Below are 56,662 nucleotides of genomic sequence, written 5' to 3'. Positions count from 1 at the left end.
CAGTGTAGTTTCTGTTTTGAAGAAAGTAAACTACCCGGTGTAAAATATTAGTCATGAACCTTCCCGACAAACTCACCGACCGCAAACGCGCCGCCATCACCACGGCCGCTATCGCCGAGTTCCGCGCACGTGGCTTCGACGCCACCAGCATGGACCGCATCGCCGCCGCCGCCGGCGTCTCCAAGCGCACGGTGTATAACCACTTCCCGAGCAAGGACGACTTGTTCGAGCACATCCTGCAGGAACTCTGGGAATGCAGCGCGGTGCTGAACGCCATCAGCTACCGCCAGGGACAGCCGCTCAAGCCGCAGCTGATGGAATTGATGCGCCAGAAAATGGCAATGCTGCGCGACGACTACTTCCTCGACCTGGTGCGCGTCGCCATCGCCGAAGCCATCCACTCACCGCAGCGCGCCGGCGATATGCTGGCCAAGCTGGGCAAGAAGGAAGAAGGTGTCGCGACGTTCCTGCGCGCGGCGCAGGAGGACAAGGTGCTGAAGGCGGGCGACCCGGCCTTCATGTCGCACGTGCTGCAAGGACAGCTCAAGAGTTTCGCGCTGTGGCCGCAAGTGGCCATGGGCAAGGCGCCTCTGACGCCGGTGGAGCAGGAGGCGGTCCTCACTACCACGGTCGAGATGTTCCTTGCGTATTACGGCGTATAGCCAGAGTTGGTGTTGCGCCGCCTGATGGGATCTGCCAGGTGACTGGCCGCTTCCGCCCCAATTCGGACCCTCGCGTATGTTATCGAACTCCCCCGTCGTGAATATACCCGCCTGGTATCTTGAAAACACCCCCTGTCCAATTCGGTCTATTCCGCGCCGTTTTGGTCTAACCCGGAATAAAAATTAGCGGCCGGTGTCTAAACATATCCATGAATTCTCAGGCTCGGTCTAGTTCAATCCAAAATATCAGGGCCAAAATCTAAAGTGAACCATTTTTCCGTTCCGCGATCCAAGTTTTAGACCATTTTCGAGGGGGCTGAATCATGGATTACGATGCGAAGCAAGCAGTCTACCTGCCCGTGACTGACTATTTGAAACTCGATTTGTACCTGATGGATGCGAGGCCTGGCGTCAAGCTGGACGCCTTTGTTACCGATCTCGTGAATCGTTGGCTAGCAATGGAAATGGAACGGATGGCGCTGCGCGAGCGAGGCCATGCAATGCGCGGGTTCCAATGGAAGAATGTTTTCCTCCCCGAAGGTACAGCCCTTCGCACCAGCTATTGCGGCACCACCGAATTTGCCAAAGTGATAGGCGATAAGATCGTTTCCGATGATGGCGCACATCTGACACCTTCGCGGTTTGCGAACCGCCATGCCAAAGGACGTAACGCGTGGCGTTTCCTTTGGTTGCGCTTTCCGGGGAACGACTTTTGGATACGAGCTTGTAACTACAGAATGCGCGATAGCGAGCGCAGTCTAGCCAGTCTAAAGCCCTGATCGAGAAGTCTAACGCGGTCTAATGGCAAGCGGCGCAGCGTCTAGATCGGGCTAATAATTTCCTTGCCGGGGCGATTTCGGTCCACGAAACCGGATCCCCCCGCTTTCCTAGCCCCGATTAGACTTGACTGTCGCGATTTAGACGGAAATAGACGGGGCCCCGAAAAAATACTCCCCATTCCGTACATCTGCCATGCGCGCTTTGAACGAACGGCAGGTATTGGCCGAACTCGGCCGGGTCAGCGCACACTGATGTGGTGCTGATTTATCCCCAGAAGCAGGCCCACGGATCAGCGTCAATCTCGGCAATGACATCTTCAATTGATGGCACCGCCGGCAACGGCTCATAACTGTGCCACTTCAGGTCTCTGCGCTGCCAATACAATTGCCAAACGCCGCGCGTTCTGACAAACGTCGCTTTCGCGATAGGGATTTCATGCGTTTCTCCAATCCCTTGCCAAACGGGGCGAATCTCAAAAATTTCTATGCTCTGCCCTGCAATCCTGAAATCAAGGTCAACTTCTTTTCGAATGTGGGCGGGCGGACGACGCTTTGCGACGAAGGCTCCGACCGCGTTTTCAATCTTCTTTTTTTCAAGGTCGTTCAACACTAGTTGTTCCTCGAATTTCCGATGTTTCGGTGGGCAGCTTCTGGCCGGTTACGCTACTTCGCGCGCTCATCCAGCGTTGAGGAAACTCTTTTTCAACGGCCCAACGACCATTCTCTGAGTCAGTATCAGGAAACCAGAAACTCCGAAAAAGGCGGAAAGGACCCACAGCAGAACCGGCCAGCTCCATAAGAGCTCACTCACGACGGCATCTTCAGGATCCTCGGGGTGATACACAACTTCAATTACATGCCCGACCTTTTCGGAAAGGCTTTGCCCACCCATGTTCTGCACGAAAGATATATTCGCACCTGAGGGAGTACGAAAGCTTACGATTGCAGGATTCTTACTAAGCAATATTCCATTCGCTCGTGACCCGCGCAACGCGAGGTCTGAACTGGAGTATGTAAAGTATGCGGCGCAGAAAAGCAGCACACCCCCAAGGCACGAGTGAACGATCCCTATTCTGCGACTGGTAGCTCGGCTGAAAGGCTTAGTTATGTTGCTCATTTTGCGGCTGTAGGTAAATCAAAGCTCTTTTCGTAATTACCCGAACGTCGGGTTATGGCCGTACGCAGCCAACTAAATTTCTGCGTCGTGGATTTCTCGACCAAGGGCAAGCGATAGTTTGGCGCAGAGCACCGTAAGCCATGAAGTCCACAACGCAGCCTCCATCTTGCCACCGAACTGGACCCCGCCAGGTTCTACAGACGCCCAGATATATTTCGCATCGTCTTCATTGCCAAACCATCGTGGCAGGTCGTCAGCTCCCAGCCAACCATCCATGCTCCGATAGACTTCTGAAATTAGCTTCCATTCGCCTTCGGGAATGTCGTATCGAATGTTAAGTGTGATTTCGTGATTCATTATTCAGTTTGCTTCTGGCCGATTGAACCGGCCACATTGCTGCGACTTACATTTGGTGAATCCATTCGACTTCGCCATTCCGAAGCGTTACCCATACCCGCACGTCTGGAGGATCAACAACGGCTAAAGAAGGGTCGCGTGCCTCTGGAATGAGAAAAACTGCTTCCCATCGTGCATTTTCTTTTCTCTGAATTCGGCCAGGCCGCGTATGCTCAATGGTATGGGACGACAAATAATTTTCAGCAATCCTCACACACTCTTCTTCCGTCATTCTTCTTCCTCAAATGCTCGCGTAGGTCGGCTCTTGGTCACAACCGGAACGGAGCGCAACGCAATGCGATGCGATGCGATGCAACGCAATTGTTAGCCACCACCAGGTTCATCGCCATCGTTATCTGTCCAAGAAACCTGTGCGAACTGCCTTTTAGATAAAGTCAAATCGGCCTGCTGTTCTCGATTCGCTATCGCACCTGAAAAATCGGCACCAACGAAGCTGCAAGCTTCAAAGGACGAGCGCCGTAAATCAGCCCCCCTGAGGTCTGCTTGATTAAAGCGCACTTTGACAAATGTCGTTGCACGTAAGTCAGCATTCGCTAGCGTGGCTTTACTAAAATTGACCCCCGTAAAGTCATTCCAACAAAGAGTTGACTCAGAAAGGTCTGTATTTTCAAAAGACACTTTTCGGACTTCTGAGCGACCAAAAAATGTTCTTGGGAGCGTCAGGTTTGCGAGCTTCCTGTTTTCAAGGCGCGTGCGGAAGAAAGTGACGCCTAACGGTTCTGGATCGTCGTAGTTGGGGCGCTTATGTGGAAGCTCGGGCAAGGTTCCCTCTTCAATTTCACCTAACTTCTGGAGTAGCAGACACGAGTCCTTGTAGGATTTTCGGCAGGAGTCAGCCAACCCCACCGGCGACAAGCATGACAACAGAAATGCACATATTGCTCTACGCGTCACCATCGTGATTACCTTGATTTTTCGTATTGCTTAACGGTCGTGGTCAAAATTTGAACGGTTGCTATTGTCTGCGGAAATTTACCGGTGTCCATTCTTTAGTGCTCCAATCACGCCACTTAATTTGCGTTAAAGCGCACCGCATACACCGGCGGCAAAGTGGTGGAAATGGTTTGCCAGTGCTCGCCGCCGTTGGTGGAGAGCCAGGCGCCGCCGGTGGTGGAGGCCATCAGCAGGGTTTTGCCGTCGTCGGCCACCGCCAGGCCGTGGCGGTACACCAGGTCATAGCAGTGCTCCTGCGGCAAGCCGCTGCGCAAGGTGGTGAAACTGGCGCCGCCATCGCTGCTGCGGTTGACGGCCAGCGCGGCGTCGACCGGCACGCGCTGCTGGTCGGCCACGGCAGGCGCGAACCAGGCGGTGTTGCCGTCGCGCGGGTGTACGGCCACGGCGAAGCCGAAGCTTGATAGCGGGGCGGTCACCTCTTCCCACGATAGGGCGTTGTCGCGCGAGCGCCAGATGCCGCAATGGTGCTGGCACCACAGCACGTCCGGCTCGGCAGCGCAGCGCACGATGCGGTGCGCGTCCTGGATCGCACCAGCGTCCTGCATTTCGGGCGGCATATAGCGTGCCTTCATGCCGCTGGCGCGTAGCTGCCAGGTGGCGCCACCGTCCTGCGTCAGCCAGGCGCCGCCGCACGATACGGCCACCAGCACGGCATTGCTGTCGCGCGGATCGACGCAGATGCTGTGGATGCCGGGCACGTCGTAGCCGCCGCCCATCCATTGCAAGCGTTCCGGCGCGTTCCACAAGGACTCCACCAGTTGCCAGCTGTCGCCGCGGTCGTTGGAGCGGAACAGGCCGCCGGGAAAGGTGCCGGCCCACAGCACGCCGGGCTGGTCGGGGCCACCCGCTTCCAGCACCCAGATTTGCTTGAGCGTCCAGTCAACGGTATCGGTGCTGCCTTCCGGCTTGGCAGGATAGGTGGGCACGGCGATTTCGGTCCAGTCTTCGCTGCCGGCATCGCGCCGGTGCAGCTTGGCGCCGAAGTGGCCCAGGTTCAGGCAGGCATAGGTGGCGCCGTCGCGCGCGTCGTGCAGTACCATCGACACCGGATCGCCGAAGAAGGATTTGCCTTCTTCCAGCTTCCATTCGCCATTGCGGTAGGCCAGTTCGAACAGGCCCTTGCGGGTTGCAAGGTAAGCGCGGTCTGCCATGTCATCCTCCGGATAAGGCTTGCAGCACATAGATCTTGGAATCGTCGCGCACGGGCGCTTCGAGGGCGCTGCGCTGGCCGTCGATGAACACCACCACATTGGCGCGCAGCCGGCCCTGTTCGTCCAGCACATAGGCGCCCAGGCGCGGGTTGGCGGCAAAGGCCTGGTCCAGCGCGGCGCGCAAGGTGGCCGCCTGCGTCTCCAGTGTCGGAACCGGCAGGAAGCGCGCCAACTGTTGGGTGAAGATGATCTGGGCCATGGGAAGGGCCATTCTAGCGCGCTTTGGCCTACAATGGCCTCATGTGCTTGACCGGAGCTACGCATGGGTATCACCCCGCAGGAACTCGAGCTGTTGATGCATGAGGTGGAGCAGGAAGACCCGATCGATTTCGCCGACCTGCCCTTTGATGAACAGGAGTTACGCCAGCTGGTGGCCACCCACCTGTGCGAAATGGCGGACGCCCTGGAGTCCTTCAGCGAGGAGGACCGTCGCCTGACATTGCTGGCGGTGGCGGCCAAGCTGGTGCTGGAAAACCTGGTGCTGCATGTGCAGCTGCTGCGGCGCCACGGCCTGCCGCTGAACGAGCAGACCGCCGCCCTGCTGTCACGCTTGCGCCGGGGCGACGGCGACGATCCCGGTTAGACGCGCGCCGCCGGTTGCAGCATATTGCGCGCCATGCGCAGGCTGAACTTGCCCATGCCTTCATCCCATGGCGTAAAGCGCGGCAGCTGGAACCAGTCGGTTGCGCCGCGGCTGGCGCCCCAGGAGGTCGAGACGGCAGCCTCGAAACCCAGCTCGCGCACCATGGCCACATGCTCGGCCAGGTAGTCCTGGCCCGGTTTGCCGTTCGGGTAGGCGAACACGCGCACCGGCGCGTCGAGGGCAGATTCCAGCGCCGCCTTGCCTTGCGCAATTTCGCGCCGCGCTTCGGCGCCGTCCAGGCGCGCCAGGATCGGGTGATTGACGGTGTGGCCGCCAATGCCCATGCCGGCCGTGTGCAGCTTGCGCAGCTGCTCCGTGGTCATCATCAGGTCTTGCGGCAGGACGGCGCCCGAGAGCTGCGCCACCTTGCCGACCTGCTCCAGGCGTTCCGCCATCGGCAGGTACTTGAGCTGGCCGATCAGCGCGCTGATCGCCTGGCGCTTCTGCTCCCAGTTACCCACTGCATGGCGGCCCAGGCCCAGCGAGGTCGCGTCCAGCACGTCGACCGGCGCGCGCCGTACCGATTCGATCACGGTATCGTTCCACATGCGGCCGCCGTCGAGGAAGCCGGTGGCGATGAAGAAGCTGGCGTGCAGGCCGTGCTTCTGCAGCACTGGCAGCGCCACTTCGGCGTTGTCGGCATAACCATCGTCGAAGGTGATGCAGGCGCTGCGCGCCGGCAGCCGCCCTTCCGCCGCCAGCCGCACCGTGTCGAGCAGGGGCAGCACGTTGAAACGGGTCTTGAGCCAGGCCAGTTGGCGGTCGAACTGCGCGCGGTGCACTTCGCTCGGGAACAGCTTGTCCTGCTCCGGCAGTATGCGGTGATAGATCAGGATGGTGGGGGCGCGCCGCCCGCCGCCAGACAGCAGGGACAAGGCGCCCCGCTCCAGTTGCTGCTTAAGCCACACTATGGGCCTCCTTTTCCTGCGCCAGAACTTTTTGCGTGGCGTGTTCCCTCAGGGTGCGTTCCACCAGCAGGCGGGTCGCCACCATGATCACCATGATGTAATACGGCACGTCGAAATAGGCCAGGCTGAGGAAGGCGCCGCCGACCAGGAAGCCGACAATACTGACCTGCAGCATGCGCACCAGGCGCGGCGCCCATTCCAGTTCGGGCAGGCGGCCGGCGTTCTTGATCACCCAGGTGCCGTTGCGCCAGACCACGAAGTACAAGGCCAGGTACAGCAGCAGGCCGACATAGCCGTGCTCGCCGAGTACCTGGAAATAGACGCTGTGCGCGGCGTGGATATCTTCCGGGTTGGGCGCATAGCGCGAGAAGATCTCCGCGTTGTAGATCTGCAGGCCGCCGCCGGTCAGCGGGTGGTCCGCCGCCAGGTTAATCGCCATCATCCAGGCGTTGATGCGGCCCATGGCCGATCCGTCCTGCTCGTAATTGTTGATGGTGTCGATGCGGCTGTGCCACTGCTCGGGCATGAATACCAGCGCCAGCGGCGCCATCATCACCAGCAGCACGCCGAGTTTGAGCTTGTTATGGCTTTTCAGCCACAGGAAGGACAACATGGCGGCCATGGCCAGCGCCGCGCCGCGCGAGTAGGAACCCAGCGAGGCCAGCGCGCACAGGCCGGCGGACGCCCACATGGCGCGCTTGCCCCATTTGTTGGCGATCAGCGGCACCAGGTAGAGCATCAGCGGCACCACCATGATCAGCGCCAGCGCCACCTCGTTATTGCCCTCGATGAAGGTGCCGGACGGCCCCCACACGCGGTAGGCGCCGCCGCTGCGCACGGTGAACAGGCCGCCCTTCACGCCGTAGTAGCCGAGCGAGATCACCACGACCCAGACCAGGATTTCGATCTCCTTGCGCGTGCGCACCAGCATCGACACGACGATCGTCATGCCCATGATTTTCACCACCTTGTTCAGCAGAGGCAGCGGGTCCTCCGGGCCGATCGCGAACACCGTCGTCACGCCGATCCAGGCGGTGAAGGCGATCAGCAGCCAGGTCAGGCCGGTGTTGGGGAAGCTGATCTGCTTCGGCTTGGCCATCATCGACAGCACCGTGGTGCCGGCAATGATGGCGGCAAACGGCATGTTCTGCGCGAAGCCCCAGCCCTGGGTGTGCGGGTTCATCACGCTGATCCAGATCCACATGACGGCGCCGAAGAAGGGCCGTTTGAAGATGTAGGGCAGCGAAGCGAAAACGATCAGCGTAACGAGTATGTCGCGCATGGCGCCTCCGGTCTTACTTGGTCAGGGCGTTCCATGGGGTCTCCAGCTTGGTTACGCAATAGCGGTACTTGCCGCTCTTTTCGGGCAGGATTTCGGGCACCAGCTCGACATCGATCTTCACCGCCTTGCCCATGCGGGCGTGGAAGCCGGCCTCGATGCCCTGGCGCGCGCGTTCGTTGAACTGGCCGTCGTACACGATCTGCACGCGGGTCCAGTCCAGCGTCTCCTGGATCACTTTGAAGGCGCGCACTTCCGGCAGGTCGCGCATGATGTAGGCCAGCGCGGCGCTGTGGATCAGGGTGCCGTCCTGGTTGATCAGGAAGTCGGTGGTGCGGCCGTGGATTTCCTTCAGCACCGGCAGGGTGCGGCCGCAGCTGCATGGCTCGCTATCCAGTGCGCCGACGTCGCCGGTGCGGTAGCGGATGAAGGGAAAGTCGCCCGACTGCAGATGGGTGACCACGATCTCGCCCGATTCGCCTGGCGGCAGCTGGCGTCCTTCCGGGTCCAGCACTTCGATCACAATGTCTTCGCTGGTGATGTGCAGCTTGCCGGCCGGGCACTGGTGGGCGATAAAGCCGGCATCGCGCCCGCCGTAGCCGTTGGCCACCGGGCAGCCGAACACGCGCTCGATCTGCTCGCGCTGCGGCTGGTACAGGCATTCGGAGGTGACGAAGGCGACGCGGATGCCCAGGTGGTCCATGCGGATGCCCTTGTCCTCGGCATGGGCGGCGATGCGCGCCAGCACCGTCGGGTAGCCGAACAGCATTTTCGGCTTGCGCTGGCGGATGCGCTCGACGTGGCCATCCAGCCCGCTTTCGGTGGTGGCAAAGGCCGACAACAGTTCGGTGCGCATCAGGGTGTCGCGCACCATGCGCACGCGGTCCTGGGCGCTGAGTTCGATCGACGAGCCCCAGATCACGATTTCACGGTCGCCGATATCGACATTCCACCAGCGCGTGGCGCGCCACTTGGCGGCCACGTCGTGGCTGATGCGGTGGCGGCCGACGTAGAAGGTGAGCGGCGCGCCGGTCGAACCGCCGGTGTTGTAGCGCACCAGGTTCTGCGCGTTGTCGGCTTTCAGGGTCTCGATATTCGCGCGGATGACGGCTTTGTCCAGCAGCGGCAGGCGCACCAGGTCGGGAATGCCTTGGAAGTCGCGCGCGGCGTCGAAGCCGATGCGCGCGAAGGCGTCGCGGTAATAGGGCACGTGCTGCTGCGCGTGCAGCAGCAAGGCGCGCAGGCGCTCCTGCTGCAGCTGCTGCAGCTTGGGCAGCGGCCAGTATTGGGTTTGCTCCATATGGCGGCGCACCGCCACGCTGCTGTGCTTCTTGAGCTTTTCATGCAGCGGGAACAGGACGCCGGATACCAGGGCGGTGTAAATCATGGGCGGCGCCCTCCTTTGCTTGCCAGCGCCTGGCCGTACACTTCCAGCAGGCGCGGTTTGATGCTATTCCATGCGTATTGCGCGACGCTGGCGCGGCCGGCGCTGCGCAAGGCCTCGGCCAGCGCCGGTTCCGCGGCCAGGCGCAGCACAGCCTGCGCCATGGCGGCCGGATTGGCGGGCGGCACCAGCAGCGCGGTGGCGCCGTCTTCCACAATATACGGCACGCCGCCGACATTGGTGCTGACCACCAGGGTGCCGCTGGCCAGCGCTTCCAGCACGGAGTTGGGCATGTTGTCGATCAGGCTGGGGTTCAGCATGATGTCGGCAGCGCGGTACAAGGCCGGCATATCGGTGGTGTCGACGCGGCCGGTGAAGCGCACGGCGTCGGCCACGCCCAAATCGCGCGCCAGCTGTTCCAGCTCGCTGCGCAGCGGGCCGGAACCGGCCACGGTCAGTTGCGCGTCCGGGTGGGACTGGCGCACCTGGGCGAAGGCGCGCAGGGCGCTGGCGTTGTCGTACAGGTCTTCCAGGTTGCGCGCCACCAGCAAGCGCAGCCCGCCCGGCGCGCGCGGCGCGGCGTCGGCGCTGAAGCGCTCCAGGTTGATGATGTTGGGCACGATCACCGAGGCGATGCCGTGCTGGCCGAAGACATGGGCCAGGAAGCCGGATGGCACGGCCAGCGCGGCGCTGCGGCGCAGGCTGGGGCGCATCCAGGCGGCGGCCTGCTTGAGGAAATTGGCAGCCTCGCCGCCCCGGTAGTTCACCACTACCGGCGTGCCGCGCAGGTGGGCAATCCAGATCGCGGGTGCGGCGAACAGGTGCCAGGACCAGCCGGAATTGGCCATCACATGGAATACCTGCACGCGGCCGGCGGCACGCCATAGCGCTACCAGGTAGGGCAGCATGCGGAACAGCGCGCGCACGCCGCGCAGCTGGCCGGCCCAGACCGGGCGGTAAGGGGCGTTGGTCTGCACGAAATCGACGTCGATGCCGGCCTCGCGCAGCAGGCCGGAGAGCTGCAAAGCCTGGTTGGCCATGCCGCCCGAAGGCGGCGGCAGCGGGCCTACGAGCGCGATACGGTGTACTTCCTGCGCAGCGGATGCGGGCGCGGCGGATGGCGGCGCAGCGGCAGCGGCATGCAACGGCGCGTTCATGCCAGCGCCTTCTCCGTGATGCTGCCGTAGACGCTGCGGTAGCGCGCCACGCTGGCAGTCCAGTTGCGTTCCTGCTCGACGAAGCGGCGCCCCAGCTGGCGGAATTCCTGCCACTTGTGCGGCGCTTCCAGCAGCGCCAGCACCTGCTTCGACAGGGCTTGCGCGTCGCCGGCGGCGAACAGCACGCCGGTGCGGCCGTCTTCGATCAGTTCCTTGTGGCCGCCCACGTCGGACGCCACCATCAGGCGGCCCTGCGCCATGGCTTCCAGCGGTTTCAATGGCGTGACCAGGTCGGTCAGGCGCATTTTATGGCGCGGGTAGCACAGCACGTCCACCAGGTTGTAATAGCGCTGCACTTCGCTGTGCGGCACGCGGCCGGTGAAGACCACCTGGCCGTCGATGCCGAGCGCCTTGGCCTGCGCCCGCAGCGCCGCATCCTGCGGCCCGCCGCCCACCAGCAGCACGCGGATCTCCGGGCGCTGCGCCAGCATCTGCGGCAGCGCGTTGAGCAGGATGTCCAGCCCTTCGTAGGCATAGAAGGAGCCGATAAAGCCCAGCACCGTCTTGCCTTCCAGCCCCAGCGTGGCGGCCAGCTCCTCGTCGCGCGCGCCGCCGACCGAGAAGTCGCCGATATCGACCGCGTTCGGGATCACTTCGATCTTGCGCGCCGGGATGCCGCGCCCGATGATCTCGCTGCGCAGGCCTTCGCAGATGGTGGTGGCGGCATCCACGCGCTGCAGCGCCCAGGTCTCCATGGCGCGCGTCAGGCGGTAGCGCAGGCCCCACTCCTTGCTGGTGCCGTGGTCTACCGCTGCGTCTTCCCAGAAGGCGCGGATCTCATACACCACCGGGATGCCCAGCTTTTTGCCGACGCGCAGCGCAGCCACCGCGTTCAGGGCCGGCGAATGGGCGTGCAGCACGTCCGGTTTCACTTCCTTCGCCACTTCCAGCAGGCGCGCCGCCAGCGCGTCGATCACGGCCACCTGGTTCAACACCGGCAGCTTGGACAGCAGGCCGCTGGCGGCCGGGGTGCGGTAGAACTCCAGGCCGTCCACGGTTTCGCGCGGCGCGGCACAGGCGCCCTGCTTCGGGCTGGTGATGTGGAAGGTCTGCCAGCCCAGCGCGCGCTGGGCCTGCAGGATGGAGCGCGTGCGGAAGGTATAGCCGCTGTGCAGCGGGATCGAATGGTCCAGCACGTGCAGGATACGGATACTCATGCCTGCATCTCTTTTTTCAGGAAGGCTTCAAACATCAGCAGGGTCCAGATCGGCGCGCTGTAGTCGCGCCGGCCGGACAGGTGCTGCTCCACGATTTCGCGCAGGAAGGCCTGGTTGAACATGCCGGTGTCGGCCAGGGTCGGGCCCAGCAAGGCTTGCTGCACGCGCTCGCGCAGCGGGCCGCGGAACCAGGACGCCAGCGGCACGGCAAAGCCCTGCTTCTTGCGGTACAGGATGTCGTGCGGCAGGTACTTCTCCATCGATTTCTTGAAGATGTACTTGCCCTCGCTGCCTTTCAGCTTCATCTCCGGCGGCAGGCCGGAAATCCACTCCACCAGCTTGTGGTCCAGCAGCGGCACCCGCACTTCCAGCGCGTGCGCCATCGAGGCGCGGTCCACCTTGGTCAGGATGTCGCCCGGCAGGTAGGTCTTCATGTCCAGGTACTGGATCATCGACAGCGGATCGTCGGTCGGCGAATTGGCCGCGTGGCCGCGCATCACTTCGATGGCGCTGTAGCCCTGCAGGCCGGCGCGGAACTTGTCCGAGAACAGGCGCGCGCGCATGGCGTCCGACATGATCGACACGCCGTGGAAGTAGCCCTCCACCAGGTCGCGCGACAGCGCTTCGAAGGTAGTCTTGGCGCGGAACACGCGCGGCGCCCAGTCGGCCTTCGGATAGACCCGGCCCAGGGTGCCGAACACCGGCTTGCGCAGGAAATCGGGAATGCGGCCGCGCACGCTCTGCTCCGCCATCGCGTAGCGGTAGCGGCGGTAGCCGGCCAGGTTCTCGTCGCCGCCGTCGCCCGACAGCGCCACCGTGACGCGCTTGCGCGCCAGCTGGCACACGCGGTAAGTCGGGATGGCCGAGCTGTCGGCATAGGGTTCGTCGTACAGGTGGGCCAGGGTGTCGATCAGGCCGTAGTCGTCGGTATCGACGGTTTCCACGAAGTGGTCGGTCTTGTACAACTGCGCCACCTGCTGCGCGTATTCCGACTCGTCGAACGCCTTGTCCTTGAAGGCGATCGAGCAGGTGTGCACGGCGCCCTCGTCCAGGCCGGCCATCATGGCCACCACGGCGGAGGAATCGACGCCGCCCGACAGGAAGGCGCCCAGCGGCACTTCGGCCACCAGGCGGATCTTCACCGCTTCGCGCAGGCGCTCCACCAGCTCGCCCTGGGCATCGCTCTCGGTCATCTTGTCGTGCAGCTTGAACGGCACGTCCCAGAACTGCTCCGGCTGCGCCAGCGGCGCGCCGACCTTCTGCGTCAGGCGGAAGCCGGGCGAGAGCTTGAGCGCGCCCTTGTAGATGGTCTTCGGCTCCGGCACGTAGCCGTAGGCGAAGTAGTCCTCCACCGCCAGCGGGTCGATCTCGCGCGGCAGCGAAGGATGCATGCGCAGCGCCTTCAGTTCCGAGCTGAAGGCGAACCAGCCGTCCGGCGTCATGGCGTAGTACAGCGGCTTCACGCCCAGGCGGTCGCGCGCCAGGAACATCACCTGCTTGTTGCGGTCCCACAGGCCGATGGCGAACATGCCGCGGAAGTGGTGCACGCAATCCTCGCCCCACTGCTCCCAGGCGTGCACGATGACTTCCGTATCGCTCCTGGTCTTGAAGGTGTGGCCCAGCGCTTTCAGCTCCGCCGTCAGCTCGCGGTAGTTGTAGATCTCGCCGTTGTAGCAGACCATGACGCTGCCGTCCTCGTTGCCGAGCGGCTGCTGGCCTTGCGCGATGTCGATCACCGACAGCCGGCGGTGGCCGAAGCCGATGCCCGGTTCGATATACGTGTCGCCCTCGTCGGGCCCGCGATGGTGCTGGGTGTCGTTCATGCGGCGCAGCAGCGCCTCATCCACCGCGCGCCCGCCGCGCGCATCCATGATCCCTGTTATTCCGCACATGATGGTACTGGCTTCCTGATTTTGAGCTTGCGTTCGCACAAGCTGTCGTACATGTCCTGGTAGGCGGCCACCATGGCCGGCATGCTGTATTTGCGCAGCACGCGGTCGCGGCCCGCCCGGCCGTGGCGGCGCGCGAGTTCGGGCGCCTCCGCATAGTGTTTCAGCGCCGCCGCCATGGACGCCGCATTGGAGGGCGGCACCAGCTGGCCGGTGACGCCGTTTTCAATCACTTCCGGTATGCCGCCCACGCGCGTGCCCACCACCGGCAGGCCGCACGCCATGGCCTCCAGCGCGGAACCGGGCGTGCCCTCGGCAATCGAGGACATGGCGAAGACATCGAAGCTGCGCAGGATGTCCGGCACGTCGTTGCGCGCGCCGGGCAGCCAGACCGCGCTGGCGGCGCCGGCGGCGGCCACCTTGTCGCGCAACGACTGCAGCAGCGGGCCGTCGCCGATGACGGCCAGGCGCAGGCGCTCGCGCAGCTGCGGCACTTGCTCGCGCAGCAGCAGGAAGGCGTCCACCAGCGTGGCGTGGTCCTTCACGTCCTGCACCCGGCCCACGGTGCCGATCACGATCTCGCCCTCGTTGAAGAAGGGCCGCGCCTCGCCCTCGGCGCGCACGCGGAAGCGCTCGGCGTCGATGCCGTTGGCCAGCAGGCGGCTCTTGGCCGCCGGCACCCCGATCACCTCGCGGTTCCACACTTCCATGGCGGCCGAATTGGCGTAGCACACGTCGTAAAACGGCAGCATCATGCGGCGCAGGAAGTTGTGCTTGCGGTTGGTGCCGTGCGGGTCGGTGTGGTCGCGCCCATGCGCGCCGTTGACGCGCACCGGCACCCCGGCCAGCAGCGCGGTCGGCGCGTATTCGATGGCCGAGAAGTTATAGCTGTGCAGCACGGCCGGCTGCAGCTCGCGCAGCAGGCGCCATAGCACGCCGTGCGTGGCCAGCGACAGGCCGGGATGCTTGCCCAGGGTATGCACGCTCACGCCCGGCTTGCTGATGCGCTTGACGAATTCGGGATTGACGCGCGTCAGGCAGACAATGGCGTGGCGGTAGCGCTCGGCCGGCATGCGGTTGATGCGCTCCACCATGAGGTTTTCCATGCCGCCAAAATCTAGCGCATACGTCAGGTGGACGATGAGTGGGATGTCGTTCATGGCTGGGGATCAGGGGCGCTGGTTGCTGGCCAGTGCCTGGTCCAGGGGCTTGATATTGCTGTCCAGGAAGGCACGCATCGCGGCCCGCGCCGCTGCCGGGTCTTCATCGTAAGGCGAGAATACCATCACGGCCGCGCCATCGCCGCTGCCACCGATCAATTTCTCTTTCACCTGTAACAGTTTGCCAACGTAGTTGCTGCTGGTCATGTTGCCGTTAATCCAGTACCACTGCCACACCAGCAGGCGGCGGCCCTCCACGCCCAGCATGGCCTCGCGCACGGCCATGGTGCGCGCGCCAATGCGCTCGTCGCGCAGGGCCACGCTGTTTTCGCGCAGCTCGCCTTTTTCCTCGCCCAGGCGGTTGGTCGAGCTGATCATTTTCTCGCCGCCCGGCACGTCGCGGTAGTAGAGCACTGCCAGGCCGACCGGCGGCTGGCCGGCAAAGCTCTGGCGCAGGGTGCTGCTGGCCGGGGCGAAGGATGGCTGCCATTTGCTGAAGTCGGGCGCGGTCGGGGTGCTGCTGGACAGCGCCAGCTGCACCGGCGGCGCGGCGGCGGCGCCATGCTCGGCGCGCGCCGCCAGCAGCGGCCAGACCACCAGCGCCAGCAGCACGACGGCCGAAGTGCCGAGCAGGGAGCGCCAGGCCAGCGGCTGCGCGGCGCGCACATTGGCCACCGCCTTGGCTGCTTCGCGCTGGTCTTCGCGCCAGAAGCTGCCGATCCAGAACAGCAGCAGCATCACCACGCCGAAGAACAGCCAGCCGTAAATCAGGTGGTCGACGCCGACCGCCATGGTCATGCCGCTCAGGTGACCCATCATCACGATCATGTAGGCGCGCGCGCCGTTGGCCGCCAGCGGCACGATGATGGAGGCCAGCACGAAGGCGGCGCGGCGCCAGGTGCTGCGGTAGCTCAGGTAGGCGAACAGGGCGCCCAGGGTGACCGAGGAAATCAGGTAGCGCAAGCCGCTGCAGGCGTCCACCACCGACCAGTTGCCGCTCGGGATGGAGAAGTTGTTACCGTCGCGCAGGACCGGGATGCCGGTCAGGCGCAGCGCATCCACCGTCACGTCGGCGGTCAGGTCGATCAGCGGCGGCACCAGGCCCTCGCCCACCGGCACCGCGAACAGGATGAAGGCCAGCGGGAACAGCAGGGCCCAGGCGATGCGCTTGCCCAGCACCGCCAGCACCGACAGCGGCAGCATGGCGGCCAGCGCGTACTGGCGCACGATCGCCACCTCCACCAGTTCGGCCAGCAGCCAGGCCGCGCCGCAGGCCAGCAGCGCCAGGAAGGCGGGCCAGTACGGCTGCAGCGGCAGCCGCTGCAGCTCGGCGCGCTGGCGCCACACCAGCCACAGGCTGATCGGCAGGATCAGGTAGCCGTGGGCGAAGGTTTCCGAACGCTCCCAGATGGCCGCGATCGACTGCGCCGTGTCATGGAACACCAGCAGCGGCAGCAGCATGACCAGCGCCACCAGCAGCGCATTGCGCATACCGGCCAGCACTGGCACCGGGGCCGGCGCCGTCACCGGGCCGTCTTGGGTAGGAACAGTATTCATGCCGTGGTCCACTGGGCAGGGGCTGCGGCGCCGTTGCGCGCAGCCGGGGTTTCAATCATGCGGTCCAGCGGCGCCAGCCGGGCGTCCCAGCTGTACGCCGCTTCCACGCGCTGGCGGGCGGCCTGGCCCAATTGCGCGCGCGCGGCGGCCGGGCCGGCCAGCGCGGCGGCGGCGGCCTCGATCCATTGCGCGGCCGATGCGGCCAGCAGCAGGTCGCGCCCGGGTTCGGCCTCGATGCCTTCCAGCGCCTGCGGCGTCACCAGCACGGCTTGCGCCATGGCCATCGCCTCCAGCACCTTGTTCTGGATGCCGCGCGCCACGCGCAGCGGCGCCACCGACAGCGCCGCATGCGCCACATACGGGCGCACGTCGGGCACGGTGCCGGTCACGGTAATGCCGGGCTGCGCGGCCAAGGCCTGCACTTCCGGCGCCGGGCGGGCGCCGGCGATCACGAAGCGCACCGCCGGATGGCGCGCGCGCAGCGCCGGCAGCACTTCGGCCGCGAACCATTGCACGGCGTCGATATTGGGCCAGTAGTCCATGGCGCCGCAGAACACCAGCGGCAGTTCGCCGGCGGCGTAGGGGCTGGCGTAGTCGCCCGGCGCGAAATAGGCGGTATCGACGCCGTTGCTGAACCAGCCGATGCGCGCCACGCTTTCCGGCGCCAGGCCGCGGAACAGCTCCGCTTCCGGCGCCGAGACGAACAGCGAGGCGTCGCAGCCGGCGGCAATCTGGCGCTCGTAGCGCAGCAGGCGCTTGGCTTCGTAGTCGAAGATCATGCTGGCCGGCCACGGCTTGCGCTCGGCGTACTGGCGCCACTTGTCGGAATCGACGTCGCAGAAATCGACGATGCGGCGCGCCTGCGGCCAGGCCTCGGCATACTGCGCCATGGGCGAGGAGAACACCACGATGCGCTCGATGCCGTGCTGGCGCATGGTGTTGTCGACCCAGGCGCGCAGGCCGGCGTCGCGGTAATAGTCGTAGGACAGCGAACGGTTGCGCAGCACGGCCCCCAGGCTGCGCACGCGCGCGCCGCGCGGCGACAGCGGCGCGAAATGGCTGGAGGCGCACACCGCCTGCACCGCCGGCACGTGCTGCCAGTCGTCGGCGTCGTCGACAAAGGTGGCCAGGTGCACGCGGTAGCGCTGCGCCAGATGCTTGAGCAAATGCCAGGAGCGGATCTTATCGCCCTTGTTGGGCGGATAAGGCATGCGGTGCACGAGTAGCAGCAGGTCTTCCACGGCTTACCCCAAATGCTTGACGATGTGGGGGCCGAGCAGATTGGCCAGCGGCAGCGGCAGCTTCTTCCAGACCTTGATGAAAAGCTGGAACTTCGGGTTCAGCGGGTTCACGTCCGGCAGCGCGTCGCCGGCGAACAGCTGGTATTCGTAGGGCAGCGGCTGGGCGGTGAAGCCCCAGTTCTTCTTGAAGTCGAAGGCGCCGGTGCCCTTCTTGCTGCGGCCGAAATCGAATACGCGGTAACCCTTGGCGGCCGACGCCTGCATCAGGTTCCAGTACATGAAGTCATTGCCGGCCACTTCGCGCGCCAGGTCCATGCCGCCGCCGTAGTAAGGCAGCACTTCGTCGCGGAAGAAGAAACTCAGCACGCCGGCCACCAGCTGGCCGTCCTGCACGATCACGCGTACTTCGCAATCGTCCTTGAACACTTCCTTCAGCAGGGCGAAGTACTTCTTGGCGAAGACCGGGGTGCCCAGGCGGTGCACGCTGGTGGCGTAGCAGGTGAAGAAGCGGTCGACGTTGTCATCCACTTCGCCCTGCAGGTTCAGCTTGATGCCCTTGCGCACCATCGCGCGCTGCTTGCGCGGGATGGCGTTCATATTCTCTTCGTCGTCGGCGCTGATGGCCTTGCGGAAGGTGTAGTACAGGTCCTTGGTCTGCCACTTCGGGTCGTCCGGGTGGGCCGGCGCGTAGTTGCGGTATTCCAGGTGGCCGACACCGAGCGAGGCGGCCAGTTCTTCGGCGGCTTTATCCAGCAGGGCGCGCGCGCTGTCCGTGGTGGCGGCCACGCCGCCGTAGACGCAGAACGGCGTCGAGGCCAGGTAATGGCCGAACATGCGGCTTTTCATGCGCGCCAGCGGCAGCACGCCGGTGATGACGCCGTTTTCTTCCACGTAGAAGAACCAGGTCGGGTGGCCGTAGCATTTTTCAATGACGGTCTGCCAGCCGCTCAGGTGGAAGAAGGTCGCGTCCGGGCATTGCTGGACGAAGGCGTCCCAGCGGGCGCGTTCCTCCGCGTTGGTGCCGAGCAGCTGCACCACACCCGAGGCCTGCGCCGGCCGCGTGTCTGGGTCTGACCCTTGGGTCTGACCCTGCCGTGCCGGGTTGGCGGCCGCCACTGCCAGCGCCGTCGCCGTCTCAGCCTCCGCCTTGGCGCGCGCTGCGCGGCGCTCCGCCGCCGCCTCAATAATCGAGCTCATGGCTGCCCCAGGAAAATGCGGTCCATGCGGTCCCAGGCGAAATCGCGCGTCAGCGCGCGCACCCGCGCCTCCATCCGGCCCAGGTTCACATAATGGCGGAAGCGCGTCTTCAGCCCCACGCCCTGCATGCGCGGCTGGCCCGGGTCCAGTTCCCACGGATGGCAATAGAAGATGGCTGGCTGCCCGTCCTGCTTGTTCACGCGCCGCATCAAGCCGCGCGACACCGCGTACGGCAGCAAGCGGAAATACCCGCCGCCGCCCGCCGGCAGGTTGCGCTGGCCGATGCGCACCGTCGTAATCGGCACCTCCAGCAGCCCCTGCGCCCCGTTCGGATGGAAGGCAAAGCGCGGCGCATCCGGCATGCCGTAATGGTCGTGCGCAATCGGATAGATCGACGACGAATAGCGGTAGCCCGCCTCCTGCAGCGCATCCAGCGCCCACAGGTTGCCGGGACCGATCGAGAAGCTCGGCGCGCGGTAGCCCAGCACCGCCTGGCCGCCCAGGTCCTCCAGGATCTTCTTGCTGCTCGAAATATCGTCCATGAACTGCTCGCGCGTCTGGTCCGACGCGCGCAGGTGGCCGTAGCCGTGGCTGGCCAGCTCGTGGCCCGCGGCCACGATGCGGCGCACCATGGCTGGATAGCGCTCGGCGATCCAGCCCAGGGTGAAGAAGGTGCCGTGCGCCTTGCCCGCGTCCAGGATGCCGAGGATGCGGTCGATATTCGCCTCGACCCGGCACTCGCGTTCAGGCCAGCTGTCGCGGCTGATGTGCGGCGCAAAGGCCGACACCTGGAAGTAGTCTTCCACATCGATGGTCATCGCATTGCGCACCGGCTTCTCCATGGTCTCAGCCCCGGGCTTTCAGCCAGTCCAGCACGATGGCGGCAATGCGCTCGGCGGCGCGGCCGTCCCAGTAATGCGGGATGCGGCCGGACTTGCCGGTGCCGGCCAGCAGCGCGTCGTAGGCCGCCAGGATGGCCGCCGGATCGTTGCCGGCGATGGTGTTGGTGCCCTCATCCACCGTGATCGGGCGCTCGGTGTTGTTGCGCAGGGTGATGCAGGGCGTGCCCAGCGCGGTGGTCTCTTCCTGGATGCCGCCGGAATCGGTCAGCACCACGCGCGCGTCCTGCATCAGGCCCAGCATCTCGTGGTAGCCCATGGGCGGCAGCAGCAGCACTTCCGGGCGGTCCAGCAGGTGGCTCAGGCCGAACTTCTCGATGGTGGCGCGGGTGCGCGGGTGGACCGGGAAGATGACCGGCGTCTGCGCGCTGATTTTCGCCGCGGTTTCCAGCAAGCCTTGCAGCACGGCCTTGTCGTCCACATTGGACGGGCGGTGCAGGGTCAGCACGGCGTACTCGCCCTTGCCGGCCTTGAAGTCGGCACGGCCGGCATCGGCCGCGATCTTGGCTGCCGGGATGGCGCGCGCCAGGTTGGCGCGCAGGGTGTCGATCATGACGTTGCCGACGAAGTGCACGCGCTCGGCGCCGATGCCTTCCTTGGCCAGGTTGGCCGCGCCGCTCTCCTCGGTGGTAAACAGCAGGTCCGACAGCTGGTCGGTCAGGACGCGGTTGATTTCCTCCGGCATGGCGCGGTCGAAGGAGCGCAGGCCGGCTTCCACGTGGATCACCGGCACGCCCTTCTTGGCCGCCACCAGCGCGCAGGCGATGGTGGAATTGACGTCGCCCACCACCAGCACGGCGGACGGCTGCACTTCATCCATGGCCGGTTCGAAGCGTTTCATCACTTCGGCGGTTTGCTGGGCGTGGCTGCCGGAACCGACTTCCAGATTGATGTCCGGGCTCGGGATGCCGAGCGCCTCGAAGTACTGGTGGTTCATGGCCACGTCGTAGTGCTGGCCGGTGTGCACCAGCAACGCCTCGACTTGCGGCTTGAGCTGGGCGAAGGCGGCCATGATGGGCGCCATCTTCATGAAGTTCGGGCGCGCGCCCACGACGCACAGGATTCGGAAGGTGCTCATTCGTTGCTGTCCTGGTGGATGTTGTAGGACGACGGCGAACGCACGATCTTCTTCAGGATCGACAACACCGACGTCAGGGATTTCTCGACGCGCATCATGCGCTCGTCCAGCACCGCCGGGTACTGGCTGCCGAACATCAGCTCCGGCTCGAAGCCCGGCTGCGCCGCGCCGTTGGCGGCCGGCGCGTCCACGGCCGCTTCCACCGGCGGCGCCTGGAATTCCTGCTGGATGTCGCGGATCACCGTGTCTACATCGGTGTCGGTGAATTCCGTCATCTCTTCCAGGAAGCCCATCAGCAGCAGGCGGTCCATCAAATGGTTGGTCTTGCGCGGGATGCCGCCGGTGTACTCGAACACGGCAGCGTAGGCGGCCGGCGTCAGGTGCGGCTTGCCGCTCCAGCCCACCGTGCGCAGGCGGTGCTCGATATAGGCCTGGCTCTCGGCGCTGTCCATCGGCCCCAGGTGGTAGGTGGCGATCACGCGCTGGCGCAGCTGCGACATGCCGGGGCTGTGCAGGGTGTGGCGGAACTCCGGCTGGCCCAGCAGGAAGGTCTGCAGCAGCGATTTCTCGTCGGTCTGGAAGTTGGACAGCATGCGCAATTCTTCCACCACTTTCGGCGTCAGGTTCTGCGCTTCGTCAACCACCAGCAACGCGCGCTTGCCTTCTTGCTCGCACTGGCGCAGGAAAACCTCCAGCCGCGCCAGCAGGGTGGTCTTGCTGGCCGTGTCTTCGCACGGCAAGCCGAAACCGCCCACCACGCCGCGCAGCACATCGTCCGAATTCAGGTGGGTGTTCACCAGGTGGCAGGTGACGATGCGCTCCGATTCCATGTGGTTGAACAGGTTGCGCACCAGGGTGGTCTTGCCGGCCCCCACCTCGCCGGTGATGACGATGAAACCCTCGCCCTGCGACAGGCCGTACTCGAGGTAGGCCATGGCCCGCTTGTGGCCTTTGCTGCCGAAGAAGAAATGCGGGTCGGGCCGCAGGCGGAAGGGCTTATCGCTCAGCCCATAATAGCTCTCATACATGACTTACCTCAGAATTTCGCCGACAGCGTCGCGGTCACGGCATTTTCGGTGTATTGGTCGCTTCCCAGGCCGCGCGTACCGCGCACATGGCGCGCTTCCAGCGTGCCGTTGACGCGGGCGCCGAAGCTGCGCGTCAGGGACAGGCGCAGGTTGCGGTAGTTGCTGCGCTGGGCGGTGCTGATCGACTCGACATTGACGGCGCTGCCGCTCACGCTGGCCACGCTGCGCGGGCCCAGCTTGTAGCTGTAGGTGGCCGTCACGCCGATCTGGTCGGTGTTGTCGTTCAGGGTGGTCAACGTATTGCCCAGCAGGACATTGTCGAACTCCTGGCTCGACAGCATTTCGCGGCGCGCCTTGCTCAGGGTCAGCACGGCGGTGCTGCGCGCCGCCTGCCAGCCGAAAGACGCGTTCAGCTGCTTCTGCAACGAATAGCGGTTGCTGAGGAAGTTGATGTTGGTCGACAGCGACGGCGGCAGGCCGGTGGCGCGGATATACGCCTGCACCGCCGCCGCCCGCATCACCGGGTCGCTGATCTGCGAGCGGAACAGGTTGTCCAGCATGGCGGCCGTGTCGAGCGCCTGCGGCAGCACGAACTGGTTGCGCGAGCTGCTCACCGTATCGTTGTAGGTGACATTCCACGACGTGCTGCGGCTGCGGTGCGTGAGCGCCAGGCCGTAGCTCGGGCCATAGAAGCGGTGCCCGGCCGAGGCGCTGATCGAGGTGCGCGCCGACGGCACCCACTCGATATTGGCGCCGTACGCCGCCCCGCCCTGCTTGCCGCCCAGGCCGCTGAAATCGAAATCGTCATAACCGGCAAACGCGCCCACGCTGAGCTGGGAGGTGGCCGCATAGCTCAGGCCCAGGTTGGCGTTCTTGCTGCTGCTGCTCTGCTCCTCGACGCCTTTCGGGCCGGGGATTTCCTGCGTATACACGGCGCGCACCACGCTGGCATTCCAGCCGACGCGGCGGAAGCTCGGGCCGCTCACCAGGTTGGCGCGCACGGTATTGCCGTCGCTGCGGCGGTAACCGATATTGTCGCTGCTGACCGTGTCGTACATATAGCGCAGCTCGCCGCTGGCAAACGCGCCGAAGCGGTGCCGCAGGTAGGGGCTGATGCTCATCGAACGCACTTCGTTCTGGTTGTCGCGTACATAGCCGTTGCCGCCCACCGGGCCGAAGGCCGATACCGCCTGCTGGTGCACCTGGGCCTGGGCGTCGAGGAACAGCATGTCCTCGATCAGGCGCGACTTCAGGTTGCCGTTCAGGTCCTGGCTGCGGCTCTGCGAATTGGTCGGCTTGTGGCCGAAGTATTTGTACTGGCGCAGCGTGTAGGTCAGGTCGACATCGAAGCGCTGCGAACGGTTGGCCAGCTGGAAGCCGGGCGCCAGCTCCATCACGAAGCCGCTTTCGGCGCGCTCGTCCTGCGCCAGCGTGATATTGTCCGACCAGGTGAGGCGGGTCGCCGCCAAGGGCGTGAAGTCCCATGCCGCCTGGGCCGGGAACGCTGCGCACAAGCCCGCCACCAGCGGCAGCAGGACCAGCCCGCCGCGTTTAACCATAGTGATAGTCATAGGTTTCGGTGCCCGGGAACTCGCGCGACTTGTTGTAGATCAGATTCACGTTGCTCAAGCCTTCCAACTGGCGCAGCGATTCCTTGACGGCGTGCTGGGTGGTGCGTTCCGACTCCACCACCAGCACGATCTGGCCCATGTTCGAGGCCAGCACGTGCGACTCGGAGGTCAGCAGCAGCGGCGGCGAATCGAAGATCACGATACGGTCCGGGTAGCGGTTGGCGATCTCGTTGACCAGGTTCTTCATGGAATGCGAGGCCAGCAGCTCGGTGGCGCGCGGCGAGCTGGTGCCGGCCGGCAGGATCGACAGCGTGTTGACGTTGGTGCGCAACATGACGTCGGCCATGTCCACATTGTCGTCCAGCAGGATGTCCATCAGGCCGCGCTGGGCCGGGATGCCGAGCGTGCGCAGCACCGAAGGGCGCGCCACGTCGGCGTCCACCAGCAGCACGGTGTGGTCCAGCTCCATGGCAATGCTCATGGCCAGGTTGATCGAGCAGAAGGTCTTGCCTTCGCCCGGCAGCGAGCTGGTGATCATGATCAGGTTGCCCGGGTTGTCGCCCGGCTTGCGGGCGGCGAAGGCGCGCTTGATCAGCGGGCGCTTGATGATACGGAAGTCTTCCACCAGCGAGGTGCGGCCGCCGGCGGCGGTCACCAGGCCGACTTCATGCATGCGGGCCAGGTCCAGTTCCACGGTGTGGGTGGTGCGGCGGTTGGCGTCGCCGCCCGGGGCCGCCATCAGCGTGGCCAGCACGGGCGCGGCGGGCGCCGCCGGCGCTGGCGCGGCCGGCGCCGGCGCAGCAGGCGTCGGGGCGGCCGCGGCCTGGGGCGCAGCGGGCACGTCGGCTACAGGAGCGGCGGGCGCAGACGCCTCGACCGGGTTGGTGGCCTCTTCTGCGGCGTCGGTGGGACGCGCTTGCCCGAGGCGGTTGGCAGCTTTTTCAATAATGCTCACGAGAGAACTCCCTGGGTGTGGCGCCGCTCAACCGGCGCGCAGCAAGGTAACGGTGATGACGCCCGCAAATGCGGTAAACAGCGAGGCGACCGCCAGGCCGAAGCCGTACAGGCGACGGCGGCGCGACGACTTCTGCTGCTCGGTCCAGTTCATGCCGATGCTGCCAAGGATCGGCACGCCGGTGACTTCGCGCAGGCTGTGCTGGCTGAGGAAGGTAGGACGGATCTGGCTCATCAGGAAGGCCACGCCCAGGCCGGCCATCAGGGCCGCCACGAACACGAGCGAATAGAAGCGCATGCGGTTCGGGCCGACCGGGGTCTGCGGCACGATCGGCGGGTCGATCACGCGGAAGCTCATCATGTCGGTGGCCGAGCTCAGGTCGCCCGACAGCTTGGCCGACTCGCGGCGCTGCACCAGCTTCTCGTAGTTGTCCTTGTTGATCGCGTAGTCGCGGTTCAGCTGCGCCAGTTGCGCCTCGACTTCCGGCGCCTGCGTGCTTTGCGAGCGCATGCGCGCCATGCGCGTGGTGTACTCGCCCACGCGCGCCTTGAGCGAAGCGACGCGCGCTTCTTCCACCGACAGCGCGACGTTCATCTGCTGCAGCATCGGGCTGTAGTTCATGCCCGGGTCGTTGCTGCGTGCCAGCTTCTTGGCTTCCTCTTTCTTGCGCTGCTGCAGCGAGGCCACCAGGCGCTTGGTGGCCACGATGTCCGGATGCTCTTCGGTGTATTGCAGGCGCAGGCTGTCGAGCTGCTTTTCCAGGGTCGCGATGCGGCCGTCGATTTCCGGGTTGCTGATGTTCTGCGGCTCGGAGGCGGCCGGCGCCATGTCCTCGCCGGCGATCTGGCGCTTGATGGCATTGCGCGCCTGCTCGGCTTCCAGCAGCTCCAGGCGCGCCTGGTTCAGCTTGTCGGACAGGTCGGACAGGGTCGAGGTGTAGTCGGCGCCCTGGCGCGGCAGCAGGCCCATGTTCTGGATCTTGAATTCCTTCAGCGCGTTCTCGCCGGCGGCCAGGCGTTCCTCGTACATCTTGATCTGGTCGTCGATGAACTGGACCGCTTTTTCCGAATCCTGCTTTTTGCCGCCGAAGGAGCCTTCGACGAAGATGGTCAGCAGCGACTGCACCACGTCCTTGCCCAGCTTGGGGTTCTCATTGTTGTAGGAAATGGTGTAGATGTCGTCGCGCTCGGTGCCGATCACCTTGATCGCGCTCATCAGCTCATCGACCTGGCGCTCGTGCTCCTTGCTGTCCTTGGCCTTGATATCCAGGTCCACCATGCGCAGCACGCGCTCCACATTCGGGCGGCTGATCAGGGTGCGGCGCATGAACATGACCTGCTGTTCCACGTTGGGCGTGGTGGTCATGCCCGACATCAGCGGTTTCAGGATGCTCTGGGTGTCCACATAGACCCGGGCCGACGCCTGGTAATCATTGGGCAGGCGGTACACCACCGCCCAGCCGACCAGGGCCACCACCCAGGTAATTGCCACTGCATACCAGCGATACTTCCCGATGGCCTTCAGGAAGTTCAACAGCAAGGACATTAATTCTGCCATTTTCGATCACTTATCCCATGTTTTGGCAGGCAAACTCCCGCAATGCCTACTTCTAATATTGCCTAAATAACATCTAATCTCTATCATACAGCAGAACGCGCCGCCTGTTACTATTAATTTATGCCTGTTGTGCTCTGCTGACGAACAGAATTTAACATTTCCCTATGGCAATTCAGTCCCTTGGAGGCTTCATGCGCAAGCTGATTTCACTTTGTCTGGCCGGCTGCCTGTGGTGCGCCGGCACCCTGGCCGGGGCGGCGCCGCTGCCGCGCACCATCGCCGCCGTCAAACCCAGCGTGGTCGGCATCGGCACCCACCTGCGCACGCGCAGCCCGGCCATTGTGTTCCATGCCACCGGCTTCGTGGTGGGCGACGGCCTGTCCGTGGTCAGCAATGCGCACGCCATCACCACCCTCGACTCCGAGCGCATGGAAACCCTGGGCATCGTCACCGGCAAGGGCGACAGGCTGGAGTTCCGCGAAGCGGAGGTGGTGACCATCGACCGCGCGCACGACCTGGTGCACCTGCGCCTGAAAGGGGCGCCGCTGCCGGCCCTGACCCTGGCGGGCAGCGAGCTGGTGGACGAGGGGCGCGAGCTGGCCTTCACCGGCTACCCGCTCGGCATCCAGCTCGGCCTGAACCCGGTCACCCACCGCGCCCTGCTGTCGGCGCAGACCCCGGCCATCCTGCCCACCCCGACCACGCGCGGGCTGAACCCGCGCGCCGTGGCCACCCTGCAACGCGGCGCCGCGTTCACCCTCTACCAGCTGGACGGTACAGCCTACCCCGCCAATAGCGGCAGCCCCGTGTATGATCCCGAAACCGGCAATGTGCTGGCGGTCATCAATATGACCCTGGTCAAGGGCACCAAGGAAAGCGCCATCACCGCCCCGACCGGCATCAGCTACGCCATCCCGGTGCGCCATGTGCACGAGCTGTTGCAGCAAGGCGGCGCGCAGGGTGGCGCCACCAAATAATGCCGGACAGGGAAGCAAGAGTCGTGGTATAACAGGCAATGCTAAAAAGCAAACAAGGAGAATAAATTGAACACACACACCAAGCTGATCCGACTGCTCGCCGCGGGGGCCGTCATCCTCGGTGCGTTGGGCTTGGGCGGCTGCGCCGCCAGCCGCAGCGGCGCCCCCTCGGACGCCGGCGCCGTGCCGCAAAGCGATTACCTGATCGGCCCGGGCGACAGCCTGAGCATCATCGTCTGGCGCAACCCGGAAGTGTCGCAAGTGGTGCCGGTGCGCCCGGACGGCAAAATCACCACCCCGCTGGTGGAAGACTTGCCCGCCAGCGGCAAGACCTCGACCGAACTGGCGCGCGATATTGAGAAAGCCCTGTCCAAGTTCATCCAGCAGCCGGTGGTGACCGTGATCGTGACCGGCTTTGTCGGCACCTACGGCGAGCAGATCCGCGTGATCGGCCAGGCCGCCCGCCCGCAGTCGCTGCCCTACCGCCGCGACATGTCGATCCTGGACGTGATGATCGCGGTCGGCGGCGTCACCGAGTTTGCCGCAGGCAATAAGGCTAGCATCATCCGCAACATCGACGGCAAGCAGCAGCAATTCACCGTGCGCCTGAACGACCTGATCAAGGATGGCGATATTTCCGCCAATGTTCCGATGCGTCCGGGCGACATCCTGGTGATTCCGGAGAGCTTCTTCTGAAGCAATGTCGAGAATTCTTACAGTTCACGCTATCATTGAAACGCGGGGGGCTCCGCCCCCCGTGCCGGATCAGCTAAGCTGCTGATTTTTAAGCTATTTCAGCGATGCAACTGGTGTCGGGAACGATACTTGCTTGATCACTAAATAACGCGGGCAGCCGGCTGCCCAACCAACTATCCAAGGATGACCAAGTGGCCAACGAACAACAGCCAGAGCAGCAACTGAGCGCCCATGGCGCCAAGCGCCGCCGCTTCACGCGCGCTGGCGCCGCCGCCTCCGGCGTGCTGCTGACCGTGCACAGCCAGCCTGGCATGGCGGCCAGCGCCTGCAGCACCCCTTCCGGTTTCCAGTCGATCACCTACGGCTCGCACAATCCGCGCGTCACCACCTGCGACGGCAATTCGCCCGGCGTCTGGAAGGAATCGCTGCAGCAGCGCGGCGCCAACAACACCACCCCGGGCCACCAGGGCTGGCCGGTGAATCCGGACACGGTGCGTTTCCGCGACCTGTTCGTCACTGTCGCCACCGGCCCCTACCGCCACCTGGGCGAAGACCGCGCCACCTTGCGCTATGTGCTCGACAACAAGGAAAAAGGCTTCGACCCGGAAAACTTCGGCGCCTATATGGTGGCCACTTACCTGAACTTCATGGCCAAGAAGTCGCCCGTGCCGGATTACCAGACCCTGGTCCAGATCTGGATGGCGATCCGCGATAACGGCAAGTACATCCCGAACGGCGGCGGTCCCTCCTGGAACGTCTCCAACGTGAAAGACTACCTGGCCAGCACCTGGCACGGGGGCCGCATCTGACGCGCTGGCGTATTTTGCCAGGCCAGGCGCTGCGCAGCCGCAGCTGGGACGGCCAAAGCGTGCTCTACAACGAAGTAACGGGCGCCACCCACTTGCTGGATGGCCTCACCCTGGACTTGCTGCACGCCGTGCGCGACGGCACGCTGAGCGACGCCGACTGGGACGACCCGCAGGTGCAGCAAGCGCTCAGCGAACTGGGCCTGATCAATCTGGTGGAACCATGCTGACCATTGCCAGCCTGGCGCCCGGCGCCCTGCACGCGCGCCTGGCCGGCGCCGGCTTGCGCCTGCGCACGGGCCGCTTCACCATGCGCCTGCAGGCCGACCTGGCGCACGTGACGGAAGGCATCGGCCGCCTGTACGGCGACTACCCGCTGCTGGATGACGACGCCTTCGCCGAATTCCACCTGCGCCTGGTGCGCCCGCGCCACCTGCGGCGCTGGCTGCGCCCGCAAGTGCGCCTGCAGTGCGACGGCTATGAAATGTTCCAGCCGATGCCGCAGCTGCACGCCTACCCCTTGCTGGAAGGCGGCATGAACTGGTGCATCTCGAACCGCGCCCACAGCTACCTGATGGTGCACGCGGCGGTGCTGGAGCGACAGGGGCGCGCCGTGATCCTGCCGGCCCCGCCCGGCTCCGGCAAGAGCACCCTGACCGCCGCCCTGGCCGGCAAGGGCGGCTGGCGCCTGCTGTCGGACGAACTGACCCTGGTCGAGCTGTCGACCGGCTTGCTGGTGCCCAACCCGCGCCCCATCAGCCTGAAGAACGCCTCCATCGGCATCATCCGCGACTACCTGCCGGACGCGGTCTTCAGCACGCCGGTGCACGACACCCTGAAGGGCACGGTGGCCCACCTGCGTGCGCCGGGCGACGCCGTGCGCCGCGCCGATGAGAGCGCGCGGCCGGCCTGGATCGTGTTCCCGCAATACGCGGCGGGCGCCGCCACCACGCTGGAGCCGCTGGCGCGCGCCGCCACCTTCATGGAACTGGCCGGCAACAGCTTCAACTACAGCGTGCTGGGCGCCGAGGGCTTCGATGCGCTCGGGCGCCTGATCGACCATACCGCCGGCTTCCGCTTCCGCTATAGTGCGCTGGATGAAGCCCTGGACACCTTTGCCCGCCTCGATGCGTTCGCCTGAGCCGGCACGCCTGCCGCTGCTGCTGCAAGTGCTGCGCGCGCCGCAGCAGGCCGCCGCGCTGGCGCCGGCCGCCTGGGACACCCTGCTGCGCCAGGCCGAGAGCGCCAACCTGAGCGCCACCCTGCACGCCTGGCTGGCGCAGCACGGCCAGCTGGAACTGGCCCTGCCGCAGGCGCGCGAGCAATTGTCCTGGGCCGCGGTGCAGGCGCGCCGCCACCGCCAGGCCGCCTACTGGGAAATGCGCATGATCGGGCGCGCCCTCGCCCCGCTGGGCCTGCCGCTGCTGCTGCTGAAAGGCGGCGCCTATGCCGCCGCCGGCCTGCCGCCCGCGGCCGGCCGCCTGTTTTCCGACATCGACATCCTGGTGCCGGAAGCCAGCCTGGCGCAGGTGGAAGCGGCGCTCATGCTGCACGGCTGGGCCGGCACCAAGCTGGACGCCTACGACCAGCGCTATTACCGCGAATGGATGCATGAGCTGCCGCCCATGACCCACGTGCACCGCCAGAACAGCATCGACGTGCACCACGCCATCTTGCCGCGCACCGCCGCCCAGCGCCCCGACCCGGCCCAGCTGCGCGCCGCCGCGCGCCCGCTGGCCGGGCCCGACGCGCCGCCCAACGCCGCCATCCTGGCGCCGGCCGACATGGTGCTGCACAGCGCCACCCACCTGTTTGCCGACGGCGAATTCGACAAGGGCCTGCGCGACCTGTGGGACTTGCACCAGCTGCTGCAGTATTTCGGCGCCCACGAACCCGGCTTCTGGGAGGCGCTGCCGGCGCGTGCCCACGCCCTGCAGCTGCAACGCTTCCTGTACTATGGCCTGCGCTACAGCGCCGCCCTGCTCGGCACCCCGGTGCCGCCCGCCGTGGTGGCCGCCATGGCGGGCGCCGGCCCCAACCGCGCCCTGCTGGCCCTGATGGACCGCCTGTTCCTGCGCGCCCTGCTGCCGCACCACCCGAGCTGCCGCCGCGCCGGCAGCGGGCTGGCCGACTTCCTGCTCTATGTGCGCGGCAACTGGCTGCGCATGCCGCCGCTGCGCCTGGCGCGCCACCTGTTCCACAAGGCATTTTTGTCGCCTAAAAACCCGCAGCAAGCGGCCGCATAACAGCAGCACCTGCCACGCCGGCCCCGCTACAATGGCTGGTCAACGCTTGTTGGGGAACGCGCATGCGACTCCTTGCCGCCGTGGCGGCCAGCCTGCTGGCGCACGCTGCCGGCGCGCAGAATGCCGCCACCCTGTTCGACCAGGCCCAGCGCCTGGAGCACGGCGAAGGCGTGGCCCAGGACATGGGCCAGGCTGCCGCGCTGTACTGCCGCGCCGCCCGCCTGGGCGCCGCCGAGGCCCAGTATGCGCTGGGCTGGATGCTGGCCAACGGGCGCGGCGTGGCGCGCGACGATGGCCAGGCCTGGCGCCTGTTCAGCCTGGCTGCCGAACAAGGCCATGCGGCCGGCGCGCGCATGCTGCAATTGCTGCCGGCCGCGCCCGGCGCCGAACTGCCTGCCTGCATGGCGCCCGAGCCGGCGCTGCAAGTCGACACCGCCCTGCCCGTTCCCGACTACAACGGCGCCACGCCGCAGCTGCGTGCCCTGGTCGACCGCCTGGCGCCGCAGTACGAGATCGACCCGGCCCTGGCGCTGGCCATCATCGCCATCGAATCGGGCTTCAACCGCACCGCGGTCTCGCCCAAGGATGCGCGCGGCCTGATGCAGCTGATCCCGACCACCGCGCTGCGCTTTTGCGTGCGGGACGCCTTCGACGCCGAGCAAAACCTGCGCGGCGGCCTGGCCTACCTGCGCTGGCTGCTGGCGCGCTTCCACGGCGACGTGACCCTGGCGGCGGCCGCCTATAACGCCGGCGAAGGCGCGGTCGAGCAATACGGCGGCGTGCCGCCTTACCAGGAAACGCGCGCCTATGTGCGGCGCCTGGGCCAGCTGTACGGCAAGGCCAGCCATCCGACCAGCGCCGGTGCGGCCGAACGCTGCGTGCGCCAGGTGGTAATTCGCACCCGCCGGTGATATGCTTGCCCGATGGAATGGGACGCAATCATCATCGGCACCGGCATGGGCGGCGCCCCCCTTGGCTACGCCCTGGCGCGCGCCGGACAGCGCGTGCTGTTCCTGGAAAAAGGCCGCTCGCCGCAGCAGCCCGGCACGCTGGCCAACAGCTATGCCGAAAGCCACTTCCCGACGCCAGCCGCACCCGCGCCGGAACACCGCGCCACCTTGCAGCGCGCCGGCCGCTACAGCGACACCGTGCGCACCAATGCCGGCCCGCGCACCCAGCATTTCGTGCCCTTCATCGGCAGCGGCGGCGGCGGTTCCAGCGCCCTGTATGGCATGGTGCTGGAACGCTTCTTCCCGGCCGACTTCGCCCCGCGCGCCCAGCACCCGCAGGCGGCCGACGCCGCCCTGCCGGCCGCCTGGCCCATCAGCTACGCCGAACTGGAACCGTTCTACGCGCAGGCCGAAGCGCTGTTCCGCGTGCGCGGCACGCCCGACCCGCTGCGCGCCGGCGGCGCTGCCGGCTGGGCCAGCCACTTCAAGACGCCGCCGCCGCTGACGCCGGCCGCGGGCGAACTGTTCGACTTTTTCGCCGGGCGCGCCCTGCACCCTTACCGCGTGCCGCTGGCGTGCGAATTCGTGCCCGGCTGCAGCGCCTGCCAGGGTTACCTGTGCGACCGCCAGTGCAAGAACGACGCCGGCCGCATCTGCCTGCAGCCGGCGCTGGCCGAACACGGCGCCACCCTGATGGATGAATGCGAAGTGCTGCGCCTGGACGCCACGCGCAGCGCAGTGACCGGCGTCGTCTGCGAGCAGCGCGGCCAGCGCCTGACCTTGCGCGGCAAGCGCGTGTTCCTGGCGGCCGGCGCGCTGGAGACGCCGCGCCTGCTGCTGCAGTCGGCCTCGCCGCACTGGCCGCACGGCCTGGCCAACGATTCCGGCCTGGTCGGGCGCAACCTGATGCGCCACCACATCGACCTGTACGTGATCAAGCCGAAGACGCCGGCCGGCTTTGACAACCGGCAGAAGGAATTCGGCTTCAACGACTTCTACCAGCACGGCGCCATGAAGCTGGGCTCGGTGCAATCGTTCGGCCGCCTGCCGCCGGTGCCGGTGCTGGCCGCCTCCATGGCCGACGACGTCCGGCAAGGTCCACTGCCCTGGCTGGCGCCGCTGTTCAAGCTGGCGCAGCCCTTGCTCCAGCCGGTACTGCGCCAGTTCGTCGAGCAGCGCCTGGTGCTGGCCAGCACCTTGGAAGACTTGCCGTATGCCGACAACCGCGTCACCCCGGCCGAGGGCGACGCGCGCCTGGCCATAGACTACCGCGTGCGGCCGCACGACGCGGCGCGCATCGCGGCCATGCGCCGCCTGATGCGGGACGCGCTCAAGCCCTATGCCTACGACCTGGTGAAACAGGCCGACAACAACCAGCGCATTGCCCACGCCTGCGGCACCTGCCGCTTCGGCGACGATCCGGGCAGCAGCGTGCTGGACGCCAACAACCGCGCCCACGGCCTGTCCAACCTGTATGTGGTGGACGCCTCGTTCTTCCCATCCAGCGGCGGCACCAATCCCAGCCTGACCATCGCCGCCAACGCCCTGCGCGTGGCGCAGCACATCGTGGCGCAGCCCATCAATTAAGGAATCGACCATGATCAAGCTTGCAGACTTGCGCGGCCACTGGGCGCTGGTTACCGGCGCCTCGGGCGGCATCGGCGCCGCCTTCGCGCTCGAACTGGCGCGCAGCGGCGTCAACGTGGTGCTGGTCGGGCGGCGCGCCGAGCGGCTGCAGGAACTGGCCACGCGCGTGGTGCACGAACTGGGCGTGAAGGCCGAGGTGGTGCGCGTCGACCTGGCGCAGCCGGGCGCGGTGGAGCTGGTCAAGCAGCAGCTGGCGCAGGCCGGCATCCGCATCCGCCTGCTGTGCAATATCGCCGGCATGGGGCGCTGGAACCGGCTCGAGCACTGGGAGCTGAACGACTACCGCGAAATGCTGGAAGTGAACAACCGCGCCGTGGTGGAGATGTGCTACCACTTCCTGCCCGACCTGGCGTCCTACCCGAGCAGCGCGGTGATCAATGTCTCCTCGCAGGCCAGCTACCAGCCGGTGCCGTACATGGCGGTGTATGCCGCCTCCAAGGCCTTCGTGCAAAGCTTTAGCCAGGCCCTGCATGGCGAATGGAAGGAGCGCGGCATCCTGGTGCAAACCCTGGTGCCGGGGCCGACCGACACCGAGTTCGACGCCAAGGCCGGCGCTTACAGCAGCGCCCTGACCACGCGCGGCACCACGGCCGAGGTGGTGAAAGCCTCGCTGGCCGGCCTGGCCAAGGGCGACCCGGTGGTGGCCTCGATCAAGGGCACCTACAAGCAGCGTTTCTTCGCCGGCCTGTTCCCGCACAGCATGGTGATCCGCGAAGTGGCCAAGATGTTCAAGCCGCCGCCATAAAGCGCGGGCATAAAAAAACCGCGCCGTGGCGCGGTTTTTTTTACGCGGGAGCGATCAGGCTTTGCGGCGGCGCAGGCCAGCCAGACCCAGCAGGCCCAGGCCCATCAGCACCATGGTGCCTGGCTCTGGCACGCGGGTGAAGCGGTTGGAACCGTCAACCTTGAACAGGATGTCGTTCTCAGCCACCAGCGAGGTACCGAACGGGTCGCCATTGTTGCTCGAGCTGTCGCGGTGGAAACCGGTGGTGGTCGAGGTGTTGGCTGGGAAGTTCAGGCTCGATTCGAAATCGATGCCGAACAGCAGCGACGAAATGCCTTCCAGGTAGTTGACGTCGATGAAGTCGCCCGGTGCCAGCAGACCGGCGTGCAGGCGGGCCGAACCCTGGCCATTGGTGCCAGACAGCAGCTGGAATACCGAGGTGTTGGAATCGATCGTCAGCAGGGCAACCATGATGCCGTCGTCAAAGCCGGTGCCGGTGGCAGTGTTGGCGTTGCGCGCGGTGTCGAAGTAAATCGCGACCTTGTTGGTGGCTGGCGAGCCGCCCAACACGAAGTTGGCGGTGTTGCCGACCACGCTGCTCACCACTTCGGTCATTTTCGCGGCGATGGTGAATTCGAACTGGGCGCTTGGATTGGCCACGCCGTTCGAGCTGGTATCGAGGCCGTCGATGTCGACGTCGGTGGCCACCAGGTTAGCCTGGTACAGGAACTGGAAGCTCTGGCCGACCGACAGCGGGGCGCCGTACGGGCCGATGCCCTTGGCCAGGCCGCTGCCGTTCTGGTTCCAGTCCAGCACGTTCACATTGGTGGCCAGCACATTGGTGCCGTCCTTGATGGTGAATGGGGTGATCACGTCTGCTTGCGCAGCCGATGCAGCGAACAGCAGGCCAGCTGCAGTAGCGAGCGGGAGCAGTTTGCGGAAAATATTCATTGTTATGACTCCTGAGTTGAGTAAGGCTGTCAGACCATTTTTGCTTTACCGGCCAATTGCAGCGGGCACGTACTTCTATGAGCAATAGTTATGCCACCTCTATGAAAGTCATTTCAAATCAATGATTTAGTTGCTAATGCCTTGTAGGGAAAAAGTTTACCCCGGGGGCTTTGTAAGAATTTCCGACAGTAGCTTGCTAAATAAATGAAACGCGTCGTAGCGCGCGAAATCCTGCGCCACCTGGCGCGCCGCCACCGCCGCCCGCGGCGTCGCCAGCAGCGCCTGCACCGCCTGCCGCACGGCCGCCGCATCGAAGCGGTCGGCGCGCAGGCGCGCGCCGGCGCCGACCGCTTCGATGCCCTGCATATTCAGGAACTGGTCGAGGTTGCCGCACAGGCCCAGCACCGGCACCCCAGCCACCAGGGCCTGGTGGCTGGTCGGGCTGCCGCCATTGCACAGCACCAGGGCAGCGCGCGCGGCCGCCTGCTCGCCCGGCAGGAAGTCGGCCGCATAGGCGTTGGCTGGCAGCGACGCCAGCGCCACCTTGCCGGCGGTGGCCGCCAGCACCGTCACTGGCAAATCCGCCAGGGCCTGCAGCACGCCCGGCAGCAAGGCCGCCTGGCCCGAGCTGCCCAGGGTGACATACACCAGCGGGCGGTCGGCGGGCAGCTGCGCCCACCAGTCCGGCAGCGGCAGAGGGGGCGACCACAGCACCGGGCCGATGAAGGCGTGCTGGGCCGGCATGCCCTGCGCCTGGAACAGTTGCGGCACGTCGGCATACAGGGTGTAGTCGGCGTCGGTGTAGACGCGGTTCAAATCCCAGCCCAGCGACGGCAAGCCATACTGGCGCCGCACCCTGTTGAGCGGAATGGTGTGGCTGGCGAAGGCCAGCGGGCGCACCAGATTAAACAGGGCGTTGGCCAGCGCGATCGGCAAGAAGCGCGTGAGCGGCAGGCTGGGCACCGTGTAGCGCTGCCGCACGTAGGGGCTCCAGTAGGCGTTGTTCAGGGCCACGTAGGGCACGCCGGCCAGGCGCGCGCTGATCGACAGGGAAAGGCGGAAGTCGCCCACCACCACGTCGGGCTGCAGTTCGCGCAGCAGGCGCAAGTCTTCCTCCACATAGCCGGCCAGGGTGGCCGCGTCGTATACCGGCTGGCCGGCCGCCAGCGCCTGCAGGAACTGCGCGCTGGGGATGCTGTGGATGGTGCGGCGCTGCAAGCTGCTGTCGCGGAAACAGAAATCGTAGCCGGCGGCGCAGGCGAACGTGACAGCGTAGTGCGCCGGGTCGAGCCGGCCGGCCAGCGCCAGCGGACGGCCGACATGGGCCAGGGTCACCGCCTCGGCGATGAAGAGGATTTTCTTGCGGGGCGTCATATCAAGCTTGTTGTAAAGTAAACCGACAGGGCGCCGCTCTACTTCATCAGTTCAGCCAGCGGCTTGCGCAGCGAACGCGCGCTGGGCGCCTTGCCCGCGCCCAGGCGGCCCATGAACATGGCCGTGCTGGGGTCCGGCCCGGTCACCCGGCACAGCTGCGCGTACAGGCGGCGCGCGCGTTCCTGCAGCGCGTCGAGGCGGGTGAAGCGCAATTCGTTGCGCACATAGCGGCCAAAGATCAGCGGCGTCATTTCCGGCTGCAGCTGCAGGCCGAGCGCGGCCGCGGTCAGCCAGAAGCGCTGGGTGGCGCGGCCGGCCGCCACGTAGTCGTCGATGCCGGCCGGGGCCTGGCGCGCGCGCAGCACGAAGTGGGCGCCGCAGGCCAGGCTGGGCACCAGGTCCATCTGCAGGCGCGGCGCCCAGGTCCCCATCAGGGTATTCATGGTGTTGACGCGCTCCCAGCTGGCCATGGCCCACTTCATCAGGGCCAGGGTGCCGTTGTCCACGCCCAGGGCCTGGTCCGGCACCTTGTCGCTGCTGTGCGTCTTGCCCCAGTCGATGATGCGGCGGTGCACCTCGTACGCTTCCGGCATGGTCAGGCGCAGCTTGGCATTGTTGAACATCAGGCGCGCCGCCGCCCAGCGCCCGCCGAAGCCTTCGATCCACTGCACCTGGTGGGCGGGGCCGACCGCCGCTTCCAGCGCCTGCTTTTCCTGCGCCGTCAGGGCGCGCGTGCTGAGCGGGCGGCGCTGCACGCTGCGCGTGGTGATGACGGGCAGCAAGGGGCTGGGGGCGATGGCGGCATCCGGCACCAGGCGCACATCGTAGACGGGATGGGTGTCGGGCTGGCCAGGGCGGCGCGCCACGTCGGCGCGCAAGCCGTGCGCGCTGGCGGCGATGGCCAGGGTTTCCAGCAAGGCGCCATGCGCCACCTGGCTCGGGTGGCCGTCCAGGTCGTACACCACATGGTCGCGCGTGTCGTGGCAGTGCACGGCCACCTGGTCGGGCCCGAGCAATTCAAAACGCCAGACCTGGGTGTTGTCGCCGCTGGGCGCCCAGCGCGCGAGGTCGAGGATTTGTTCGATGGTAGTCATGGGGCTTTGGCCATTTTGGCGAAGGCGCGCTTGCCAAGCATGATGGCCAGGCGCTGGATCGGATGTTTGTGCCCGCCCGGACGCCAGGTGCGGGCCAGCTTGTTGCGGTAGGCGTCGAACTGCAAGCCGTGCGGCGCGGCCTGGACCGTGCCGCGCCCGAGCAGGATTTTCAGCGCCTCCGTGGCGGCGATGCCGGCGCACAGCTGGCAGGCCATGATGGTGGAGGGGCCGCGCCGCTCGGCGAAATTGACGGCGGACGGCACCACCAGGTAGGGCCGGTGCAGGCCGGCCGGGGCCAGCCCGACCACGAAGCGGATCGCCTTGTCGGCTTCCGGCAAATCGCCCCAGCCGAAATACTCCTCGAAGGTCATCTTGCCCGGCAGGAAGTTCAGCAGGGCCGCGCCCATGCCCAGCGGCGCCACCGTGGTGGCCGGGATGCCACGCCGCGCGCACAGGGCGAAAGTCTTTTGCCGGATCTCGAAGGCGAAGAAGTCGAGGCTATCAATATAGATGTCGACGCCCTCGAAAAAGGCTTCCAGGTTGCCGTCGTTGATGCCGTCCGGGAACAGCTTGATGTCGAGCTCGGGATTGACGTCGCGCGCCATGCGCGCCATCACCTCGATCTTGGGCAGGCCGCGCGTCGATTGCATGGCGCCCACCTGGCGGTTGAAGTTGGGCAGGTCGAAGCGGTCGAAATCGGCAATGTGGAAGGCACCCACGCCCAGGCGCACCAGGGTCATCAGGTGCACCCCGCCCACCCCGCCGGCGCCGGCAATGGCGACCCGCTTGCCGCGCAGGGCGGCCTGTTCCGCTTCGGTCACCCAGCCGATATTGCGGGCGAACGCTTGGTCGTAGTTGAAATCGCCGTTCATGCGTGCTTAGCTGCCGTTCAGGACTTTGAGCAAGGCAATGGCATCGTCCAGGTGCGGGAAGGCGGTGCCGGCTGCCACCAGTTTCTCCAATTCAGCCTTGGCGGCTTTCTTATCGCCAGCCTTGTTGAACGCCACGGCCAGGTGGTAGCGTAGCACGGCATTGGCCGGCTGCAAGGTAGCGGCGCGTTTCAAGAGCGGCAGCGCGCGCGCGGTGTCGCCTTGGCCCACCAGCAGCCAGCCGGTGGTGTCCAGCACGGCCGGGCTGTCGGGCGCCGCCTTCAGCGCCTTCTCGGCCGTGGCCAGGGCGCGCGGATCCTTCAGTTCGCCATAGGCCCAGGCCAGGTTGTTGAGGGCCACCGGGCTGTCCGGCGCCGCCTGCAGCACCAGCTCCAGGTCCTGCACCGCGGCCTTGAACTGGCGCCGCGACAGCGCCAGCTCGGCCGCGTACATGGCGGCCGCCAGGTCGCCCGGCTGTTCCTTGCGGTGCTGCGCCAGGCGCTGGTCGGCGTCGCGCGGCAGGCCGGCCGCCAGCAGGGTGCGGTGGATCGCCAGCACCATCGGGCCGGCCTGGTCGGCGGCATAGGCTTTCTCGTACAGCGCCACCGCCTCCTTGTATTTCTGCTGGCGCGCCAGCAGGTCGCCTTCCAGCACGTAGCCGGCGCCCTGCTGCTCCGCTTCCTTCTGCATCTGGCGCGCAATGGCCAGCACCTCGGCCGGGCGGTTCTGCTGCTGCGCGATTTCGGCCAGGGCCAGGCGCGCCGGGCGCGACCCCGGTTCCAGCGCCAGCGCCTTTTTCAGGTCGGCGGTGGCGGCCGGCACGTTCTTCAGCATCAGGTGGGCGGCCGCCATGCCGAGCCAGCCGCGCGCCGCTTTCGGCTCCTGCTGCACCATCTTGCCGTAGCTCTCCAGCGCGCCCGAGGCGTCGCGGTTGGCCAGCTGCACCTGGCCCAGCAGGCCGGACAGGGCGGCGCTGCTGACGCCGTCCACCTGCAGCTGGCGCGCCAGGTTGGTGGCCTTGGCGTTTTGCCGCGCCAGCAGGTAGGCCTGCGCCAGGCGCATGCGCAAGTCGCTGTCCTTGGGCTGGATGGCGGTGGCCTGCTCCAGCCAGCGCACCGCCTCCTCGCCCTGGCCCTGCCGGGTGGCCAGCTCGGCCAGCGCGCGCATGGCGCCCACGTGCTGCTTGTCCTGCGCCAGCACGCTGACGAAGCGCTTGCGCGCGGCCTCGGGCTGCTTCTCCTGCAAGTCCAGCTGGGCCAGGTTCATCAGGGCGGTCAGCTGGCCCGGCTGCAGCACCAGCGCCTGCTCGAACGCGGCGCGCGCCGCCGCCGCATTGTTCTGCAGCAGATACACGCTGCCTTCCAGGTTGCGCACGGCGGCGCTGTCCTTCTTCTGCGCGTGGAACAGCCGGATGGCGGCCAGCGCCTTGTCGTAGCGCTTCATGCTGATCTCGGTGCGCGCCAAATACAGCACGGCTTGCTCGGAACCGGGATCGAGGGCGGTGGCGCGCTCCAGTTCGTCGACCGCCTTGGCATACTGGCCCTGGCCCAGGCGCGCCAGACCGAGCGACAGGTGCAGCGTGGCTTCCTTGGGCAGGATGGCGGCCGCCTGTTCGAAATGCTGCTGGGCGGTCTTGAAATCCTTGTTGCGCAAATTCGCCTCGCCCGCCAGCACCAGGGCTTGCGCGTCCTGGCTGCCGCTGCGCAGCATGGGCGCCAGCGCGGCGGCGGCCTCGGCCGGCAGATCGGTCTTCAGCAGCGCCTGCGCCAGCAGCTTGCGCGCGAACAGGTCGTCCGGACGCTGCTCCAGGTAGGCGTTCAGGTAGCCCTGGGCCGCCGTGGCATGGTTCAGCTTGAGCTCGTTGGCGCCGGTGAGCAGCAGGGTCGGCAGGTGGCTGGGCGCGACTTTGAGCAGCTTGAGCAGGTTGCCCTGGGCGTCGCTGTATTTTTCCTGGCTATGCTCGAGCAGGGCTTGCAGGTAAAGGCCGTGCAGGCTGCCGGGCGCATGCTGGTTGAGCGTGGCGATATCGGCCTTGGCGGCGTCGAAGCGCTTGAGCGCGATTTCCAGGTCGGTGCGCTCGACGCGCGCCAGCAGGTGGTCGCCCCGCACAGCCAGCGCCTGGCCCAGGGTGGCCAGGGCCGCGTCGTTCTGCTCGAACTGGCGCTGCACGCTAGCCTTGAAGCGCAGCAGGGTGAGGTCGCGCGGGTGGGCTTGCAGCGCCTTGTCCAAGAGGGCCAGCACGGCCGCCTTGTCGCCGGACGGCAAAGCCAGGCGCGCCTGGCCCAGCAAGGCCGTGGCCTGGGCCGGATCGCCAGCCAGGGCCTGGGCATAGGCTTGCGCCGCCGGCTCGCGCTGGCCCAGCGCCAGCAGGGCGTCGCCGCGCGCGGCCAGCAGGGCCGGGCCGGCGCTGGCGGCCGCGGCCGCGGTTTCGTCCAGCGCGGCCTGCGCCTTGTCCTGCGCCAGCAGGGCGCGCACCAGCTGCGGCAGGGCCTGCTCGGGCGCGTAGTTCAGGCTGAGCGCCTTGCGGATTTCCTTTTCCGCCGCCGCCGCATCGTGGTTGTCGTTGTACAGGCGCGCCAGCTGGTAGCGCACCTCGGCATCCTCCGGACTCTTGCTGGCGGCGTTTTTCAGCTGGATCAGGGCCGACTTGCTGTCGCCCTGCTGCAAATGCTGCTGCGCTTGCGCCAGCAGGCTGGCGCTGCTTTCATTCTTGAGGCAACCCGACAGGCCGGCGGCCAGCATCAGGCTGCTCAGCAAGGTCAGGGCAAGGGCGCGCGGCGCCCGCGGGAATTGACGACGTGGCATGGGAACCCCTGCGCGGTGAACAGGCTATTGATAATACAGCAATAATTGTCAAACGACTATTGGATGTTGCGCAGGCGCTGGATGATGCCGCATTCCTCGCGCGGCGAGTAGAACAGCGGGTAGAAGGAGCGCGCCGCCATCGCCTGCGCCATGCCGCCGCCGCCCAGTTTCTGGATCTGTTCGCTGACATAGGCCAGGTCCACCACCAGCAGGTAGGCCGGGGCGTCGACGCGCGGGTTGGTCTTCAGCTCGCCCAGGCGCTTGAAGCCCAGCATCTGCTCGTAGAAGCGGCGGTGGCGCGGGTTGATTTCAATGAAGATGTGGGTGCAGTGGTGCAGGTCGCGCGCGTAAATCACCGACAGGTGGAACAGCGAGGCCATCTGCGTTTTGCTGCCGCCGTTGTCAAAGGCCAGCTTGGTGATTTCGCACACGCGCGCGCCGGGCTGCATGCGCACGGCGTCGACTTCGTCCTTGAAGATTTCATCGGCCATGATGCCGATCGGCGAGTCCAGGCCCAGGGTCAGGGTGCCGACCACCTCGCCCTTGTCGCTGGCGGTGAGCGTGATCCGGTTCGGGTCGTCGGTCAGCTTATGCGTTCCGGCATAGCCGCGCCAGGAATACATCTTGTTTATTAACAGGCTGGCCTGGCTGCGACCTTCGACTGTATCTATCATGCGTATACCAAACGATTTCTCATCGGTGACCAAATCCTCCATGTTGTCCGGGAGCAGGTCTTCGATGGTGGCGCGCGCATGGGACTCGGCGGGAGCAGGCCTGACCGTCTCACCTTCCAGCAGGGGGGCGGTAATTGCATTCATGGCTCTATCCTCCTATGGCATCGCGGGCCTTGCGGCCAGCCCATACCCGTGAGTACGGCAAGCGGCGCAGAGACCGTACTCAACAATAAAAAAATATAGTGCATTCCACCTGCCGAGGCAATGCGCGCACGATTGAAATGCCGCACAATCGTTGCAGAATGCAAGCAAGGCATGTAAAAAATACCAACTTCACCATGGTGGCACGGTCCGCCTTGCCACACAATACCCTGCTTGCAAATGTTGCGAAAAAGACTGGATAGTTTTCAATAACGCAACAGGCGCGGCGCCCCGCGCCTTACTCCAGCTGCTTGTGCAGGCTGCGCGCCTCCTCGCTCTGCGCATAGCGCGCGTCGCCCATGGCGGCCTGCAGTTCTTTTTTGGCGCCGGCCTTGTCGCCCTTCTTCAGCAGCGCCTGCGCGTAGTGGCCGCGGATGTCGGCCGCCTGCGGCGCCAGCTCCGCCGCCTTCTTCAGCAACGGCAGCGCGCGCTCGAGCTGGTTCTGCTCCACCAGGATCCAGCCCAGGGTATCCATCACGGTCGGGTTGTCGCCGGCCAGCTGCTGCGCTTTCTCGGCAGTGGCCAGGGCGCGCTTATCCTTGTCCTGCTGGTAGCACCAGGCCAGGTTGTTCAGCGCCAGCACATTGTCCGGCAGCTTGGCCAGCACGCTTTCCAGCTGGCCGATGGCGGCCTTGTACTGCTTGGCGGCGATGTTCTGCTCGGCCACGTAAAGCAGGCCCAGCGGCTCCTCCGGATGCGCCTTGCGCCAGGCGGCGACCAGGGCATCGGCTTCGTTGCCGCGGTTGGCCAGGCGCAGCACGCCGGCCAGCTTGATCAGCAGCTCGGGGCGCGGCGCCAGGGCGTAGGCTTGCTGGAACGGCGCCACGGCGGCGGCGGCCTTGCCGGCGCGCTGCTGCAGCTCGCCTTCCAGCATGAAGCCGGCCACGTGCTTGGGTTGCGCCTTTTGCAGCGCGCGCGCCACCGCCAGCGCTTCCTCCGGTTTGCCCAGCAGCATGGCCAGGTCGGCCTGCATCAGGTGCGCCGGCAGGTAGTTCGGCTCCAGCGCCAGCGCCTTTTTCACGCTGGCCTGGGCCGCCGCCGCGTCCTTCTTCTGCACGTGCACGCTGGCCAGGAACAGCTGCGCCTGCGCCGACTTCGGCGCCGCGCTGGCCAGCTTGGAGAACGATTCGTTGGCGCCCGCCAGGTCGCCGCTCATGAGCTGGGCACGCCCCATCAGTTCCAGCACGATCGGCTCGGCCGGGTGCGCCACCGCCACCTTGCGCATATGCTCGACCGCCTTGGTCGACTGGCGCGACTGCAGGTAATAATTGCCCAGGCGCACGGCCGGCGCCAGTTCGGCGGCATCGGCGGCGGCGGCCTTCTCCAGCCATTGCGCGGCGTCGGCCGGCTTCTTGTCGCGCTCGGCCAGCTGGGCCAGCGCGGTCATGGCCTGCACATTGCCCTTGTCGCGCTCGAGCAGCTTGAGCAAGTGGGCGCGCGCCGCTTCCGGCTTTTTCTCCACCAGTTCCAGCTGCGCCAGGTTGACCACGGTCTGGTAGCTGGCCGGGTCCAGTTCCACCGCCTTGGCAAAGGCGGCGCGCGCGCCAGCATTGTCCTGCTTGGCCAGCAGCACATGGCCCTTCAGGATGTGCAGGGCGGGCGCCTTGGCGTGCTTGGCTTCCTGCTTGGCCAGCACGGCCAGCGCCTCGCCATGCTCGCCCATGGCGAGGCGGGTGCGCGCCAGCGCCGTGGCGGCGGTCAGCGAATCGGGCTCCAGTTCGAGCGCCTTGTTCAGCATGGCCAGGCCCTTGTCGCGTTCGCCCAGCGCCAGGCGCGAACCGCCCAGCGCGATATAGGTCGGGGCGCGTTTCGGGTTGAGGAGCACGGCCTGTTCCAGCAGGGCGGCGGCCTTGGCCGGTTCGCGCTGCAGCATATGGGCCTGGGCCGCCAGTTCCAGCAGGCTGCCGTCCGTGACCTGGCCCTTCAGGCTCGGCTCCAGCACTTGCAGCGCCTCGGGCGCGTTGTTGGCGCGCAGCAGGATGGCGGCCAGCAGCTTGCGCGCGTAGGGGTTGGCCGGCTGCGCTTCCAGGTAAGTGCGCAGCTTGGCCTCGCCCTGCTTCAGCGTGCCCAGGTGGAAGTCCACCGAGGCCGACAGCAGCATGCTTGGCAAGTGGTTGGGCGCGCCCTTGGCCAGCGCCTGCAGGCTGTCGCGCGCCGCCTTGTAGTTGCCGCGCGAATAGTCGAGCAAGGCTTGCGTGTACAGGGTGGGCAGGCCGCGCGGCGCCGATTTTTTGGCCGCGTCGATGGCGGCCTGGGCCGCGTCGTACTTGCCGGCCACGATGTCGAGGTAGGCTTGCTCCAGGTTGGCGTTGCTATTGGTCGGGTCCAGCTTGAGCACTTCGGCAAAGGCGGCGCGCGCCTCTTCCGGCTTTTGCTGGGCGCGCAGCAGCTCGCCCTTGAAGGTCAGCGCCGCGATGTGGCTGCCGTCCTTGGCGATGGCCTGCTCGGCCAGCGCGCGCGCCCCTTCCAGGTCGTTGCCGATGGCGGCCAGGCGCGCCATGCCGGTCAGCGCGTCCGGGCTGTCGGGCTGGGCGTCCAGCGCGCCTTGGTACTCGCGCTTGGCTTCATCCAGCTTGCGCAGGCCGATCAGGGCGTCGCCGCGCAGCGCCATCAGGGCCGGGCTGGCCTGGAACTTGGCGCTCTCGTCCAGCATCTTCTGGAATTCGCCCATGCGCAGCAGGGCTTCCGCCAGCACCAGCTCGCTCTCGGCCGGCTTATATTTGAGCTCCACCGCGCGCCGCGCCTCTTTTTCCGCCGACACCGGGTCGTTCAGCTGCAGCGACAGCTTGGCCAGCTGGAAGCGCGCCTCGCCGTTGTTGGGGTCTTTGGCCAGGGCATTTTTCAGCTGGATCTGGGCGCCCTTGCGGTCGCCCTTCTGCTGCAGCTGCTGAGCGTCGGCCAGCAGGCTTTCCGGGGTGTCGGACTTGCAGCCGGCCAGGCCGGCGGCCAGGGTCAGGGCCAGCAGCAGCGCCGGGATGCGGTGGGGAGTACGGTGTGCCATGGGAGCTCGCGAATGGTAAAAAAAGGTGGTCAGATGGTGGCATAGCGGCGCGGCAGCGGCAAGCGCCTTGCGCCGCGCCGTGGTCAGCGCCGCAACATTTGGCGCAAGTCGCGCCAGAACGGTCCGGGGTCGCGCCAGTCGAACACGTAGTAGCGCGTCGACGGGCGCAGGAAATCGGCCAGGTAGCCCAGCAGCTCGGCCAGCGGGCGCACGGCCAGGCGGCGGTCGGCCACGGCCTGCCGCCGGAACAGCAGGCGCAGCAGGCGCTTGGTTTCCGGCACCATGAAGCGGCAGCGCAGGCCGGCCCGGTAGGGCGACGCCTCCGGTGCCGCGCCCTGCCCCAGCAGGCGGTAGGCTTGCCACGGGAAGTGGGCGCCGGCGGCGGTCGCCAGCGGCAGGCTGCCCCAGAAGCGGCCATTGACTTCCATCAGGGCCGAGCGGCCGCTGGCCGGGTCGTGCCGGTATTCGACCATGGCAATGCCTTCCCACTCGAGCGCGCGCAGCAGGGCCACCGACTGCGCCATCAGGGCGCTGTGCTCGCTCAGCGGCAGCGCTTCGCACAGGGTCGAGACGCCGCCCTCGGGCGGCCATTCGTGCAGGCGGCGGTGCTGGAACAGACAGTGGGCCTGGCCGTCGCGCATCAGCATGAACTGGCCCAGGCCGTAGCCGGCGCAGTATTCCTGCACCAGGGGATAGCAGCCGGCGGCGCCGTACGGCGCCAGGTAGGCCAGCAATTCCTCGGCGCTGTGGCAGTAGCGCGTCTTGTCCACGGCCAGCCCGGCGGCGCGCACGCGCGGCCCGATACCGTTGGGGTCGGCCCATTTCAGCACCACCGGGTAGTGCAGGCCGGCGGCGCCCTGCGCCAGCGCGGCCGGTGTGGCGGCGCCGTCCGGCTGCCAGGTGCGCGGCACCGGCACCCCGACTTGGGCGGCGGCGGCATAGGTTTGCTGCTTGTCGAGCACGCGCTCCATGCGGCGCTGGTCGGGGAACATCAGGCGGAAACGCTGCGCCAGGCGCGCCCGGTGCCGGTTCAGCATGCTGATATCGCCTTCGGAAATGGCGAACAGGCAAGCCTCGCCCAGTTCGCCGCCCAGTTGCTCGAGCTGGGCGATGACGCCCGCCTCGCCGGCGGCGCGCAGCACGCCGCGCGCCAGGTAGCGCGAGCCGAGACCGACCGCGCCGCGACTGCGCGCGATGCCGGTCACGGCCACGCCATGCCGGCCCAGGTCGCGCACGATGGCCAAGCCGATCGGGGTGTCGATGCCCAGCACCAGGGCTGGCAGGGTGGCGCCCGTCACCCCTGGACCCGCTGCGCCGCGTCGCTGCGCAGTTGCGGCAGCTCGGCCCCCAGCCGGCGCACCGCTTGCTGCACGCGTACGAAGCACTGGTCGAAATAGCCGGGACTCAGGGTGAAGGGGTCGTGCAGGTGCGGTACCGGCGGCGAACACCAGTTGCCCAGCAGGGCCACTTGCACATCGCTGCGCCCGCCCAGGCGGCGCTGCAGTTCGTGCGCCTGGCGCACTTCCATCACCAGCAGCAGGTCGCCCGGCTGCAACTCAAAATCCTTCCAGTCGCAGGCGCGGTGCGCAGCCATCGGCAGGCCGGCACGGCCGGACGCCGCCACCGCCTCCTCGGGCGAACCGACGCCGGTGGTGGTGGACAGGCCGAACGAGGCGCAGGCCAGGCCTTCGGCGCGCGCCACCTGCTCGGCGTAGGCCGAGCGGCAAATATTACCGAGGCAAACGAAGACCAGGCGCCGCACCTGTTGCGGCTGGCGCAACTGGAATGGGCGCAGGCGTCCCGTGGCCAGTTCGCCATAGGCCAGCAGCAGGCGCACCAGGCCGCGCCAGGTGCCGAAGCGGCGGTTGATGGCGGCCTTCATGCCGCCACCCCGCGCTGGCGCGCCAGCTGGCGCCCGCCATACCAGTCGTAGGCGACCTGGGTCGCCATGCGGCGCAGGCTTTGCCACGGCCGGCCCTGCAGCAGCACATTGCGCCGCGCCGCCGCGCTGTCGGCCAGGGCGGCGGCCGCCGCGCCCATGCCGCAGGCATCGAAGCGGGCGCGCTCGGCGTCGAGCCAGGCGCACAGCTGGGCCAGCCGCTCCTGGTTGACGGCGTGGCGCCGCACCTGGGCCCCGCTGTCGCTGCGCTGCACGTATTCGAACGGATGGGTCAACAGCACCACCAGCGGCACCCCGGCGGCATGCGCCTGCTCCAGCAGGGTGCGCGTTTCGGCGAAGCTGGTGCCGGCAATCGTCAAGGTCTTCAAATGGCGGCGCGCGCCCAGGCGCCAGTCCTGGAAGGTCAGCACCGGGCATTCCAGCACGCCGGCGCGCGGGTGCACGCCGCTATAGAGCGCGTAGTCCGGGTCGCCGGAATCGAAGATGGCCAGGCCGACGCAGGAGCTGTAGGGGATGGCGCAGCGCGCCAGCGCCCGGTACAGGGTGGCGTCGTGCTGCAGGCTGCCGCTGCGGAACACGGTCGGCGCCGCCACGCCCCAGTTGCCGAAGGCTTCCTGGCCGCGCCGGATCAGGGCCACCGAGTCGTCCTCGGCGCGGCCGAAGAAATCGTCCTGGCGCGGCTGGGCGCGCACGCGCTGCGGCCAGTCGGCATGGCCGAACACCGACCAGCAGGGATGGGCGTGCAGCTGCACCTCGTGGCCCTCGGCCGCAATGCGCTGGGCGATGGCGGCCATCGGGTCGTGCCGGAAGTACTGGCGCTGCAGCGCTTCCACGAAGAAGGTGGCGCCGATCTGGTGGCGCTGGAACTGCTCCAGCATGAAGCCCAGGCCTTGCGAGCGCCCGCCCACCTCGCACCACACCATGGGCTCGCCCACCGGCTGGCGCGCGGCGTCGGCAAAGGCGCCGCCGATGCTGAACTCGGTGTCGATGGTGATGCAGACCCGCGTGCGCATCTCAGGAAACCTTGTGCTGGCGGAACCACTGCTCCAGCATCATCAGCACCCACACCATGGTGCCATGGTAGCCGGCGTGCTCTTTCAGGTGGGTGCCCACCAGCTGCTCGATGAATTCGCCGCGCACCACCTTGCGCGCCTTGAGGTCGGTCAGGCTGTCGGCCGCCAGCTGCTGCAGGGCCTGGTGCTGCTGCAGCCAGACCCCGAACGGCAGGCCGAAGCCGTGCTTTTGCTTGCTGATGATGGCGTCCGGCAGGAAGCCGCGCAGCGCCTCCTTGAAGAACCAGCGCAGCTGGGTGCCGTTCAGCTTTTGCTGCGGCGTCAGGCCGGCCGAGAAGGCCACCATCCGGTCGTTCAGGAAGGGGAAGGCCACTTCCACCCCGGCCAGCTCGCACGCCTTCATCACTTTCGGCAAATCGTTGTCGGCCAGGGTCACCTGCAAGTCCAGCGCCAGCATGCGGTTGATCAGGGAGCGCGCCTCGCTGCGGCCGTAATTGCGCTCCAGGGTGGCAATCGGGTTGCCGATGTCGGACGCTGCCAGGAACTCGTCGGTGAACACTTGCTGCGGGCCGTAGCGCCCCAGCAGGTTGTAGGTTTCCAGGCGCGCCGGCATGCCGACCGAGGCTTGCTCGATATAGCTGCGCGCCTTGCGCAGCAGGCGCACGCTCTGGCCGCCCGGGAAGTTGAACACGGCCGGCTCCAGCAAGCCCTTGCGCAGCAGGCGCGGCACGCGCTCGTACAGCTCGAACACATGCTGCTTGGCGTAGCGCTCGTTGCCGCCGAACAGCTCGTCGCCGCCGTCGCCGCCGAACATGCGCTCGATGCCGTCGGCGCGCGCCAGGCGCGCGCAGTAGAAGGCCGGCACCGCCGAGGCGTTGCCGAAGGGCTGGTCGAACACGGCAGCCACCTGCGGGATGGCGGCGGCCACGTCGTCCGGCGTCACATAGTATTCATGGTGCCTGGTGCCGAAATGGCGCGAGGCGGTGCGCGCGTATTCCATTTCGTCGTAGCCTTGCGCTTCGAAGCCGATCGAGTAGGTGTCGGCCGCCACGCCGCCGACCTGGGTCAGGATGCCGGCGATGGTCGAGCTGTCGGTACCGCCGGACAGGAAGGCGCCGACCTTGCGCCCGCCCACCGCGTCCTGCACGCTGTGGCGCAGCACGGCCAGGAACTCTTCCTTCAGCTCGCCGAACGAGCGCTTGCCATCTTCTTCGAACTGCATGCGCCAGTAGGCGTGCTCCTCGACCCGGCCCTGGCGGTAATGCAGGTAGTGGCCGGGCAGCAGGCGCTGCTGGCCCTGGTACACAGTGCCGGGCGACGGCACCATGTGGAAGTAGACGTAGTTGTACAGGCCCTGGTGGTCCAGCACGCCGGGCGTCTGCGGGTGGCGCAGCAGGGCGTCGGCCGAACTGCCAAACACCAGGGTTTCGCCGGCCAGCTGCCAGCTCAGGGGCTGCACGCCCATGCGGTCGGTGGCCAACAGGGCTTCGCCGCTGCGTTCATCCAGGATGGCCAGGGTGAAGCAGCCGTGCACCTGGGCGCAGGTGCGCTGCGCGCCTTGCGCCCACAAGGTGGCGACGGTGGCGGCCACGCCCTGGGCCGCCGCTTGCGCCGCCAGCGCCGGGTCGTCCAGGCGCGGCTGGCCCCACAGGGCCACCAGCAAGCCGTCGCGCTGGTACACCTCGGCCGCGCCGGCGCGCGCTGCCACGGCGACGCCGCTGCGCTGGCCGCTGCGCGCGTGCAGCGGGCTCTGGTCGAAACGGGACAGCGGCGCTGCCATCGAGTCCAGCAATTCCGGCGCGCCGGCAAACCCCATCCACCCACAGATCCCGCTCATACGCTTCCCTTTGCTTACACGAACACTTCGAGCGCCGCCGGGTGGCTGAGGAACGCCGCCGGGCTGGCCGTGGCGCCATAGGCGCCTGATTGCAATACCACCACCAGGTCGCCTGCCTGCGCCTGGCCCAGTTCCATCTGGTCGGCCAGCAGGTCGAGCGGGGTGCACAGCGGCCCCACCACCGAGGCCAGCTCGCGCGGGCCGCCCGCCACCTTGGTGCCGATCACCACTGGATAATTCTTGCGGATCACCTGGCCGAAATTGCCGGAGGCCGACAGGTGGTGGTGCAGGCCGCCATCGGTCACCAGGAACACCTGGCCGCGCGACTCCTTGCGGTCGACCACGCGGCAGACATAGGCGCCGGCCTCGCCCACCAGGTAGCGCCCCAGTTCGATCACCACTTGCGCGCCCTGCAGGCGCGGCCGCACTTCATCCAGGATGCGCGCCAGGTTGGCGCCCACTGCCGCCAGGTCGAGCCGCTCTTCGCCCGGGAAATACGGGATGCCAAAGCCGCCGCCGATGTTCAGGATGCGCGGCGCGCGCGGCGCCGCCTCGGCCAGGCGCAGCGCCAGGGCGAAGGTCTTTTCATGGGCTTCCTGCAACGCCGCCACTTTCAGGTTCTGCGAACCGGAGAAGATGTGGAAGCCGTGGAAATCCAGGCCCAGCTGGCCGATGCGCGCCAGCATGGCCGGCACTTTTTCCGCGTCGACCCCGAACTGTTTGGGGCCGCCGCCCATCTTCATGCCGGACGATTTGAGTTCGAAGTCCGGGTTCACGCGCACATTCACCTTGGGCACAATGCCCAGGCGCTGGCCGAGCACGGCGGCGCGCTCCATCTCGCCCTCCGATTCCAGGTTGAGCACGATGCCGGCGGCAATCGCGCAGGACAGCTCGGCCTCGCCCTTGCCGGGCCCGGCGAAGCTGATCAGGGCCGGGTCCATCACGGTGTCGAGCGCCACGCGCAGCTCGCCGCCGGAGGCCACGTCCAGGCCGTCGACCAGGGTCGCCATATGCTGCACCACGGCCGGCATCGGGTTGGCCTTCATGGCGTAGTGCAGGTGCACCTCGGCCGGCAGCGCGGCGCGCAGCTCGGCCACGCGGGCCGTCATGGCGGCGCGCGAATAGACATAGAACGGGGTCTGGCCCACGCGCTGCGCCAGGCGCGGCAGCGGGATGCCGCCGATCAGCAGGCAGTCATCCTCGACCGCGAACTGCACGAGCGGCGCGTGGTGCGGGCGGCGCGGGGCGTCCATGTTCATGCGCCCTCCGCGAACACATGGGCATACTGGGTCGACAGCAGCTTGCGGTCGATCTTGCCGTTCGGGTTGCGCGGCAGCGGGGTGGCCGACACCAGCACTTTCTGCGGCAGCATATAGGCCGGCAGGTGCGGCTTGATGGCCGCCAGCAGTTCGCTCTCGGTCAATGCCGCGCCGTCGCGCGGATACACCAGCAGCACGATGGCCTGGCCCAGCGCCGGGTGCTGGACGCCGAGCGCGGCGGCCTCGCCCACCTTGTCGCGCGCGTACACCACTTCCTCCACCTCGGTCGGGCTGACCCGGTAGCCGGAAGTCTTGATCATTTCATCGTTGCGGCTGATGAAGTAGAGGAAACCCTCCTCGTCGCGGCGCACGATATCGCCCGACCAGACCGCCATTTCCACCAGCGGCAGGCCGTACTGCGGCGAGACGTAGGGCTTGAAGCGCTCGGCGGTCTTGGCCGGGTCGTTCCAGTAGCCGAGCGAGACCAGGGCGCCGCGGTGCACCAGCTCGCCCGGTTCATTGGGCGCGCATTCGCTGCCGTCCGGGCGCAGCACCATCACTTCCGCATTCGGGATGGCCTTGCCCATCGAGTCGGGGCGGCGCGCCAGTTCGGACGGCGGCAGGTAGGTCGAGCGGAACGCTTCGGTCAGGCCGTACATCAGGAAAGGCTGGGCCTGCGGCAGGGCCGCGCGCAGGGCGTCCAAGGTGGCGCGCTGCATGGCGCCGCCGGAATTGGTCAGGTAGCGCAGGGTGCAGTCGGCCGGCCAGGCCAGCGGCGCCAGCTGGATCCACAGCGGCGGCACGGCGGCCAGGCCGGTGATCTTTTCCGCCACCACGGCTTTCAGCACGTCGTTGGCGAAGAGGTGGTTGATCAGCACGGCGGTGGCGCCGACGCGGAAGGCCGTGGTCAGCTGCGACAGGCCGTAGTCGAAGGACAGCGGCAGCACGGCCAGCAGGCGGTCGGCCGGGGTGTTCTCCAGGTAGGTCGAGACGCTGACGGCGCCGGCCACCATATTGCGGTGCGACAGCACCACGCCTTTCGGGCGCCCGGTGCTGCCCGAGGTGTACAGGATGGCGGCCATATCGGTGTCGATGCAGCGGTGCGGCGCGGCCGGCGGCGCGTCCTGCATGGCGGCGGCCCAGGGCAGCACGTGCAGGTTCGGCAGGCGCGGCAGGTCTTGCGCGCGGCCGGTGACGATCACCGTGTGCAGGTCGGGGCAGGCGGCCAGGGTCTCGGCCAGCAGGCGCAGGCGGTCGGCCGAGGTGACCAGCACCCGCACATTGCAGTCGGCCAGGATGTAGCCCACCTGCTCCGCCTTGAGCAGGGGGTTGACCGGCACGAACACGCCGCCGGCCTGGGCCGCGCCGAACATGGCGGCCACGTTCTCGATATTTTTTTCCAGGTAGACGGCGACCCGTTCGCTGCGCCGCAAGCCGCGCGCCAGCAAGCCGTGGGCCGCGCCCTGCACCGCGCCGGCCAGGGCGGCATAGTCCAGGCGCTGCGCGCCGTAGACCAGTGCTTCGGCCTGCGGTGTGCGCTGGGCCGAGGCAAAGATGAATTGTTGGATCAGGTCGCTCATGTTACTTAGTCAATAGGGATTGCATTAATTATATTGCAAAACTGATAGAATGCCTGAGCCCGAGGGCTCGCCGTGCGGGATTGTCGCAACAATCCGCGCACAAGTCATAGTATTGCATTTATTATATGGTTTTCTGCGTAAAATCAATCCGCGTTGTGAAAAATCCTGCTAGTTCCCCCGAGTCGGCCAAGCCGCCCATTGCCCTGGTCGTCGGCCTGTGCAGCCATGGTTTGTCCGTGGTGCGCGCCTTGCGCGACGCCGGGGTCGCCGTGTACGCGCTGGAAAAAGATGGCCGCGTGCCGGGCGCGCGCAGCAATGCCATCCACCAGCTGTTCCTGTGCAGCGAAGCGGAAATGGCCAACCTGGTGCCGACCCTGGCGGCGCTGCGCGCGCGCCTGCCGCGCGACCGCGAGGTGGTGCTGTTCCCCACCAATGACACCCATGTGCGCCTGATGGGCGAAGGGGTGGCCCAGCTGCTGCCGCATTACCGCCTGAGCTGGGCCCACTGCGCGGCCGACGTGCTGCGCCTGCAGCGCAAGAACGAACTGGAACAGGCGGCGCGCAGCCAGGGCTTGCAGTACCCGCGCTCGGCCACCCTGGTGGACGTGGCCGGCGCCGCCGTCGCGGTGGCGGGCTTTCGCTATCCGGTGATTTTAAAGCCGGCGCGCCCGCTGTCCTCCTTCAAGACGGCGCTGGCGCAGTCGCTGCCGGACCTGCTGTCGGTGCTGCAGCGCTTCCAGGGCGATTTGCCGATCCTGGCCCAGGAATACATTGCCGGCGGCGACGAGAGCCTGTATTTCGGCGCCCTGGTGCTGGACCATGGCGCGGTGGTGCAGGAAATGGTGGGGCGCAAGATCGCCTCCTACCCGCCGGCGCGCGGCCAGACCACGGTGGCCGAATCGGTCGACGAGCCGCAAGTGCTGGCCCTGACGCGCCAGTTTTTTGCCGGCCTGCAGATGTCCGGCCCGGTCTCGCTGGAACTGAAGAAGGCGCCGGACGGCAGCTTCTGGGTCATCGAGCCCACGGTCGGGCGTACGGATTTCTGGCTCGAGCTGTGCGTGGCGGCCGGCTTCAACCAGGTCTACCAGGAATTCCAGCTGGCCCTGGGCCGGCCGGCCACGGCCGGCGCCCTGCGCCCCGCCACCTGGTTCGACGGCGAGCGCGACGTGCTGGCCTACTGGCAGGCGGCCGTGCGCCAGCGCACCCTGCGTCCCTACGGCGGCAAGCACCCGACCTTCACCTTCTGGCGTCCGGGCGACCAGCGCCCCTTCCTGGCGGCCTGCGCCAACGCCGTGACCTGGCGCCTGGCAGCGCGCCTGGGGCGCCTGAATCCCTTCGGCCGCAAGCGGCGCGACTCCGGCCTGCGCGTGCGCGAATGGCCGATGGAGCAGCCGCTGCCGCCGGAGCTGGCGGCCTGGCTGCGCGCGCACCAGCCCGACTCCCTGTTCTGCACTTTCGACTGGTACCAGGCCCTGGTGCAGTTCGAGCGCGAAATCGACCCGAACAACGCCGGCCGCCGCTTCAGCTGGCTGGTGGTGTCGCGCGACGGCCTGCCGTGCCTGGCCGCCCCCATCGAGCGCCAGCCCGGCTTGCTGCGCAGCATGGAAGTTCGGCTGCTGAGCAATTTCTATTCGCCCATGGTCGACCTGTTCCGCGAGCGCGACCAATTGACCCCGGCCCAGGGCTGGGACTTGCTGCGCCACGCGCTCGACCAGCTCGACAAGGGCTGGCTCAAGCTGAGCGCGGCGCCGGTCAGCGCGCAGCAGGCCGAGCATATCGGCCTCGGCCTGGTGCCGGGCGGCCACAGCGTGGTGCGCGTGCCGTACTCGGCCAACTATTCGGCCCACGCGCCGGACCTGGCCGGCTACTGGGCCAAGCGCCCGTCCCAGCTGCTGAACACCCTCAAGCGCAAAGGCAAGGTCCTGCAGCGCGAGCAACACCGCTTCGAAGTGGCGACCAACCCGACCCCGGAGCAGGTCGGGCATTACTGGGCCACCTACGGCCAGAGCTGGAAGGGGCAGGAGCCGTCGCGTTCCTTCATCGACTGGCTGATGCGCTGGAGCGCGGCCAACGGCCACTTGCGCCTGGGCCTGCTGTACTTGGACGGCCAGGTGGTGGCCAGCCAGCTGTGGCTGGTGGAACACGGCGTGGCGCATATTTTCAAGCTGGCCCAGGCCCGCAGCGCCGACCGCCTGTCGCCCGGCAGCTTGCTGACGGCCCACCTGATCGAGCACGTCTACCAGCACGACCAGGTCGAGCGCATCGACTTCCTGCTGGGCGGCGACCCCTACAAGGGGCTGTGGATGGAGCAGGAGGACGCCGTCTACACGGTGGAGGTGCTGAACCAGCAGCATTTGCTGGCGCCGCTGCTGCGCCTGTACCTCGCCGCCCGCGCCCGCCTGCGCCAGCGCGGCCAGGACGAGGCGGCCCTGGCCGCGCAGACCGGCTGAAGGGGCGCGCACTGGACCGTCTAAATCGGGACCATGTACCATGTCGTTTTTATTGCTGCCACGGAGTTATGCATGTATTTGGAAGAAGTCAAGACCATCCTGACCGATGTCCTCGCCCTCGGTCCCGCCGGCCGCAACCTGGATGAGCACTCGGCCCTGCTGGGCAGCCTGCCCGAACTCGATTCGATGGCGGTGGTCCAGCTGATCGGCGCGCTGGAGGAGCAATTCGGCTTCAGCATCGACGACGACGAGATCGACGCCGCCACCTTTGCCACCCTGGGCAGCCTGACCGCCTTCGTGCGCCATAAGCTGACCGCATGATGCCGGCGCCGGTACAGCCTTTGTTCCTGGGCCAGGGCAGCGCGGCCCGCTTCGGGCTGTACCACGCCCCGGCCGCGCCCTGCCGTGGCGCCTGGCTGTACCTGCCGCCGCTGGGCGAAGAAATGAACAAGGCGCGCCGCATGGCGGCGCTGCAGGCGGCCGCGCTGGCGCGCCAGGGCTATGCCGTGCTGCAGCTGGACCTGCACGGCTGCGGCGACAGCGCCGGCGACTTTGGCGACGCCAGCTGGGACAGCTGGCGGGACGACGTCGCCACGGGCCTGCGCTGGCTGCAGGCCACCCTGGGCCCGGCCCTGCCGCAGGCGCCCGGCCTGTGGGGCTTGCGCCTGGGCGCCCTGCTCGCGCTCGACCATGCCAGCCGCGCCGGCACCGACGCCGGGGTGGTGCCCTCGGCCCTGCTGCTGTGGCAGCCGGTATTGCAAGGCAGCGCCCACCTGACCCAGTTCCTGCGCCTGAAAGTGGCGGCCCAGATGCTGGGCGACGGCGGCGCCGACGGCGGCACCGCCGCCCTGCGCGCCGCCCTGGCCCAGGGGCAAGCCCTGGAAATCGCCGGCTACACCCTGGCGCCGGCCCTCGCCCTGGGCTTCGACGGCCTGGACGCCGGCCGCCTGGCGCCACCCTGCCCCGTGCACTGGTGCGAGGTGGTGGCGGAGGCCGGCCGCGCGCTGCCGCCAGCTGCCGCGCGCGTGCTGAAAGCCTGGCAGGACGCCGGCGTGGCGGTGCAGGCGCGCACTGCGCCCGGCCCGCAATTCTGGGCCACGCAGGAAATCGCCGAAGCGCCGGCGCTGCTGGCCGCCACCGGCGCCCTGCTGGACGAGGTGTGCCATGCCTGACGACCTGGCCCTCAGCTTCCCCTGCCAGGGCGAGACCCTGGTCGGCATCCTCAGCCCCTGCGCGCAAGCGGGCCCGGCCCGGCGCGGGGTGCTGGTGATTGTCGGCGGGCCGCAGTACCGCGCCGGCAGCCACCGCCAGTTCACCCTGCTGGCGCGCGCATTGGCGGCGCGCGGCATCCCGGTGCTGCGCTTCGATTACCGCGGCCTGGGCGACAGCGGCGGCGCAGCGCGCACCTTTGAGGATGTGCGCGCCGATATCGGCGCCGCCATCGACGCCTTCCAGGCCGCCGTACCGGGCTTGCAGGAGGTGGTGCTGTGGGGCCTGTGCGACGGCGCCAGCGCGGCCCTGTTCTACGGCCCGGGCGACCCGCGCGTGCGCGGCCTGGTGCTGCTCAACCCCTGGGCCCGCACCGCCGCCGGGCTGGCGCGCAGCACCCTGAAACACTATTACTGGCAGCGCCTGCGCGACCCGGCCCTGTGGCGCAAGCTGCTGCGCGGCCGCTTCGCCGCCGGCGCCGCGCTGCGCTCGCTGCTCGGCCTGCTGGGCGCGGCACGCCAGCCGGGCGCCAGCAGCGC

At 67.0% G+C, this 56,662-nt stretch carries 51 protein-coding genes; 16 read left to right on the top strand and 35 right to left on the bottom strand.

Annotation, left to right across the window (positions count from 1 at the left end; translation table 11 throughout):
* Window positions 1-53: 53 nt before the first annotated feature.
* Together GTP41_RS24380 and GTP41_RS24375 are read left to right on the top strand one after the other, a co-directional pair.
* Window positions 54-662: a TetR/AcrR family transcriptional regulator gene (locus GTP41_RS24380; RefSeq protein WP_161028186.1), complete on the top strand. Its 609-nt coding sequence runs from the start codon at window positions 54-56 to the stop codon at window positions 660-662.
* Window positions 663-985: 323 nt separating this feature from the next.
* Complete coding sequence (locus GTP41_RS24375; RefSeq protein ID WP_161028185.1) at window positions 986-1,441, top strand: hypothetical protein; 456 nt, start codon at window positions 986-988, stop codon at window positions 1,439-1,441.
* Window positions 1,442-1,706: 265 nt separating this feature from the next.
* Here the strand turns inward: GTP41_RS24375 and GTP41_RS24370 are convergent, their stop codons facing one another.
* The 6 genes from GTP41_RS24370 to GTP41_RS24345 all read right to left on the bottom strand — a co-directional run bounded on the left by GTP41_RS24370 (window position 1,707) and on the right by GTP41_RS24345 (window position 5,351).
* The gene (locus tag GTP41_RS24370) at window positions 1,707-2,048 is read right to left on the bottom strand and encodes a DUF3024 domain-containing protein (RefSeq protein ID WP_202419869.1); all 342 of its coding nucleotides are present in this window, start codon (window positions 2,046-2,048) and stop codon (window positions 1,707-1,709) included.
* 582 nt (window positions 2,049-2,630) lie between these two features.
* Window positions 2,631-2,915 (bottom strand): hypothetical protein, encoded by a 285-nt coding sequence (locus tag GTP41_RS24365; RefSeq protein WP_161028183.1) that lies wholly within the window; start codon window positions 2,913-2,915, stop codon window positions 2,631-2,633.
* 46 nt (window positions 2,916-2,961) lie between these two features.
* Window positions 2,962-3,186 (bottom strand): hypothetical protein, encoded by a 225-nt coding sequence (locus tag GTP41_RS24360; RefSeq protein ID WP_161028182.1) that lies wholly within the window; start codon window positions 3,184-3,186, stop codon window positions 2,962-2,964.
* A 92-nt stretch (window positions 3,187-3,278) separates the two neighbouring features.
* Window positions 3,279-3,737 carry a pentapeptide repeat-containing protein gene (locus GTP41_RS24355; RefSeq protein ID WP_202419868.1) on the bottom strand — a complete coding sequence of 153 codons (459 nt, stop codon included), beginning with the start codon at window positions 3,735-3,737 and terminating at the stop codon, window positions 3,279-3,281.
* A 248-nt stretch (window positions 3,738-3,985) separates the two neighbouring features.
* Window positions 3,986-5,080: a WD40/YVTN/BNR-like repeat-containing protein gene (locus GTP41_RS24350; protein ID WP_161028180.1), complete on the bottom strand. Its 1,095-nt coding sequence runs from the start codon at window positions 5,078-5,080 to the stop codon at window positions 3,986-3,988.
* 1 nt (window position 5,081) lies between these two features.
* Window positions 5,082-5,351 carry a ubiquitin family protein gene (locus GTP41_RS24345; protein ID WP_308700883.1) on the bottom strand — a complete coding sequence of 90 codons (270 nt, stop codon included), beginning with the start codon at window positions 5,349-5,351 and terminating at the stop codon, window positions 5,082-5,084.
* A 51-nt stretch (window positions 5,352-5,402) separates the two neighbouring features.
* On the opposite strand from GTP41_RS24345, the gene GTP41_RS24340 reads away from it, so the two are divergent.
* On the top strand, window positions 5,403-5,723 hold the full coding sequence (locus GTP41_RS24340; RefSeq protein ID WP_161028179.1) for a hypothetical protein: 321 nt from the start codon (window positions 5,403-5,405) through the stop codon (window positions 5,721-5,723).
* Here the strand turns inward: GTP41_RS24340 and GTP41_RS24335 are convergent.
* Genes GTP41_RS24335 through GTP41_RS24260 form a run of 16 tightly spaced genes read right to left on the bottom strand, consistent with a single transcriptional unit; the run spans window position 5,720 to window position 25,848 of the window.
* Window positions 5,720-6,691 carry a polysaccharide deacetylase family protein gene (locus tag GTP41_RS24335; RefSeq protein WP_371867393.1) on the bottom strand — a complete coding sequence of 324 codons (972 nt, stop codon included), beginning with the start codon at window positions 6,689-6,691 and terminating at the stop codon, window positions 5,720-5,722. The genes GTP41_RS24340 and GTP41_RS24335 overlap by 4 nt on opposite strands.
* Window positions 6,681-7,973, bottom strand: a complete 1,293-nt coding sequence (locus tag GTP41_RS24330; RefSeq protein ID WP_161028178.1) for a putative O-glycosylation ligase, exosortase A system-associated — start codon at window positions 7,971-7,973, stop codon at window positions 6,681-6,683. The genes GTP41_RS24335 and GTP41_RS24330 overlap by 11 nt, the downstream gene beginning before the upstream one ends.
* Window positions 7,974-7,986: 13 nt before the next feature.
* Entirely contained in the window at window positions 7,987-9,357 is a 1,371-nt protein-coding gene (locus GTP41_RS24325; RefSeq protein ID WP_161028177.1) for a phenylacetate--CoA ligase family protein, read from the bottom strand.
* Window positions 9,354-10,511, bottom strand: coding sequence for a glycosyltransferase family 4 protein (locus GTP41_RS24320; protein ID WP_161028176.1), 1,158 nt, complete (start codon window positions 10,509-10,511; stop codon window positions 9,354-9,356). Before GTP41_RS24320 ends, GTP41_RS24325 begins: the two co-directional genes overlap by 4 nt.
* On the bottom strand, window positions 10,508-11,722 hold the full coding sequence (locus GTP41_RS24315) for a TIGR04063 family PEP-CTERM/XrtA system glycosyltransferase (protein WP_161028206.1): 1,215 nt from the start codon (window positions 11,720-11,722) through the stop codon (window positions 10,508-10,510). Before GTP41_RS24315 ends, GTP41_RS24320 begins: the two co-directional genes overlap by 4 nt.
* 2 nt (window positions 11,723-11,724) lie before the next feature.
* The gene (locus GTP41_RS24310; RefSeq protein ID WP_161028175.1) at window positions 11,725-13,620 is read right to left on the bottom strand and encodes an XrtA/PEP-CTERM system amidotransferase; all 1,896 of its coding nucleotides are present in this window, start codon (window positions 13,618-13,620) and stop codon (window positions 11,725-11,727) included.
* Window positions 13,608-14,777: a TIGR03088 family PEP-CTERM/XrtA system glycosyltransferase gene (locus GTP41_RS24305; RefSeq protein ID WP_161028174.1), complete on the bottom strand. Its 1,170-nt coding sequence runs from the start codon at window positions 14,775-14,777 to the stop codon at window positions 13,608-13,610. The genes GTP41_RS24310 and GTP41_RS24305 overlap by 13 nt, the downstream gene beginning before the upstream one ends.
* Window positions 14,778-14,786: 9 nt before the next feature.
* The gene (gene xrtA, locus GTP41_RS24300; protein WP_229503050.1) at window positions 14,787-16,334 is read right to left on the bottom strand and encodes an exosortase A; all 1,548 of its coding nucleotides are present in this window, start codon (window positions 16,332-16,334) and stop codon (window positions 14,787-14,789) included.
* Window positions 16,331-17,575, bottom strand: coding sequence for a TIGR03087 family PEP-CTERM/XrtA system glycosyltransferase (locus tag GTP41_RS24295; protein WP_161028173.1), 1,245 nt, complete (start codon window positions 17,573-17,575; stop codon window positions 16,331-16,333). Before GTP41_RS24295 ends, xrtA begins: the two co-directional genes overlap by 4 nt.
* Window positions 17,576-17,578: 3 nt before the next feature.
* Window positions 17,579-18,772: a FemAB family XrtA/PEP-CTERM system-associated protein gene (locus tag GTP41_RS24290; protein WP_161028172.1), complete on the bottom strand. Its 1,194-nt coding sequence runs from the start codon at window positions 18,770-18,772 to the stop codon at window positions 17,579-17,581.
* Window positions 18,769-19,614 (bottom strand): XrtA system polysaccharide deacetylase, encoded by an 846-nt coding sequence (locus tag GTP41_RS24285; RefSeq protein WP_161028171.1) that lies wholly within the window; start codon window positions 19,612-19,614, stop codon window positions 18,769-18,771. The genes GTP41_RS24290 and GTP41_RS24285 overlap by 4 nt, the downstream gene beginning before the upstream one ends.
* A gap of 4 nt (window positions 19,615-19,618) precedes the next feature.
* The gene (wecB, locus tag GTP41_RS24280; protein WP_161028170.1) at window positions 19,619-20,749 is read right to left on the bottom strand and encodes a non-hydrolyzing UDP-N-acetylglucosamine 2-epimerase; all 1,131 of its coding nucleotides are present in this window, start codon (window positions 20,747-20,749) and stop codon (window positions 19,619-19,621) included.
* Window positions 20,746-21,777, bottom strand: a complete 1,032-nt coding sequence (locus GTP41_RS24275) for an XrtA/PEP-CTERM system-associated ATPase (RefSeq protein ID WP_161028169.1) — start codon at window positions 21,775-21,777, stop codon at window positions 20,746-20,748. Before GTP41_RS24275 ends, wecB begins: the two co-directional genes overlap by 4 nt.
* 8 nt (window positions 21,778-21,785) lie before the next feature.
* Window positions 21,786-23,348, bottom strand: a complete 1,563-nt coding sequence (locus GTP41_RS24270; protein ID WP_161028168.1) for a TIGR03016 family PEP-CTERM system-associated outer membrane protein — start codon at window positions 23,346-23,348, stop codon at window positions 21,786-21,788.
* On the bottom strand, window positions 23,329-24,303 hold the full coding sequence (locus GTP41_RS24265) for an XrtA-associated tyrosine autokinase (RefSeq protein WP_161028167.1): 975 nt from the start codon (window positions 24,301-24,303) through the stop codon (window positions 23,329-23,331). The genes GTP41_RS24270 and GTP41_RS24265 overlap by 20 nt, the downstream gene beginning before the upstream one ends.
* Window positions 24,304-24,330: 27 nt before the next feature.
* Window positions 24,331-25,848 carry an XrtA system polysaccharide chain length determinant gene (locus tag GTP41_RS24260; RefSeq protein ID WP_308700882.1) on the bottom strand — a complete coding sequence of 506 codons (1,518 nt, stop codon included), beginning with the start codon at window positions 25,846-25,848 and terminating at the stop codon, window positions 24,331-24,333.
* 203 nt (window positions 25,849-26,051) lie between these two features.
* On the opposite strand from GTP41_RS24260, the gene GTP41_RS24255 reads away from it, so the two are divergent.
* From GTP41_RS24255 to GTP41_RS24215, 9 genes are all read left to right on the top strand, one after another.
* Window positions 26,052-26,837 (top strand): S1 family peptidase, encoded by a 786-nt coding sequence (locus GTP41_RS24255; protein ID WP_161028165.1) that lies wholly within the window; start codon window positions 26,052-26,054, stop codon window positions 26,835-26,837.
* Between the two features lie 66 nt (window positions 26,838-26,903).
* Window positions 26,904-27,533 (top strand): XrtA/PEP-CTERM system exopolysaccharide export protein, encoded by a 630-nt coding sequence (locus tag GTP41_RS24250; protein WP_229503049.1) that lies wholly within the window; start codon window positions 26,904-26,906, stop codon window positions 27,531-27,533.
* Between the two features lie 191 nt (window positions 27,534-27,724).
* On the top strand, window positions 27,725-28,342 hold the full coding sequence (locus GTP41_RS24245) for a hypothetical protein (RefSeq protein ID WP_161028164.1): 618 nt from the start codon (window positions 27,725-27,727) through the stop codon (window positions 28,340-28,342).
* A 14-nt stretch (window positions 28,343-28,356) separates the two neighbouring features.
* Complete coding sequence (locus tag GTP41_RS24240) at window positions 28,357-28,569, top strand: hypothetical protein (RefSeq protein WP_161028163.1); 213 nt, start codon at window positions 28,357-28,359, stop codon at window positions 28,567-28,569.
* On the top strand, window positions 28,563-29,480 hold the full coding sequence (locus tag GTP41_RS24235) for an HprK-related kinase A (protein WP_161028162.1): 918 nt from the start codon (window positions 28,563-28,565) through the stop codon (window positions 29,478-29,480). The genes GTP41_RS24240 and GTP41_RS24235 overlap by 7 nt, the downstream gene beginning before the upstream one ends.
* Window positions 29,467-30,585, top strand: a complete 1,119-nt coding sequence (locus GTP41_RS24230) for a nucleotidyltransferase family protein (RefSeq protein ID WP_161028161.1) — start codon at window positions 29,467-29,469, stop codon at window positions 30,583-30,585. The genes GTP41_RS24235 and GTP41_RS24230 overlap by 14 nt, the downstream gene beginning before the upstream one ends.
* Window positions 30,586-30,647: 62 nt before the next feature.
* Window positions 30,648-31,496 (top strand): lytic transglycosylase domain-containing protein, encoded by an 849-nt coding sequence (locus tag GTP41_RS24225; protein ID WP_161028160.1) that lies wholly within the window; start codon window positions 30,648-30,650, stop codon window positions 31,494-31,496.
* 12 nt (window positions 31,497-31,508) lie between these two features.
* On the top strand, window positions 31,509-33,122 hold the full coding sequence (locus tag GTP41_RS24220; RefSeq protein ID WP_161028159.1) for a GMC oxidoreductase: 1,614 nt from the start codon (window positions 31,509-31,511) through the stop codon (window positions 33,120-33,122).
* Window positions 33,123-33,132: 10 nt separating this feature from the next.
* Complete coding sequence (locus GTP41_RS24215) at window positions 33,133-33,927, top strand: SDR family NAD(P)-dependent oxidoreductase (protein ID WP_161028158.1); 795 nt, start codon at window positions 33,133-33,135, stop codon at window positions 33,925-33,927.
* A gap of 54 nt (window positions 33,928-33,981) precedes the next feature.
* Here the strand turns inward: GTP41_RS24215 and pepA are convergent, their stop codons facing one another.
* The 13 genes from pepA to GTP41_RS24150 all read right to left on the bottom strand — a co-directional run bounded on the left by pepA (window position 33,982) and on the right by GTP41_RS24150 (window position 52,464).
* A complete protein-coding gene (gene pepA, locus GTP41_RS24210) occupies window positions 33,982-34,857 on the bottom strand; it encodes a flocculation-associated PEP-CTERM protein PepA (RefSeq protein ID WP_161028157.1) in 876 nt (291 codons plus the stop codon).
* Window positions 34,858-35,013: 156 nt separating this feature from the next.
* Complete coding sequence (locus tag GTP41_RS24205; RefSeq protein WP_161028156.1) at window positions 35,014-36,231, bottom strand: glycosyltransferase; 1,218 nt, start codon at window positions 36,229-36,231, stop codon at window positions 35,014-35,016.
* Between the two features lie 38 nt (window positions 36,232-36,269).
* On the bottom strand, window positions 36,270-37,325 hold the full coding sequence (locus GTP41_RS24200) for a nitroreductase family protein (RefSeq protein ID WP_161028155.1): 1,056 nt from the start codon (window positions 37,323-37,325) through the stop codon (window positions 36,270-36,272).
* The gene (locus GTP41_RS24195) at window positions 37,322-38,197 is read right to left on the bottom strand and encodes a ThiF family adenylyltransferase (protein WP_161028154.1); all 876 of its coding nucleotides are present in this window, start codon (window positions 38,195-38,197) and stop codon (window positions 37,322-37,324) included. The genes GTP41_RS24200 and GTP41_RS24195 overlap by 4 nt, the downstream gene beginning before the upstream one ends.
* Window positions 38,198-38,203: 6 nt before the next feature.
* The gene (gene prsT / locus GTP41_RS24190; RefSeq protein WP_161028153.1) at window positions 38,204-40,999 is read right to left on the bottom strand and encodes an XrtA/PEP-CTERM system TPR-repeat protein PrsT; all 2,796 of its coding nucleotides are present in this window, start codon (window positions 40,997-40,999) and stop codon (window positions 38,204-38,206) included.
* A 56-nt stretch (window positions 41,000-41,055) separates the two neighbouring features.
* Entirely contained in the window at window positions 41,056-41,817 is a 762-nt protein-coding gene (locus tag GTP41_RS24185) for an N-acyl amino acid synthase FeeM domain-containing protein (RefSeq protein ID WP_229503048.1), read from the bottom strand.
* Window positions 41,818-42,112: 295 nt separating this feature from the next.
* Window positions 42,113-44,875, bottom strand: coding sequence for an XrtA/PEP-CTERM system TPR-repeat protein PrsT (gene prsT, locus GTP41_RS24180; RefSeq protein ID WP_161028152.1), 2,763 nt, complete (start codon window positions 44,873-44,875; stop codon window positions 42,113-42,115).
* 83 nt (window positions 44,876-44,958) lie between these two features.
* Complete coding sequence (locus tag GTP41_RS24175) at window positions 44,959-46,173, bottom strand: carboxylate--amine ligase (RefSeq protein ID WP_161028151.1); 1,215 nt, start codon at window positions 46,171-46,173, stop codon at window positions 44,959-44,961.
* Entirely contained in the window at window positions 46,170-46,757 is a 588-nt protein-coding gene (locus GTP41_RS24170; RefSeq protein WP_161028150.1) for an arsenate reductase/protein-tyrosine-phosphatase family protein, read from the bottom strand. The genes GTP41_RS24175 and GTP41_RS24170 overlap by 4 nt, the downstream gene beginning before the upstream one ends.
* Window positions 46,754-47,788: a polysaccharide deacetylase family protein gene (locus tag GTP41_RS24165; RefSeq protein ID WP_161028149.1), complete on the bottom strand. Its 1,035-nt coding sequence runs from the start codon at window positions 47,786-47,788 to the stop codon at window positions 46,754-46,756. Before GTP41_RS24165 ends, GTP41_RS24170 begins: the two co-directional genes overlap by 4 nt.
* A gap of 1 nt (window position 47,789) precedes the next feature.
* Window positions 47,790-49,625, bottom strand: a complete 1,836-nt coding sequence (locus GTP41_RS24160; protein WP_161028148.1) for an asparagine synthetase B family protein — start codon at window positions 49,623-49,625, stop codon at window positions 47,790-47,792.
* Window positions 49,626-49,639: 14 nt separating this feature from the next.
* Window positions 49,640-50,884, bottom strand: coding sequence for a pyridoxal-dependent decarboxylase, exosortase A system-associated (locus GTP41_RS24155; protein WP_202419866.1), 1,245 nt, complete (start codon window positions 50,882-50,884; stop codon window positions 49,640-49,642).
* Window positions 50,881-52,464, bottom strand: coding sequence for an acyl-CoA ligase (AMP-forming), exosortase A system-associated (locus tag GTP41_RS24150; protein ID WP_161028147.1), 1,584 nt, complete (start codon window positions 52,462-52,464; stop codon window positions 50,881-50,883). Before GTP41_RS24150 ends, GTP41_RS24155 begins: the two co-directional genes overlap by 4 nt.
* Before the next feature lie 155 nt (window positions 52,465-52,619).
* Between GTP41_RS24150 and GTP41_RS27865 the strand changes: the two genes are divergently transcribed.
* From GTP41_RS27865 to GTP41_RS24130, 4 genes are all read left to right on the top strand, one after another.
* Window positions 52,620-54,914 carry a GNAT family N-acetyltransferase gene (locus GTP41_RS27865; RefSeq protein WP_161028146.1) on the top strand — a complete coding sequence of 765 codons (2,295 nt, stop codon included), beginning with the start codon at window positions 52,620-52,622 and terminating at the stop codon, window positions 54,912-54,914.
* Window positions 54,915-54,986: 72 nt separating this feature from the next.
* Window positions 54,987-55,235, top strand: a complete 249-nt coding sequence (locus tag GTP41_RS24140; protein WP_161028145.1) for an acyl carrier protein — start codon at window positions 54,987-54,989, stop codon at window positions 55,233-55,235.
* On the top strand, window positions 55,232-56,086 hold the full coding sequence (locus GTP41_RS24135; RefSeq protein ID WP_161028144.1) for a hydrolase 2, exosortase A system-associated: 855 nt from the start codon (window positions 55,232-55,234) through the stop codon (window positions 56,084-56,086). The genes GTP41_RS24140 and GTP41_RS24135 overlap by 4 nt, the downstream gene beginning before the upstream one ends.
* A partial coding sequence (locus tag GTP41_RS24130) for a hydrolase 1, exosortase A system-associated (protein WP_161028143.1) occupies window positions 56,079-56,662 on the top strand: 584 nt, incomplete at its 3' end. The genes GTP41_RS24135 and GTP41_RS24130, both read left to right, overlap by 8 nt.

Source organism: Pseudoduganella guangdongensis (genome assembly GCF_009857475.1).
Classification (GTDB): domain Bacteria; phylum Pseudomonadota; class Gammaproteobacteria; order Burkholderiales; family Burkholderiaceae_D; genus Rugamonas; species Rugamonas guangdongensis.
Note: the sequence above shows the minus strand (reverse complement) of the source record. Positions and strands in the feature narration are given on the sequence as shown.

Bases quoted from the DNA above. Each gene is read 5' to 3' on its own strand.
- GTP41_RS24380 (WP_161028186.1), top strand. From the start codon at position 54: ATGAACCTTCCCGACAAACTCACCGACCGCAAACGCGCCGCCATCACC.
- GTP41_RS24375 (WP_161028185.1), top strand. From the start codon at position 986: ATGGATTACGATGCGAAGCAAGCAGTCTACCTGCCCGTGACTGACTAT.
- GTP41_RS24365 (WP_161028183.1), bottom strand. From the start codon at position 2,915: ATGAATCACGAAATCACACTTAACATTCGATACGACATTCCCGAAGGC.
- GTP41_RS24360 (WP_161028182.1), bottom strand. From the start codon at position 3,186: ATGACGGAAGAAGAGTGTGTGAGGATTGCTGAAAATTATTTGTCGTCC.
- GTP41_RS24350 (WP_161028180.1), bottom strand. From the start codon at position 5,080: ATGGCAGACCGCGCTTACCTTGCAACCCGCAAGGGCCTGTTCGAACTG.
- GTP41_RS24345 (WP_308700883.1), bottom strand. From the start codon at position 5,351: ATGGCCCTTCCCATGGCCCAGATCATCTTCACCCAACAGTTGGCGCGC.
- GTP41_RS24340 (WP_161028179.1), top strand. From the start codon at position 5,403: ATGGGTATCACCCCGCAGGAACTCGAGCTGTTGATGCATGAGGTGGAG.
- GTP41_RS24330 (WP_161028178.1), bottom strand. From the start codon at position 7,973: ATGCGCGACATACTCGTTACGCTGATCGTTTTCGCTTCGCTGCCCTAC.
- GTP41_RS24325 (WP_161028177.1), bottom strand. From the start codon at position 9,357: ATGATTTACACCGCCCTGGTATCCGGCGTCCTGTTCCCGCTGCATGAA.
- GTP41_RS24320 (WP_161028176.1), bottom strand. From the start codon at position 10,511: ATGAACGCGCCGTTGCATGCCGCTGCCGCTGCGCCGCCATCCGCCGCG.
- GTP41_RS24310 (WP_161028175.1), bottom strand. From the start codon at position 13,620: ATGTGCGGAATAACAGGGATCATGGATGCGCGCGGCGGGCGCGCGGTG.
- GTP41_RS24305 (WP_161028174.1), bottom strand. From the start codon at position 14,777: ATGAACGACATCCCACTCATCGTCCACCTGACGTATGCGCTAGATTTT.
- xrtA (WP_229503050.1), bottom strand. From the start codon at position 16,334: ATGAATACTGTTCCTACCCAAGACGGCCCGGTGACGGCGCCGGCCCCG.
- GTP41_RS24290 (WP_161028172.1), bottom strand. From the start codon at position 18,772: ATGAGCTCGATTATTGAGGCGGCGGCGGAGCGCCGCGCAGCGCGCGCC.
- GTP41_RS24285 (WP_161028171.1), bottom strand. From the start codon at position 19,614: ATGGAGAAGCCGGTGCGCAATGCGATGACCATCGATGTGGAAGACTAC.
- wecB (WP_161028170.1), bottom strand. From the start codon at position 20,749: ATGAGCACCTTCCGAATCCTGTGCGTCGTGGGCGCGCGCCCGAACTTC.
- GTP41_RS24275 (WP_161028169.1), bottom strand. From the start codon at position 21,777: ATGTATGAGAGCTATTATGGGCTGAGCGATAAGCCCTTCCGCCTGCGG.
- GTP41_RS24270 (WP_161028168.1), bottom strand. From the start codon at position 23,348: ATGACTATCACTATGGTTAAACGCGGCGGGCTGGTCCTGCTGCCGCTG.
- GTP41_RS24260 (WP_308700882.1), bottom strand. From the start codon at position 25,848: ATGTCCTTGCTGTTGAACTTCCTGAAGGCCATCGGGAAGTATCGCTGG.
- GTP41_RS24255 (WP_161028165.1), top strand. From the start codon at position 26,052: ATGCGCAAGCTGATTTCACTTTGTCTGGCCGGCTGCCTGTGGTGCGCC.
- GTP41_RS24235 (WP_161028162.1), top strand. From the start codon at position 28,563: ATGCTGACCATTGCCAGCCTGGCGCCCGGCGCCCTGCACGCGCGCCTG.
- GTP41_RS24230 (WP_161028161.1), top strand. From the start codon at position 29,467: ATGCGTTCGCCTGAGCCGGCACGCCTGCCGCTGCTGCTGCAAGTGCTG.
- GTP41_RS24225 (WP_161028160.1), top strand. From the start codon at position 30,648: ATGCGACTCCTTGCCGCCGTGGCGGCCAGCCTGCTGGCGCACGCTGCC.
- GTP41_RS24220 (WP_161028159.1), top strand. From the start codon at position 31,509: ATGGAATGGGACGCAATCATCATCGGCACCGGCATGGGCGGCGCCCCC.
- GTP41_RS24215 (WP_161028158.1), top strand. From the start codon at position 33,133: ATGATCAAGCTTGCAGACTTGCGCGGCCACTGGGCGCTGGTTACCGGC.
- pepA (WP_161028157.1), bottom strand. From the start codon at position 34,857: ATGAATATTTTCCGCAAACTGCTCCCGCTCGCTACTGCAGCTGGCCTG.
- GTP41_RS24205 (WP_161028156.1), bottom strand. From the start codon at position 36,231: ATGACGCCCCGCAAGAAAATCCTCTTCATCGCCGAGGCGGTGACCCTG.
- GTP41_RS24200 (WP_161028155.1), bottom strand. From the start codon at position 37,325: ATGACTACCATCGAACAAATCCTCGACCTCGCGCGCTGGGCGCCCAGC.
- GTP41_RS24195 (WP_161028154.1), bottom strand. From the start codon at position 38,197: ATGAACGGCGATTTCAACTACGACCAAGCGTTCGCCCGCAATATCGGC.
- prsT (WP_161028153.1), bottom strand. From the start codon at position 40,999: ATGCCACGTCGTCAATTCCCGCGGGCGCCGCGCGCCCTTGCCCTGACC.
- GTP41_RS24185 (WP_229503048.1), bottom strand. From the start codon at position 41,817: ATGAATGCAATTACCGCCCCCCTGCTGGAAGGTGAGACGGTCAGGCCT.
- prsT (WP_161028152.1), bottom strand. From the start codon at position 44,875: ATGGCACACCGTACTCCCCACCGCATCCCGGCGCTGCTGCTGGCCCTG.
- GTP41_RS24170 (WP_161028150.1), bottom strand. From the start codon at position 46,757: ATGAAGGCCGCCATCAACCGCCGCTTCGGCACCTGGCGCGGCCTGGTG.
- GTP41_RS24165 (WP_161028149.1), bottom strand. From the start codon at position 47,788: ATGCGCACGCGGGTCTGCATCACCATCGACACCGAGTTCAGCATCGGC.
- GTP41_RS24160 (WP_161028148.1), bottom strand. From the start codon at position 49,625: ATGAGCGGGATCTGTGGGTGGATGGGGTTTGCCGGCGCGCCGGAATTG.
- GTP41_RS24155 (WP_202419866.1), bottom strand. From the start codon at position 50,884: ATGAACATGGACGCCCCGCGCCGCCCGCACCACGCGCCGCTCGTGCAG.
- GTP41_RS24150 (WP_161028147.1), bottom strand. From the start codon at position 52,464: ATGAGCGACCTGATCCAACAATTCATCTTTGCCTCGGCCCAGCGCACA.
- GTP41_RS24140 (WP_161028145.1), top strand. From the start codon at position 54,987: ATGTATTTGGAAGAAGTCAAGACCATCCTGACCGATGTCCTCGCCCTC.
- GTP41_RS24135 (WP_161028144.1), top strand. From the start codon at position 55,232: ATGATGCCGGCGCCGGTACAGCCTTTGTTCCTGGGCCAGGGCAGCGCG.